At 62.2% G+C, this 57671-nt stretch carries 38 protein-coding genes, 6 rRNA genes and 4 pseudogenes (1 of these 48 running past the window's edge); 16 read left to right on the top strand and 32 right to left on the bottom strand.

The window, feature by feature from the left end; genetic code table 11:
* From QF047_RS00235 to QF047_RS00225, 3 genes are all read left to right on the top strand, one after another.
* Positions 1-65 carry the final stretch of a LacI family DNA-binding transcriptional regulator gene (locus QF047_RS00235; RefSeq protein ID WP_307272622.1) on the top strand. It extends 940 nt beyond the left edge of the window, so 65 of the gene's 1005 nt are visible here — the last part of the coding sequence; its start codon lies beyond the left edge, outside the window; the stop codon is at positions 63-65.
* A 146-nt stretch (positions 66-211) separates the two neighbouring features.
* The gene (locus QF047_RS00230; protein ID WP_307272621.1) at positions 212-1528 is read left to right on the top strand and encodes an MFS transporter; all 1317 of its coding nucleotides are present in this window, start codon (positions 212-214) and stop codon (positions 1526-1528) included.
* Between the two features lie 43 nt (positions 1529-1571).
* On the top strand, positions 1572-2558 hold the full coding sequence (locus QF047_RS00225; RefSeq protein WP_307272618.1) for an alpha/beta hydrolase: 987 nt from the start codon (positions 1572-1574) through the stop codon (positions 2556-2558).
* Between the two features lie 207 nt (positions 2559-2765).
* On the opposite strand, the gene QF047_RS00220 is transcribed toward QF047_RS00225, so the two are convergent.
* Entirely contained in the window at positions 2766-3410 is a 645-nt protein-coding gene (locus QF047_RS00220; RefSeq protein ID WP_307272615.1) for an SDR family NAD(P)-dependent oxidoreductase, read from the bottom strand.
* A 57-nt stretch (positions 3411-3467) separates the two neighbouring features.
* On the opposite strand from QF047_RS00220, the gene QF047_RS00215 reads away from it, so the two are divergent.
* The 3 genes from QF047_RS00215 to QF047_RS00205 all read left to right on the top strand — a co-directional run bounded on the left by QF047_RS00215 (position 3468) and on the right by QF047_RS00205 (position 5546).
* Positions 3468-3821 (top strand): MerR family transcriptional regulator, encoded by a 354-nt coding sequence (locus QF047_RS00215; protein WP_307272613.1) that lies wholly within the window; start codon positions 3468-3470, stop codon positions 3819-3821.
* 42 nt (positions 3822-3863) lie between these two features.
* Positions 3864-4421 (top strand): hypothetical protein, encoded by a 558-nt coding sequence (locus tag QF047_RS00210; protein ID WP_307272610.1) that lies wholly within the window; start codon positions 3864-3866, stop codon positions 4419-4421.
* 267 nt (positions 4422-4688) lie between these two features.
* Positions 4689-5546 (top strand): LysR family transcriptional regulator, encoded by an 858-nt coding sequence (locus QF047_RS00205; protein ID WP_307272606.1) that lies wholly within the window; start codon positions 4689-4691, stop codon positions 5544-5546.
* A 128-nt stretch (positions 5547-5674) separates the two neighbouring features.
* Here the strand turns inward: QF047_RS00205 and QF047_RS00200 are convergent, their stop codons facing one another.
* From QF047_RS00200 to QF047_RS00165, 8 genes are all read right to left on the bottom strand, one after another.
* Positions 5675-6484: an ATP-binding cassette domain-containing protein gene (locus QF047_RS00200; RefSeq protein WP_307272604.1), complete on the bottom strand. Its 810-nt coding sequence runs from the start codon at positions 6482-6484 to the stop codon at positions 5675-5677.
* 4 nt (positions 6485-6488) lie between these two features.
* Positions 6489-7535, bottom strand: a complete 1047-nt coding sequence (locus QF047_RS00195; RefSeq protein ID WP_307272602.1) for an ABC transporter permease — start codon at positions 7533-7535, stop codon at positions 6489-6491.
* A gap of 60 nt (positions 7536-7595) precedes the next feature.
* The gene (locus tag QF047_RS00190; protein ID WP_307272600.1) at positions 7596-8615 is read right to left on the bottom strand and encodes a substrate-binding domain-containing protein; all 1020 of its coding nucleotides are present in this window, start codon (positions 8613-8615) and stop codon (positions 7596-7598) included.
* A 315-nt stretch (positions 8616-8930) separates the two neighbouring features.
* Positions 8931-9176 (bottom strand): hypothetical protein, encoded by a 246-nt coding sequence (locus tag QF047_RS00185; RefSeq protein WP_307272597.1) that lies wholly within the window; start codon positions 9174-9176, stop codon positions 8931-8933.
* Positions 9177-9378: 202 nt separating this feature from the next.
* Positions 9379-10272, bottom strand: a complete 894-nt coding sequence (locus QF047_RS00180) for a LysR family transcriptional regulator (RefSeq protein ID WP_307272595.1) — start codon at positions 10270-10272, stop codon at positions 9379-9381.
* Between the two features lie 100 nt (positions 10273-10372).
* Complete coding sequence (locus QF047_RS00175) at positions 10373-10777, bottom strand: tautomerase family protein (protein ID WP_307272593.1); 405 nt, start codon at positions 10775-10777, stop codon at positions 10373-10375.
* 30 nt (positions 10778-10807) lie between these two features.
* Positions 10808-12208, bottom strand: coding sequence for an MFS transporter (locus tag QF047_RS00170; protein ID WP_307272591.1), 1401 nt, complete (start codon positions 12206-12208; stop codon positions 10808-10810).
* 47 nt (positions 12209-12255) lie between these two features.
* The gene (locus QF047_RS00165; protein WP_307272589.1) at positions 12256-13215 is read right to left on the bottom strand and encodes a nitronate monooxygenase family protein; all 960 of its coding nucleotides are present in this window, start codon (positions 13213-13215) and stop codon (positions 12256-12258) included.
* A gap of 298 nt (positions 13216-13513) precedes the next feature.
* Here QF047_RS00165 and QF047_RS00160 point away from each other — a divergent pair.
* A pseudogene (locus QF047_RS00160) lies at positions 13514-15002 on the top strand (CoA-acylating methylmalonate-semialdehyde dehydrogenase).
* A gap of 173 nt (positions 15003-15175) precedes the next feature.
* Positions 15176-16291 carry a nitronate monooxygenase family protein gene (locus QF047_RS00155; RefSeq protein ID WP_307272586.1) on the top strand — a complete coding sequence of 372 codons (1116 nt, stop codon included), beginning with the start codon at positions 15176-15178 and terminating at the stop codon, positions 16289-16291.
* Positions 16292-16400: 109 nt separating this feature from the next.
* Here QF047_RS00155 and QF047_RS00150 read toward each other — a convergent pair whose 3' ends face one another.
* Positions 16401-17600, bottom strand: a complete 1200-nt coding sequence (locus QF047_RS00150; RefSeq protein WP_307272582.1) for a YbfB/YjiJ family MFS transporter — start codon at positions 17598-17600, stop codon at positions 16401-16403.
* A 203-nt stretch (positions 17601-17803) separates the two neighbouring features.
* Positions 17804-18841 (bottom strand): Lrp/AsnC family transcriptional regulator, encoded by a 1038-nt coding sequence (locus QF047_RS00145; RefSeq protein WP_307281667.1) that lies wholly within the window; start codon positions 18839-18841, stop codon positions 17804-17806.
* Positions 18842-18990: 149 nt separating this feature from the next.
* Between QF047_RS00145 and QF047_RS00140 the strand changes: the two genes are divergently transcribed.
* The 3 genes from QF047_RS00140 (at position 18991) to QF047_RS00130 (ending at position 22294) form a co-directional block, all read left to right on the top strand.
* A complete protein-coding gene (locus tag QF047_RS00140; protein WP_307272579.1) occupies positions 18991-20211 on the top strand; it encodes a M20 family metallopeptidase in 1221 nt (406 codons plus the stop codon).
* Between the two features lie 23 nt (positions 20212-20234).
* A complete protein-coding gene (locus QF047_RS00135; protein WP_307272576.1) occupies positions 20235-21527 on the top strand; it encodes an MFS transporter in 1293 nt (430 codons plus the stop codon).
* Between the two features lie 119 nt (positions 21528-21646).
* On the top strand, positions 21647-22294 hold the full coding sequence (locus tag QF047_RS00130) for an SDR family NAD(P)-dependent oxidoreductase (RefSeq protein ID WP_307272575.1): 648 nt from the start codon (positions 21647-21649) through the stop codon (positions 22292-22294).
* 399 nt (positions 22295-22693) lie between these two features.
* Here the strand turns inward: QF047_RS00130 and QF047_RS00125 are convergent.
* From QF047_RS00125 to QF047_RS00085, 9 genes and pseudogenes are all read right to left on the bottom strand, one after another.
* A pseudogene (locus QF047_RS00125) lies at positions 22694-23855 on the bottom strand (globin domain-containing protein).
* Positions 23856-24256: 401 nt separating this feature from the next.
* On the bottom strand, positions 24257-24415 hold the full coding sequence (locus QF047_RS00120) for a hypothetical protein (protein ID WP_307272572.1): 159 nt from the start codon (positions 24413-24415) through the stop codon (positions 24257-24259).
* A complete protein-coding gene (locus tag QF047_RS00115) occupies positions 24412-25788 on the bottom strand; it encodes an NtaA/DmoA family FMN-dependent monooxygenase (protein WP_307272570.1) in 1377 nt (458 codons plus the stop codon). The genes QF047_RS00120 and QF047_RS00115 overlap by 4 nt, the downstream gene beginning before the upstream one ends.
* 10 nt (positions 25789-25798) lie before the next feature.
* Positions 25799-26882, bottom strand: a pseudogene (locus QF047_RS00110) (LLM class flavin-dependent oxidoreductase).
* Positions 26879-27712: a DUF1684 domain-containing protein gene (locus QF047_RS00105; RefSeq protein ID WP_307272567.1), complete on the bottom strand. Its 834-nt coding sequence runs from the start codon at positions 27710-27712 to the stop codon at positions 26879-26881. The pseudogene QF047_RS00110 and the gene QF047_RS00105 overlap by 4 nt, the downstream one beginning before the upstream one ends.
* The gene (locus QF047_RS00100) at positions 27696-28814 is read right to left on the bottom strand and encodes an LLM class flavin-dependent oxidoreductase (RefSeq protein WP_307272564.1); all 1119 of its coding nucleotides are present in this window, start codon (positions 28812-28814) and stop codon (positions 27696-27698) included. Before QF047_RS00100 ends, QF047_RS00105 begins: the two co-directional genes overlap by 17 nt.
* Positions 28811-29866: a transporter substrate-binding domain-containing protein gene (locus tag QF047_RS00095; protein WP_307272561.1), complete on the bottom strand. Its 1056-nt coding sequence runs from the start codon at positions 29864-29866 to the stop codon at positions 28811-28813. Before QF047_RS00095 ends, QF047_RS00100 begins: the two co-directional genes overlap by 4 nt.
* Before the next feature lie 11 nt (positions 29867-29877).
* Positions 29878-30711: an amino acid ABC transporter ATP-binding protein gene (locus tag QF047_RS00090; RefSeq protein ID WP_307272559.1), complete on the bottom strand. Its 834-nt coding sequence runs from the start codon at positions 30709-30711 to the stop codon at positions 29878-29880.
* A pseudogene (locus QF047_RS00085) lies at positions 30708-31827 on the bottom strand (amino acid ABC transporter permease). The gene QF047_RS00090 and the pseudogene QF047_RS00085 overlap by 4 nt, the downstream one beginning before the upstream one ends.
* Before the next feature lie 264 nt (positions 31828-32091).
* Between QF047_RS00085 and QF047_RS00080 the strand changes: the two are divergent.
* The 4 genes from QF047_RS00080 to QF047_RS00065 all read left to right on the top strand — a co-directional run bounded on the left by QF047_RS00080 (position 32092) and on the right by QF047_RS00065 (position 37533).
* A complete protein-coding gene (locus tag QF047_RS00080; protein ID WP_307272557.1) occupies positions 32092-34059 on the top strand; it encodes an FAD/NAD(P)-binding domain-containing protein in 1968 nt (655 codons plus the stop codon).
* 156 nt (positions 34060-34215) lie between these two features.
* Positions 34216-34686: a GNAT family N-acetyltransferase gene (locus QF047_RS00075; RefSeq protein ID WP_307281665.1), complete on the top strand. Its 471-nt coding sequence runs from the start codon at positions 34216-34218 to the stop codon at positions 34684-34686.
* Positions 34687-34734: 48 nt separating this feature from the next.
* The gene (locus QF047_RS00070) at positions 34735-36471 is read left to right on the top strand and encodes a helicase HerA-like domain-containing protein (protein ID WP_307272555.1); all 1737 of its coding nucleotides are present in this window, start codon (positions 34735-34737) and stop codon (positions 36469-36471) included.
* Between the two features lie 69 nt (positions 36472-36540).
* Positions 36541-37533: a hypothetical protein gene (locus tag QF047_RS00065; protein WP_307281662.1), complete on the top strand. Its 993-nt coding sequence runs from the start codon at positions 36541-36543 to the stop codon at positions 37531-37533.
* Positions 37534-37690: 157 nt separating this feature from the next.
* Here the strand turns inward: QF047_RS00065 and QF047_RS00060 are convergent, their stop codons facing one another.
* The 7 genes from QF047_RS00060 to QF047_RS00030 form a co-directional block, all read right to left on the bottom strand.
* Positions 37691-38509, bottom strand: coding sequence for an endonuclease domain-containing protein (locus tag QF047_RS00060; RefSeq protein ID WP_307272553.1), 819 nt, complete (start codon positions 38507-38509; stop codon positions 37691-37693).
* Positions 38510-38762: 253 nt separating this feature from the next.
* Positions 38763-40811 (bottom strand): NHL domain-containing thioredoxin family protein, encoded by a 2049-nt coding sequence (locus QF047_RS00055; protein ID WP_307272551.1) that lies wholly within the window; start codon positions 40809-40811, stop codon positions 38763-38765.
* Positions 40811-42967 carry a cytochrome c oxidase assembly protein gene (locus QF047_RS00050; RefSeq protein WP_307272549.1) on the bottom strand — a complete coding sequence of 719 codons (2157 nt, stop codon included), beginning with the start codon at positions 42965-42967 and terminating at the stop codon, positions 40811-40813. The genes QF047_RS00055 and QF047_RS00050 overlap by 1 nt, the downstream gene beginning before the upstream one ends.
* Before the next feature lie 118 nt (positions 42968-43085).
* Positions 43086-43373 (bottom strand): HU family DNA-binding protein, encoded by a 288-nt coding sequence (locus QF047_RS00045; RefSeq protein WP_306636555.1) that lies wholly within the window; start codon positions 43371-43373, stop codon positions 43086-43088.
* 468 nt (positions 43374-43841) lie between these two features.
* A 5S ribosomal RNA gene (gene rrf / locus QF047_RS00040) occupies positions 43842-43958 on the bottom strand.
* A 236-nt stretch (positions 43959-44194) separates the two neighbouring features.
* Positions 44195-47319, bottom strand: a 23S ribosomal RNA gene (locus tag QF047_RS00035).
* Between the two features lie 538 nt (positions 47320-47857).
* Positions 47858-49383, bottom strand: a 16S ribosomal RNA gene (locus tag QF047_RS00030).
* Together the 16S, 23S and 5S rRNA genes form the textbook arrangement of a ribosomal RNA operon.
* 670 nt (positions 49384-50053) lie before the next feature.
* Here QF047_RS00030 and QF047_RS22295 point away from each other — a divergent pair.
* Positions 50054-50401 carry a nucleotidyltransferase domain-containing protein gene (locus tag QF047_RS22295; RefSeq protein WP_373427730.1) on the top strand — a complete coding sequence of 116 codons (348 nt, stop codon included), beginning with the start codon at positions 50054-50056 and terminating at the stop codon, positions 50399-50401.
* On the opposite strand, the gene QF047_RS00025 is transcribed toward QF047_RS22295, so the two are convergent.
* The 5 genes from QF047_RS00025 to QF047_RS00005 all read right to left on the bottom strand — a co-directional run bounded on the left by QF047_RS00025 (position 50323) and on the right by QF047_RS00005 (position 57438).
* Complete coding sequence (locus tag QF047_RS00025) at positions 50323-50676, bottom strand: hypothetical protein (RefSeq protein ID WP_307272540.1); 354 nt, start codon at positions 50674-50676, stop codon at positions 50323-50325. The two genes, QF047_RS22295 and QF047_RS00025, sit on opposite strands and share 79 nt — an antisense overlap.
* A 447-nt stretch (positions 50677-51123) precedes the next feature.
* On the bottom strand, positions 51124-51528 hold the full coding sequence (locus tag QF047_RS00020) for a DUF5956 family protein (RefSeq protein ID WP_307272537.1): 405 nt from the start codon (positions 51526-51528) through the stop codon (positions 51124-51126).
* Positions 51529-51895: 367 nt separating this feature from the next.
* Positions 51896-52012 (bottom strand): 5S ribosomal RNA (gene rrf / locus QF047_RS00015).
* Between the two features lie 236 nt (positions 52013-52248).
* Positions 52249-55374: ribosomal RNA gene (locus QF047_RS00010) — 23S ribosomal RNA — on the bottom strand.
* A gap of 538 nt (positions 55375-55912) precedes the next feature.
* A 16S ribosomal RNA gene (locus QF047_RS00005) occupies positions 55913-57438 on the bottom strand.
* Positions 57439-57671 lie beyond the last annotated feature (233 nt).

The raw sequence follows: 57671 nt of genomic DNA, 5'->3' as shown, positions 1-57671 counted from the left end.
GCAAGCCCCTTCCGGAGCCTCCTGGAGCCGGCGTCCTCGACGTGGTAACACGCAGGTCAACCTAAACCCCTTGCGCACCCCGCCATCACTGCGTATCGTGTGTCCTGTCACTTAAACGACTAAGTGACATAAAAATCTTTCGGTACCCCTGCCCAAAGTTCCGACTAGTACTTATACGCTTAAGTTCGGATCAATGAAGATCGGATAGTTCATGAACAACCACATTGCCTCTCCCTCCGCGGCGGAGGCTTCGGCGCCGGGCATTGCAGCTCCTGCGCTGCCTGCCGCTCATACTGATTCGCCTCTGCCACGGGTTCGGATGCGTTTCATCTTCGCGTTCGCCTTTGCCTACGCGGGGTTCTGGATCGCCTGCCTGATGCCAGGGGTGGTGACGTTGGCGCTGAAGGTTCAGACGCTTGTCGGCCCGGATGCGGCCGCAGGCTCCCTGAGCCTGATCGCGGGGGTCGGTGTGCTGCTGCCGCTGGTGGTCATGCCGGTCGTTGGCCGCCTCAGTGACCGTACAACGGCACGGATCGGAATGCGCCGGCCATATTTGCTGGTCGGAGCCGCCGGTGTCCTGGCTTTCGGCGTGGTCATGGGCCTGGCGCCGAATGTGCCGGTCCTGCTGGCCGCCTACGCGCTGTACAGTGTTGCGGCAAATTTCATCGGCACGCCCCTTCTGGCAGTGATCTCGGACCGGGTCCCCGTCGAACAGCGCGGTGTTGTATCGGGACTTGTCGGCCTGACCCTGCCGCTGGGCATGATCGGTGGAACATTCATCATCCAACTGGTGGCAGCGAGCACGCTGCTGACGTTCCTTCTTCCCCCGATGATCGCCGCATTGTCAGTCATCGTCTTCATCGCCCTCGTCAATGACCGTCGCCTGCCCAAAGATGCACCCAAGCCAAAGCTGTCAATCCGCGAGATCGCATCATCATTCTGGGTGAACCCGCGACGCCACCCGGACTTCGCCTGGGCATGGTTCAGCCGGCTGCTCTTTGTCACCGCGTACGGCTTCCTCACCACCTACCAGGCGTTCTACCTGCTCAACCACATCGGTTCGCGCCCTGAAGAAATCCCTCAGCAGATCTTCTTCGCCACCGTGGCACTGTCGGTCACGACAATCCTCACCAGCATGATCGGCGGCAAGCTCTCGGACTTCCTCCGCCGGCGCAAGGCCTTCGTTCTCACCTCCGCAGCCGTCTACGGCGTCGCGCTGATCATCGCCTCCCTCGTGACCGGGTTCAACGGATTCCTGCTCGCGATGGGCATCGCCGGTATCGGCTACGGCGCTTTCCTCGCCGTGGACCTGGCTCTGGTCACCGACGTTCTCCCGGACAAGAACAACGCAGGCAAGGACATGGCCGTGTTCAACATGTCCAGCACACTCGCCAACGCCGTAGCTCCGGCGATCGCACCGATTGTCCTTCTGATCGGCGGCGGCTCCTACTCCGCGCTGTTCCTGGTAGCCGGTGCTGTAGCGATCGCAGGCGGCATCGCTATTCTTCCCGTCCGCAGCGTCCGCTGACAGCCGTCCCCCACATCAAACCGATACCTGAAGGAATAGAGCCTTGCCCATTGATCCGGCACTAATCCCCCTGCGGCCCTCCTGGACCCACCTCCCAGCCACTATTGACGATCCCCTGCAGTTCAGGGAATCGGTGGACAGGGCAAGCGACGAAGGTTTCGACCAGTTCACTCTGCCTGGCCCAACCGTTCCCAAGCGTAAAGTCGTGCAGATCGGTTCGGGCGATGAAATGTTCAGCGCCATCGTCTATTGGCCGGCAACCGAAGGCCCCCACCCGGTGCATTTGTTTCTTCACGGCGGCGGCTGGAGCATTGGCAGCGCGTTCTCCCGCGATTCAGAAGCTGTCAGCCGTCACCGGGCCGTGCAGGCGAACTGCATCGTTGTGAACGTGGACTACCGGAAGGCTCCGGAGCACCCCTACCCGGCGCCGGTCCATGATCTGCTTGCTGCCATCGACTGGCTAGCTGAGCACTGTACGGAACTTGGGGCGCTGCCTGGAGCGATTACCGTAGGAGGCCAATCCTCGGGGGCAAACATCGTTGCTGCGGCCACGCTCGCCCTGCGCAACGAAGGGCGCATCGACGTCAGCCACCAGATCCTTGAAGTCCCTGTGCTTGACCTGTCCCATGCCATTCCCCGCGAACAGGGCGATGAATTGCCGCTGTCCCTATCGGATGTGTACACCTTCAGCGCGATGTACCTCAACGGGAGCGATCCGAACGATCCGCTCGCTTCCCCTCTCCTGGCCACAGATTTACAGGGACTGCCACCGGCATACATTGCCGTAGCTGAGTACGACGTGCTGCGGATTGATGGGGAGCAATATGCCGCCCGGCTGCGCACCGCAGGAGTGGAAACCCGGCTCTACCTGGGGCGGGGGCATGTCCACATGTCTCCGTCCATGACCCGCCTGCTGCCATCAGCACGGGACTGGCAGGCGGCAACCACCCAGGAACTCCTCCGTGCCAACACCGCCTTGCAGGACGGAACAGGACGGCTGCTTTCCAACACGATCCAGTCCCTGGCTTAGCCACAGGCGCCAAAACTACGCCCTAAGAGCCCCGTCGGGGAACCATCTGCTGGCCCGCCCGGCACCAGCCGAAATCAGAGGAGCCCAGGGCAGATGGCGCAGTTCCAACAAGGTACCGATTGGCGGGGTCAGCAACAAGAAGTGCAGGCAGCAGCGCTGCAGCAGCAAACCTCGTGGCAACTGACCCCGCCAGGCCCGAAAGGCTTGTTAGTGAGTTACTTCGTACTCCCACTCAGCAGGTTGCTGCTGGTGCAACCGCCAGTAATGCTCCGCGATCTCATCCGGATCCCATGGGCCGCCGGGGGCAACGGGCCCTCCGGAAACAGTCACGGTGGCGACATGCAGACCCTTGGGCCCCAGTTCGTTCCCCAGCAATGCGGCCAAAGATCGAAGAGCTGCTTTGCCTAACGAGAGGCTGGTCAGCATGGGTGAGGGTGTGGGCATGCCGCCCGTAAACAGCAAGGTACCTCCTGCGGATGCCATCTTTTCGCCCAGAAGTACTGCCGCGGTCATCCCACCCAGGACATTCGTCTCCCAGGTTGCGAGCAGCTCCTTGCGGTCAAGCTCGCCGGGTTCGTCCATCCGGACGACTGCGGCGTTGCGCACCAGGACGTCAGGGATGCCGTGCTGCTGCTCAATGCGGGCGATGGCGCGTGTGAGTTGTTGTTCGTCGCCTGCGTCGGCAAGCTCCCCTACAACCTCGCACCCTGTTGAGGAGAGCTCGGCAATGATCGGGTCCAGGGTCTTCTGTGTCCGGGCGATCAAAGCCACAGAAAAGTTCTCACATGCGAATCGACGAGCCACAGCAGTGCCGATTCCAGGTCCTGCTCCGATGATGGTGATGTTGTTCATGCTCCGAACCTAAGGGTTCACGCCAGTGTCAAGGTCAAGCAGAGAAAGGGAAAAAGTATGAAAATCGGAGACCTGGCAGCGCAGGCCGGTGTCACCCGACGTCAGATCCGGTACTACGAGGATCAGGGCCTCCTGCAGCCGAGGCGTGACAAGGCCGGGTATCGGGTTTTCCTCGAATCGGACGTGCCGAAGGTAGCAAGAATCCGTGCCCTGCTGGCCACAGGACTGGGCACGGCGGCGATCGGACGAATCCTCACGTGCTCCACTCAGGATGCACCCGAGAAAATCCCGGCGTGCGGCGCAACACTGCAAGAACTCTCTCAACAGCGCACCCGGCTAAAGAGCCAGGCAGCCGATTTGAGCAATGCGATGGTGCGCCTTGAGGCTCTCATTGCCGAAGCATCCGCTTAACTCCACCCTCGTATCCACGCACGGTCAGGAGAACCGGAACTAATGGACGGACAACTTGGAACTGGGGACCATGGCGGTTCGGTGCTGAATGCGGCGAGGGCGGATATGGAGTTCAAGACCTCCCTTCCGGCGCTCCGGCACTACCTCGAGAACCTCCTGGCGGCCTTTGCCCACGCTGTCGTTTCCCGGGACGACCAGTACCTGGACGGGCTGATGAAAGGGGTCACCGTCCGCCTGGAGGGGTGCCTCGCATGTACCGGCAGTCGGCCGGGCGCCGGGCACATCATCTCCTGGTTCAGCGTTGGCTCGGTCTCGAGGCGGCAGACCGTGACCAACCTGAGTGTTCATTTCGAGGAGGGCTTCGTCCTCTACAGCGCCATCTATCAGGACTGGGAAACGACTCCAGCGCCCCGCTGCATTGCGATGGGCACCTACCGCGGCAGGCTCAAACCCGAACGCCAGGTATGGAGGTGGGTCGAACACTCCGCACAGCGAATCTCGGGGTGCCCACAGTTCTGCCCAGATACGGCCGCCCCTGCAGCCGTACGTTGGAACATCCCACGTCCGGGCATCGACACCTACCCGGCCTCCGTCCCGTGACCGGCTTCATTCCCGGAGTAAGGGCCACGGCACGATCTGATCAGGCACGGGCGCCTCAACAGAAACTCCACATCGAGGCAGCGCCGGCTCTGCTGGACTTCAACTTCAATCAATCCCCCGGGCCGCCGACGGCACGGCGGCTGCAACATCCGTGCCCATATACCTCGGGCCGGTGGGAGCATGCGGTGCCGGTGAGGGCCGCGGAATCCGTGCGACAACCTGCGAATGCGGGACCACCAGGCGGCTACCGAGATGAAAGATGTGGACATGGACGTTGAACTTCGTCATCTTAGGGCGTTTGCTGCAGTCGCCAGAGCGCATTCCTACACCGCCGCAAGCAGAAGCCTGCTCATCACTCAGCCGGCTCTGACCAGGGCGGTCCAGCAGCTGGAGGTTGCGACCGGCACCCAGCTTCTGCAGCGCAATTCACGCTCCGTGGAGCTGACGGTTGCCGGCGCGGATTTTTACGAGAAGGTCCTCGCGATTCTGGGTGATCTTGACCGCACCGTGCAGTCAATGCGCGGCGAGCAGGAGTTCCGGGTCGGCTTCCAGTGGGTGCTCCCTGTCCCGTGGGCGACCCAGGCGGTCAGTGAGTTTGAGAGGGCGACGGGGGTAGCTACCAGGCTCCTGCGCCGTGACGACGTCGGGCCCCATCTGGAGCGGGGCGAGCTTGATGTCGCTGTCACCCGGACGAGGCTGAAAGACGATGATCTGGAGCACGTATTGCTCTTCAGTGAGGAACGCGTGGCAGTATTTGCGGCCGGATCCGGATTCGCCCTGAGGCAGGGCACCAGTTGGCAGGAGCTCGCGCGTTGTCCCCTGGTCATCAACACCGTCAACGGCACGACCCAGCCTGAGCTGTGGCCGCCTGAAGACCGTCCGCAACACCTCGTCTTGTGCGAGAACTTTGACGAGTGGCTCCATCTGGTAGCCACCGGCAGAGGCGTTGGCGCCCTGCCCCGATCTGCCGCCCGCTCTACCCAGCACCCTGACCTGAAGTTCGCCCGCATGAGCGGGGCTCCCGACGTACCGGTGTGGTTGGCCTTTCAGCCCCGAAAGTGCAGTGCCTTGGTCCGTAAATTTGTCTCCATCGGGGTTGCCGTCGGTGCACAGGAAGGCCTGTAGCTGACAGCGGCAGCGGTCCCTCGGCCGGCTTAATAGGGTCAGGCACATCAGGGCCGGATGGCCGGCCCTGATGTGCCTGTTTGTTATCCCTTCGGAGGTTCTAAACCCCTGCTGCTTGCGGTGGTTTGTCAGGCTTGTTGCTCAACTTCCAGTTGCTGCATGCTGGCGCCGCCAGCCATGAGGTCGATCACTTCCGCTGCGTCTTTTTCGCCCCGGGCGAAGGAGGCTACCTGCTTGCCATGGGCGATGACTGCGAAATGGTCCCCGACCCGCAAAGCATGGTGCGCCTGGTGCGTGATCAGGACGACGCCCACTCCGCGGTCCCGGGCGGACTCGATGGCTTTGAGGACCGTTTCCGATTCCCGAACGCCCAAAGCGGAGGTTGGTTCGTCGAGGATCAGGACGTTGGCCCCGAAATGCATGGCCCTGGCGATGACCAGTGCCTGGCGTTCCCCGCCTGACATGGTGCCCACGAGCTGGTCTGCGTCGGCAACCCGCCGGATTCCCAGTGCTGCGATTTCCTGCAGTGCAATTTGTGAGGCTTTCCCGTTGTCCATGCGGCGGAACGGGCCCCATCCCTTCGTGGGTTCGGCGCCGAGGAAGAAATTGCGGGCCACGCTCATCAACGGAATGGTTCCTGCTCCTTGATGGACGGTGGCTATTCCGCGGCCCAGCGCATCGCGGGGGCTTTCGAGCGTGACTGGTGTCCCGTCAATCAGCATCTCGCCCTCGGTCGGGGTGTAGACGCCGGAGAGGATTTTGATCAGTGTGGACTTTCCGGCTCCGTTGTGGCCGAGCAGGCACAGCACTTGTCCTGGCCGGACGGCCAGCGATACATCGGCCACTGCGGTGACGCCGGTGAAGCGTTTGGTGACGCCACGCAGTTCGATCAGGGGGGCATCCGTGGCTGTCACGGCCCCGGTGGGGTTCAATGTCATCAGGTCACCTACTTGTCAGGGCTAGTTTGCGGAAATAGTTGTTCGCAATGACGGCGACCAGGAGCAGGGCGCCGAGGAACAACTGGGCGTAGTCGGTGTTCCATCCCGTATAGAAGATGCCGATGTTGACGATGCCGTATGTGGCGACGCCTAACAGCACTCCGAGCATGGAGCCGTAGCCGCCTTGCAGCAGGACACCGCCGATGACGGCGGCGATGACCGCGTCGAAAACGAAGGCCCTTCCGCGGGTGACGTCTCCGCCGTTGAACGCAATCGTCTGCATGATGCCGACCAGGGCCGCGCCGAAGGAGGTTCCCATGAAGAGGATGATTTTGATCCGTGCCACCGGGACGCCGGCTTCACTGGCGACTTCCAGCGACCCGCCGGTTGCATAGACCCAGTTCCCGAAGCGGGTCCTGGTCAGGATCCATGCTGCCACGACGGTGATCCCGATCCACCACAGCAGGGATGACTGGAACGGCCCGATTTTTGATGCGAACAAGGCCTGCATGACCGGGTCAGGTCCCAGGGACACGGCAGTCGTTCCGGACAAGGCTCTCGAGAAGCCCAGTGCGGCGCCGCCGATGACCAGCTGGGTGCCCAGCGTCACGATGAACGACGGGAGCTTGGTCCGGGTCGTCACAATCCCGTTGACCAGGCCGACGAGGAGGCTGAACGCCAGGGCCAGGACAATGGAGATCCACTGGGGAATACCGTAGGTGCCGCTGCTGATGGCCACGATCATTGATGCGGCGCCGATGGTGGAGCCGATCGAGAGGTCGAATTCGCCGGCGATGAGCAGCAACGCGACAGGAGCGGCGATGATGCCCAGTTCCGCGGCTGTATCAAGCCAGCTGGCGGTGCCCTCCAGGGAAACGAACCCGGCGCCGGAAGCGGTGACCATAAAGAAGGCATAGACGGCGACGGCGCCGACCAGGGCCCCGAACTCAGGGCGTCGAAGTGTCCGGCCGGCAAGGGTCCGCGGACGGGGACCGGCACCGCCTTCGGTGGGCTTAGCGGTCTGTGGTTTGGTCTTTACTGGCGTGGACATCTTGATGCCTCTCGTACGGGTCGGGCACTGATCACCTGGCACGGTGACGGGAACAGGCGGCTACGACGCTCCACGGATGCCCTTGGATTCTTCGTTGACCTTGATGACGTCTGCCACGTTGTCTTTGGTGATGGCGCGGGGCCCGGTGAGGATGGTGCCCACGGGGGCGATACCGTAGCGGACGTACTGCGCTGCCATCTGGACCGAGTAGTAGGACTGGAGATAGGGCTGGGAGTCCAGAGCGAAAGCCATGGAGCCGGACTGGATGTCTTTGAGGACCTGTGTGGAGACGTCGCCGGTACCGATGGTGATCTTGCGTCCCACATTGTCCGAAGCGGTCCTGGCGTTCTGGGCCACGGCACTTCCGAAAACAAAGACTCCGCCGATGCTTTGATCCGCTTTCAGTGCACCCTCAATGGCCTGGGTGACTTTTGTGGGGTTGGTCGAGTCGGCGTAAGGGATGGTGATGGTGGCCGTTGACTTGCCCTGTTCCTTCATGCCGGTCTCCAGTCCCCCACAGGCCTGTTCCAGGAAAGGGTTTCCGGGCACGGGATTGACGCACAAGACCTTGTCGACATTCCGTTCGCCCATTTCCTTGGCGGCTTCCTTGCCGACTGGGCCGGCCTCCAGGCCTACGTAAGCGAGAGCACCAAGTTCCTGCCAGTTATCGGCTCCGGTGTTGTGGACGATGACGGGGATGCCTGCATCCGCCGCTTCCTTGATGACGGGGTTCTCCGCATCGGGGAAGAAGTTCGCCACCACGATGGCGTCCGGCTTCTTGTTGATGGCATCGCGGATGAGCCTGGCCAAGGTGGGTCCTGACCCTTCTTTGGACGACGATGGGCTCAGGTACTGGGTGGTGACACCAAGCTGCTTGGCTGCGTCGTCGGTTCCGCGCTTCAAGGCGCTGAAGAACGGGTCGTCCAAGGGACCCGAAACCACAATAATGTTGACGTCCTTCTCGCCGCCGGCGGAATTGTTGGCGTTGTTGTTGCTGGGGGCGCATGCCGCACTGGTGACAGCGATGGATGCGGCAATGAGTACGGCTGCGGACTTGCGGGACCTTAAAAGACGAAACACTGATGCTCCTTTGATGCGGGAATGGGAGATGCCCGGCAAGAACGGCCAGGGGTCCCGAAGAGAGATGCAAATTTGACGTTAGCTGGATCACATTGCCGTGAGAAATGCCTGTTTTGGCGCAGCTATGCGTCCCGGACATCGATTCTCTTGGGCATGTTCACGAACAGTGGAGCGGCACAGGAACCGGCAGCACTGCACGTGTGGCGGCAAGCTATGTGGCTGTGCAGCTGGCGACAACAACCGCGTCATCAAGCCCCGGTCAAACGATGGCATGCACGAGCGCGCCCTCACATCACAGTGTGGGAGAAGTGTTTGTCAGTGGGTAGTTTGCGCGGCCGGATGCGGCCAGTGTTCCTGCTCCATGGTCAGTCCAAAGGGAACGGTGCTGTCCAAAACGACCGTGAATACGTTGTAGTCGTGCCGGGTGACGAGGATGCCTTCGCCCCGTCCGGACGTTATCGCTCGTTGCCTGGCGGCGGACACCGCGTCGTCGAGTCGTTGTTCCAGCTCGGAACGGCTGGATGCGGTGATAGTTATTGGGGTGTCAGATGTTGGCGTCATTGTTCTGTCCCGTTTGGGGGTTGGGGCTGCACTGCTGGGTGCAGGCGGTCTGACCGGCGGCGCTGAAGGGCCGCGGTTGGGGGATGTTCCACTGTTGCCCTCGGCCGTTGCGCGCTCATTCGTCAGAGGAATGGCCGCGGCGTGTTTGGGGCCATGAAGTACTGCAGCAGGAAGGCGCTGCAGTTTGCCTGCCGAGGCAGGATCAGCGGGAGGCGGGTTCCCTGTCGGCGGACTTGGAGGTCGCTTCGACCTGCTCCAGGAAGCGTGCCATGGCTGGCGAGAGGGTTGCGTCCGTCCTTCGGATGAACGCGGTCTGCGACCGGGCGATGCCTTCATCAAGCGGGTGCATGGCCACCTGGTCACGGGAAGCCCAGCCGGATACAACTTTCCGCGGCAGCAGGGTGATGCCCATTCCGGCCGCGACGCAGCCGAGGATGCCTTCGAGTGTTCCGAATTCCATCACGGCGGGGGCGTTGACCCCCTGCGAGCCCATGAGTGTCAGCAGGCGCCCCCGGTAGGAGCAGCCGGAGCGGAATACCAGGACTTTTTGTCCGCTGACGAGGGCGCTCTCCGGGCTGATCTCGTGCCGGGACGTCACCAGGACGAGTTCTTCGGTGAAGACGACGGCTTCCTGAAGCTCGGGGTGGCCGACAGGGCCTGCGACGAAGGCTCCGTCCAGGCGGTGGTCGAGGACGCCCTGGACGAGGTCGTCGGTTGGTCCGGTCTCCAGCAGCAGGTCAACCTGGGGGCAGTCAAAGGTGTAGGCGGCCAGCAGGCCCGGCAGGCGCCACCCGGCGGTTGTTTCCATGGCTCCAATGGCCAGCCGGCCCCGGGGGTCTTCGACATCACCGATGAGGTCGATTCCCTCCCTCATCAGTTGCACGACCCTTTCGGCATAAGGAAGGAATTTTTCGCCTGCACTGGTGAGCGTTACTCCGCGGGCATGCCGCAAAAACAGGGGTACGCCGACTTCGTTTTCAAGGGCGCGGATGCGCGAGCTGATGTTGGACTGGACTGTGCGCAGTTCCTCTGAAGCCCGGGTCATTCCCTTGGCTCGCGCCACCGCGAGGAAGTACTGCAGATCGGTTGTTTCCATAACATCTCCTGCCTTGATTGTTCCATCATCGCTCATCTGTAGCGGCGATGGCTAATGGCGGGCCAGCTGCAACAACTCGGCCGGCCCGCCCTTGGCCCCTCTAGGAGGCTGGTACCGCCAGTTCACCGGTCATGTACTGGGCCCGTCCAAACCCGAAGGACCAGTCGGCCGCGGTGTTTTCGGTGATGCCGACGAAAACATCCTCGGCGGGCACGCCCACCCGGCCCAGCTTGTCGGTCAGGAGTGCAAAAAGTTGCTGCTTCACCTCAGGGGAACGTCCGGCTTGGGTGAAGATGTGAATCATCACCAGCTGCCGGGTTCGTTTGAAGCCCAAGCCTGCGTCGAGGGCGATGATCTCGTCGGGCTTGTGGGAAGTGAGGATTTGGAAGCGGTCCCCTTCGGGGATGCCGAGGATTTCCACGATGGCTTCGTGTATTGCGTCGGCCACTTCCCGGACCTGTTCGGGGGACCGGTGTTCGATCAGGTCGATTCGTACGAGGGGCACAATGTCCCGCCTTTCCTGTCGGTGGTTCTACTACCGGGCTGAGTCTATGACGCCCGTGGCGGGGCTTGTCGGGATGGGGTGTTCTTCGAACCGCAGTCCGGCGCGACGGGCCACTTCGCTGTGGGCACCCTTGCGCAGGACGATAAGGAAGACGATGAAAGTCAAGGTCGTGATGACCACCGGGTAGAGAAGTCCGGCCAGCTGATTGCCTTGCGACGATGCGCTGAGTGCGATCAGCGGTGTGAAGCCGCCAAAGACGCCGGTGCCCAGGTGGTAGGACAGGGACACCCCGGTGTAGCGGATTTGCGCGGGGAAGATTTCGACGAGGAAGGCTGCCGTGGGTCCGTAGATCATGGCAACGAAGACGATCTGGATGGTGATCGCTGCGACGATCTGAACGAAATCCCTTGCCTGGGCAGCGGTTTGGATCCAGGCGAAGAGTGGCACGTAGCCCAGGGCTGACAAGGCCAGTCCCCCGAGGATGAGGGGAGGGCGTCCGAAGCTGTCTGAGAGCCGTCCGAAAATGATGAAGAACGGGGTGCCGAGCACCAGGGCCACGCCGACGCAGATGTTTGCGCTCAGGAAGTCGACCTTCAGGACGGTTTGGAGGAAGTAGAGCGTGTAGAACTGGCTGGTGTACCAGGCAACCCCGAGGCCGGCGGTTACTCCGAACAGGGCGGCCAGCAGAAGAAGAACGCTGCGTCGGTTGGCCACGGTGTCCCGGATCGGGGATTGGGAGAGCCGGCCGGATTCGCGCATCTGCGTGAACACCGGGGACTCGTGCATTTTCAGGCGTACCTTCAAGGAGAAGACGACGAGCACGGCCGAGAGCAGGAACGGGACTCGCCATCCCCAGGCGTTGAATGCTTCTTCTCCCATAACCAGCCGGCACAGCACGATCACGGTGATGGACAGGAGCAGACCCACCGTCGCGGTGGTCTGCAGGACGCTCGTGTAGGTGCCGCGCCTGTTCGCCGGCGAGTGTTCGGCGATATAGATGGCTGCTCCGCCGTACTCCCCTCCGATGGCGAGGCCTTGGACGAGGCGGAGCAGGACGAGCAGGACGGGTGCGAACAGGCCGATGGTGGAGAAGCTGGGGAGCAGTCCGATGGCGCTTGTTGCCCCGCCCATCAGGATGAGGGTGGCGAGGAAGGTCTTCTTGCGGCCGATCCGGTCCCCCATCCGGCCGAATAGGAGCGCGCCGATCGGGCGGACGACAAAGCCGGTGCCGAAGGCGGCGATGCTGATCAGGAGGGCGGCCAGGGGGTTGCCTTCCGGGAAAAACATTCCCGAGAAGACCACTGCCAGGCTGCCGTAAATGTAGAAGTCGTACCACTCAATCAAGGTGCCGACACTGGATGCGGTGATGATTTTGCGCAGCGTGCCAGGTGCAGCCAGGGTTTCGCCGGGCGCTTGGGGAGTCTGTTTCAAAGTGGTCCTTAGCTTTTTGGGGGATGCCGGTTCGGGTGACCTGCCATTCACGCCATAAGACGGTGTCCTGCCTCCTTGACCATCTGTTCGACTACCTCGGCAGCAGGCAGTATTTCGTTGATTTGTCCCACGACTTCGCCCACGATGAGGTTGGCGATCGTGTAGTCCTGGTTTTCGACGGCGGCTTTGAAAGTTTGCTGGGCTCCGCCCAGGGTCTGACTGAGGGCTGGCTCCTGCCCGTGCCAGCGGCTGACGAAGTCGTTACGCAGCACCCTGCCGCTGTATTCCTTGGGCCAGGCCTTTTCGCGGACCAGGTCGTAGACCGAGGACCGGACGGTATCGTCTCCGCTGGCTTTGAGCGCCGTGGCATGGGCTTTGCGGGAAATCGCGGCTTCGTGGGTGGCGTAGAAGCGCGTGCCGACCAGCGCACCGTCCGCTCCGAGGGCCAGCGCCGCGGCGAGACCGCGGCCATCTCCCACGCCGCCCGCGGCAAGCAGAAGCGTTTCCGGCGCCGTGGCACTGATCAGATCGGCGACCTCCGGGACCAGGGTGAACGTGGACCGTGTCCCCAGACCATGGCCGCCGGCCTCGGCGCCCTGGGCCGACAGCGCGTCAACACCCAACTCCAGCGCCTTCCGGGCCTGTTCAACATTGTGAACCTGGCAGATCAGGGGGATGCCGGCGTTACGAATCTTGGCCACGTAGGGAGAGGGGTCACCGAAGGAGAGGAAGATGGCTTTGGGTTTCCTCTTCAGGGCGATGTCCAAAAGCTCCGGTTCCTTACCAAGGGCCCAGGTGATGAACCCGCATCCCACCGTTCCCGGCTCGACCCGGTCGAACTGGTCGATAAGCCATTGACGGTCGCCGTAGCCGCCCCCGATCAGGCCAAGGCCCCCGGCCCCTGATACTGCAGCGGCCAGGGATGCGTCCGAAACGTAGTCCATGGGTGCCAGGACGACTGGATGTTTGATGTCCAAGACCTCTGTCAGGCGAGTCTGTAAAAGCAAGGAAAAACCTCCCTAGTAACGGCAGGCCACTAACCGCCTGATCCTTTGAGACGACGCTAGTGGGACGCGTCACATCAATCCAACAGTTTGTTCTGATGCAAGCTATCTCTGACTGAGAACGCTCTGGCCAACCGAGGAGCTGATCGGAGCCGACGCCCGAGCGCGGCGACCGTTCTACTTTTCTGATGGGTCACATCAGAACAAACTGTTGGCGCGATAGCTGGGGCGCGGGCTAGCGTTTACGGACATCGAGTGCCGCACTCACGGCATTACTTCGCCGAGGCCCTGAAGGAGCATTGTGAAGACTATTGAGCACTGGATCGGCGGTGAGTACGTCCCGGCTGGGGACCTGACTGCTCCCGTGACCAACCCGGCAACCGGGAAAGTAACCGGGCAGGTGGCACTGGCGACGCTGGAGGAAGCGAATGCGGCCATCGCGTCCGCCAAGGCTGCGTTCCCTGCATGGCGGGACACCTCGCTGACAAAGCGCGCGCAGATCCTGTTCGCCTTCCGGGAATTACTGAATTCCCGTAAGAAGGAGCTCGCCGCCATCATCACCGCCGAACACGGCAAAGTTCTCGACGATGCACTTGGCGAGGTTACCCGCGGCCAGGAAGTCGTGGAGTTCGCCTGCGGCATCCCGCACCTGATCAAGGGCAGCTACACCGAAAACGCCTCCACCAAGGTCGACATCCACTCGATCCGGCAACCCCTGGGGCCCGTCGCGGTCATCAGCCCGTTCAATTTCCCGGCCATGGTGCCCATGTGGTTCTTCCCGATAGCCATCGCTGCCGGCAACACCGTTGTGATCAAGCCCAGCGAAAAGGATCCCACCGCCCTGAACTGGGTGGCCGAACTGTGGAAGGAAGCCGGCCTGCCGGACGGCGTCTTCAACGTCCTGCACGGAGACAAGGTCGCAGTTGACGCGCTGCTGCATCACCCCGACATCAAGGCCGTCTCCTTCGTCGGATCCACCCCGATCGCCAAATACGTCTATGAAACAGCTACCGCCCAATGGCAAGCGGGTCCAGGCCCTGGGTGGGGCAAAGAACCACATGATCGTGCTGCCCGACGCCGATCTTGACCTCGCCGCCGACGCTGCCATCAACGCAGGCTTCGGCTCAGCAGGCGAACGCTGCATGGCCATCTCGGCGCTCCTGGCCGTCGGCGATATCGCCGACCCACTGGTTGAGAAGATCGCTGAACGGGCCCGCGGTCTGCGCACAGGCGACGGTACCCGCGGATGCGACATGGGTCCCCTGGTCACCTCCCAGCACCGTGACAAGGTTGCCGGCTACATTGACGCCGGAGAAGAAGCAGGCGCCACACTCGTTGTCGACGGCCGCAACATCAGCCCGGACTCCGAAGGCGAGGGCTTCTTCGTAGGGCCCACCCTGTTCGATAACGTCAGCACCGACATGTCCATCTACACGGACGAAATCTTCGGGCCCGTGCTCTCCGTGGTCCGGGTCGACAGCTACGACAAAGCCCTGGCGACCATCAACGCCAACCCTTACGGCAACGGCACCGCCATCTTCACCAACGACGGCGGAGCGGCCCGGCGCTTCGAGAACGAAGTAGAGGTGGGAATGGTAGGCATCAACGTCCCCGTTCCGGTACCCATGGCCTACTACTCATTCGGCGGCTGGAAGAATTCCCTGTTCGGTGACACCCATGCCCACGGTTCCGAGGGCGTTGGCTTCTTCACCCGCGGCAAGGCCGTCACCACGCGCTGGCTGGACCCCAGCCACGGCGGCCTCAACCTGGGATTCCCGCAAAACGACTGATCAGGAACTTCCCTCTGTCCCCAGCGGGGCGGCACCATCAAGGTGATGGGGCCGTCCCGCTGAGCCGGTTCCACCACCGGTCAACACGGCAACGACACTGCAATGATGGCCATACCGGCACGTCACCCGCGAAGGCAGTCCCCACGCCACCGAGAAGGCAGGAAAGACACCCCATGTCCAACAAGAATCCAACAACCCCCGATACTACGAAGGACGCTTCCAGCGACGAGCCAAAAACTGAACTGCGCGCCACCGGCGTTCTGGCCAGCTTCGGAGCCACGGTGCCGCTGATTGCTGCCCCTATGGCCGGCGGACCCAGTACTCCGGCCCTCGTGGCAGCGGCCGCGTCAACAGGAGCCTTCGGGTTCCTTGCTGCAGGATACAAAAGCGTCGACGCGCTCTCGCAGCAGATCTCTGAAGTAAGGGCAGGGACAGAACTGTTCGGGGTCAATCTCTTTGCGCCCAACCCCGTTCCAGTCCAGCGCCAGGCATTCACCGACTACACAAAAGCTCTCGCTGAAGCGGCTTCCCGCTACGGACTGGACCTAAGCGCCGTGGAGCCCACAGAAGACGACGATGAATTCGACGACAAAGTCGAGCTCCTTGTTGCCGACCCGGTCCCCGTGGTCAGCTTCACCTTCGGTCTGCCCACAGCGGAGACAGTGCAGCGCCTGCAAAAGGCCGGCACCCAGGTATTTCAGACCGTCACCAATCCAGACGAAGCAGAACAAGCCCACGCGCTCGGCGTCAACGGACTCATCGTCCAGTCGTACAAAGCCGGCGGCCACTCCGGCACATTGACCCCGCACACCCCGGTGAAGGAAATTCCGCTCACGGAACTGCTGGCCGGCGTTCGTGCAAAGGTCCGCCTTCCCCTGTGGGCTGCAGGAGGAATCTCCACCCAGGACGGAGTCCGGGAGGTACTCACGGCCGGGGCAGAAGCGGCCGTCGTCGGCACCGTCCTGCTCCGTTCCGTCGAAAGCGGCGCCTCCGAAACCTACAAGAACGCCCTGGCCGATCCCATCAGGACCGAAACAATACTGACGACCGCTTTCTCCGGACGGCCGGCCCGTGCCCTGCGGAACGAATTCGTCAGCCAGTTCCACACCCTTGCCCCGGCAGGTTACCCCGCACTGCACCACCTCACCAGCCCGATGCGCAAGGCGGCGGCCGCCGCCGGAGATGCCGAAGGGATCAACATCTGGGCAGGGACCGGATACCGCGACGCCACAACCGAACCGGCTGCCACCATCCTGAACCGGCTGCTCGGCAGGAACAGGACACCCTAAGCGGGCAGCTGACGATGGTCCTGGATCGCCCTCGGTGAAACCCGATGAGCGATCCAGGACAAACGTGTGTGGTCAACGACCAGGCGTTCCCGGTGATCCACGCGGGGTTTTAGCGGACGGGCTGTGGACTCAGCTCGTGCGGGAAGCGGCGACACATGAGGGCGGCCGCCACCGCGGCAGCGAACACCAGGATGCTGCCCAAAATCATTGCCTTGCTGTAACCGCTGCCCAACAACGGGGCAGCCACGACCGGGCCGAGGATTTGGCCGACACTGTAGCCGGCGGTCAGCAGCCCCACCGCGCGCGGAGTCTGCAGATGGTCCCCGATAGCCAGGGTCAACGAACTCACACCCATAAACGTGGCACCGAACAGCCCAGCAGCGACCAGTGCGACCGCGGTCCCTCCGAACAGGGCCGGCAAAGCAATGCTGACGGCCTGAACGGCCAAAGACACCAACAGCAACGTCGGACGCGTCCATTTGCGCCCCAGACGTGTCCACAACACGCAGGACGGTATCGCGGTCGCACCCACCACAATCCACACCAGTGATCCGATCGCTGCGGAACCGCCGACCTGTACCGCTGCGACGAGGAACGTTCCGGCGATGATGTAACCAACGCCCTCCAAGGTGTAACTCGTCCACAGCGCGACGAACCATTTGCCCGTCCGTGGCCGCGATGTCGAGGAAGAGACCGTGGCCTCAGGCTTCGCGGCGGGAAGGTTCCAGGCTGCAGCGGCCAGCAGGCACGTTACCGCCGCACTGATCCACCACGTCATCTGCCACGTCGCCGCAGTCCGTACAACGGCAATCATGACCCCGGACAACAAGATGCCGGCGCCTACCCCGCCGAATCCCCAGCCGGCCAGATGACGGGTGTGGGCTGCAAGGCCTGACAACATCGAGGACACGGCGACGACAAACACGATCGAGCTCGACACTCCCGCTACGAGCCGCAGAGCAAACCAGAAGATGCTGGCATCCGTGGCCGGCATTAGCGCCAAGGAACCAATGAGCACCACCAGAGCTACCCGGACAGCGAGGCGGGAACGAGAGACGCTGGGAATGCCAATGCCTATGAGCGCCCCCAGAAGGTATCCGATGTAGTTGGCTGACGCCAGATCCGCTCCCGTCTGCGCAGATACCCCTGCCTGGGCCTGCATCAAAGGAAGAATCGGTGTGAAGACGAATCGCCCAATGCCCATCGCCGCGGCCAACGCACAACCCGCCTGAAGAACAAGCCACAGATGGGAACGACTGTCAGCCTTTGGCTGACGACGGGCGAGCGAGATCTGATTAAAAAGAGGCACGTATCCACGCTAGGAGTGGCGGGACTGCGTGTGAAATGCCAAAAAAACCGCATTCATGCCTGGGAGGAATAAGTGTGCCGCTCTCTCCGTGTCGGTGAAGGTTTGGTCAGGGCTTCTGGCTTGTACCGCGCGGAGTGTGGATCATCGCCTCAAGATAATCGCTGTCCGAGCGTCTCACGTTCCTTATTCGACAGGTGCATAGGTCAGGGAAGTCCTAGGGGCGGCATTTCGGTGCCGGAAACTACAACGGTGCCGTTGGCGGTCGAATCCGGGTTGAGCATCCAGCCCATCCGCTTTGCACAGCTGAGGATCACCGCGCTTTCCACGAGCTCAATCTCCGGGATGCGTTGTTGAAGAGCCAGTTCGGCGTTCATGACATCGGCCAATGACTTCAGCCACATGAGGATCAGAAAGTTCGTTCTCCCGCTCGTGGACACGCTGAACCGTACGGTCCTCAGCCCGCGGAGTTCCGCGGCGGCGGCCTCGTGCTGGCCTGGGGGCACATTGGCGAACCACTGGCAGCTCACCGGGTAGCCGGAGAGCTCTTGTGCGATGTCGCAGCGGAACGTCAGCAGGCCGCTGGAAACCAAGCGGTTCAGCTGCCGCTGAACCGTTGCCGGGCTCCTGCCCAGGCTCCGGGCGATGTCCGCGGCGCTTGCTCTTCCGTCCCGCACCAGGAACGGAATCAGGTCCAGGTGGGTTGGCGGCAGCGGGGATCCAGACCTGGCTTCTGCCCATCCGACGGCCTCGGAGCCAACAATGGTATTGAGTGCATTTAGCTTCGCCTTATCCAAGGCGTTCAGCCGCCATATATGGCCGGCCGAGTGGAGGCGGGTACCCAGCGAGGTCCGGTACTTCAACACACCTGGAATCTCCTTGATCTGTGGCAGCACCTGGTCCGTGAACTGCTTCAGGGTGGGTGTGATCACTGTCAGCATGAGATCCCTGTTGCTGGCAGCTTCTTCCACTGTGAGCACTTCGGGGATGGCGGCAAGCGCCGCAGTTACGTCACTCCGGACCTGCATGTCGCAGTCCACATCAACAAGCGCCAGGCACCTTTGCTTGGGGTCTCCGATCAGGTGGGCTGTCGTCCAGGCCGCCCCTGAGGACCTGAGCTTGTCCCAGCGCGCGGCCAGCTTGGTAGGGTGCACTCCCAGCACGCTGGCCGCATCTGACCAGCTGATCCGCGGCGCAACCTGCAGCACATTGATCAGGGCAAGGTCTTCCTCACTGAGCACCAGAGCGGTCCTTTCACGCCTAGAATGAATAATTTCTCTAATTTCTAGCATGATTTTGCTTTTTTTCGGCCCTTTTCTGCTCCTGTGAATCGCATCACCACAGAATGGACGGCAGGTCATCAACGGACCGCATGCCAAAGGGAGAGTAGTAAATGTCAATCACCACTGACGCCAGGGCACTGCACGACGATATTGTCCGGCTGCGTCACCAGCTGCACCAGGAACCGGAAATCGGCCTGCAGCTGCCCCGCACCCAGGAAAAGGTCCTCAAGGCCCTCGACGGCCTCCCCTTCGAGATCACGCTGGGCAAGAGCACGACATCGGTCACTGCAGTCCTGCGGGGCAGCGCGCCGCACACATCAGCAACAAAACCGGCGGTCCTCCTGCGCGCTGACATGGACGGACTCCCCGTCCAGGAACGGACCGGGGTCCAGTACTCGTCAAAGATCGACGGCGCCATGCACGCCTGCGGACACGACCTCCATACCGCCATGCTCGCGGGGGCAGCGATCATCCTGGCCGAGCGCCGGGATCAGCTTGCGGGTGACGTGGTCTTGATGTTCCAGCCCGGCGAAGAAGGCTGGGACGGGGCATCCCACATGATACGAGAAGGCGTACTGGACGCGGCCGGGCGCCGCGTAGACGCGGCCTATGGAATGCATGTCTTTTCCGCCCTGGAGCCCCACGGCCAGTTTGCTACCAAGCCAGGTGTGATGCTCAGCGCCTCTGATGCGCTCACCGTTACGGTCCTGGGCGCGGGCGGCCACGGTTCGGCCCCGCATTCGGCCAAGGATCCGATCACGGCGGCCGCAGAGATGGTAACTGCCTTGCAGGTCATGATCACCCGCCAGTTCAACATGTTCGATCCGGTAGTCCTGACCGTGGGTGTCCTCCAAGCAGGCACGAAGCGCAACATCATTCCGGAAACAGCCCGCATCGAAGCCACGATCCGGACCTTCTCCGATGCCGCCAGGGAACGGATGATGTCTGCCGTTCCTACGCTGTTGAAGGGCATCGCCGCCGCCCACGACCTTGGTGTTGACATCGATTACCGGCACGAGTTTCCCCTCACCGTCAACAATGAGGACGAAACACATACTGCAGAACGGGCCATTGCAGAGCTCTTAGGCGAACGGCGCTTCTCCCGCTGGGCCACCCCGCTCAGCGGATCCGAGGACTTCTCCAGGGTACTGGCAGAAGTACCCGGGACGTTCGTCGCCCTCAGCGCAGTCGCCCCCGGCGCGGACCACACCACAACCGCTTTCAACCATTCCCCCTACGCCGCTTTTGATGACGGCGTATTGTCCGACGGAACTGCGCTTTATGCAGAGCTGGCTCTCTCCCGCATCGCAGCCCTGGCCACGGCCAACTGAGCCCTCACCTCCTGGAGCATAAAATGACCACAACGACAGGCGTCCCACTGGACGCACAGGTTCACAAGTCCCGCCTGCGGACCCTCGTTGGCACCGGCATAGGCAACGCTGTTGAGTGGTACGACTGGGCCATCTACGCAACTTTCTCGCCCTTCATTGCAGGCGCACTGTTCAGCAGTGCGGACCCGACGTCGGCGGTCCTGTCCACCCTGGCGATCTTTGCCGTCGGCTTCGTGGCCCGTCCGTTCGGCGGCTTCGTGTTCGGCTGGATCGGTGACCGGGTTGGCCGCAAAACGTCCATGACGTTCGCCGTGGGACTCGCTGCCCTCGGCAGCCTGCTGATCGGCATCGCACCCACCTTCGAAGCCGTGGGGGCATTTGCCTCCGTATTGCTCCTGGTGGCCCGTCTGATCCAGGGCCTTGCCCACGGTGGCGAGCTGCCGTCCTCCCAGACCTACCTTTCCGAGATGGCACCCAAGGAAAAGCGTGGCCTCTGGGCAACACTGATTTACACCTCCGGCACCGTCGGCATCCTGGCCGGAACCATGCTCGGCGCCACCCTGACCAACGTCCTGAGCAAGACGGACATGAACGCTTGGGGTTGGCGGATTCCCTTCCTGATTGGCGGCATCATGGGCATCTACGCCCTGATCATGCGGGCGCGCCTGAAGGAAACGGCTGCTTTCGAGGCCGAATCACCCAAGGAAAAGCACGAGCCGATGTGGCCGCAGATCTACCGGCACCGCAAGCAGGCCCTCCAGGTCATCGGTGTGACCGTCGGGCTCACAGTCGCCTACTACATCTGGGGTGTCGTTACGCCCAGCTATGCTGCATCAGTTTTGAAAATGGACCGAGGAGAGGCGCTGTGGGCGAGCGTGATCGCCAACGTGCTGTTCATCGCCGCACTGCCGTTCTGGGGCAGGTTGTCCGACCGCATCGGGCGAAAGCCGGTCCTGATCATAAGCGCCGCCGGCGCCGCACTGTTCCACTTCCCCATGACCTGGCTGCTCAAGGACTCACCTTGGCAGCTGGCGGTCACCATGTCCGTGATGCTGTTCTTCATCGCGGGAGCGACCGCGATCGTCCCGGCCGTGTACGCCGAACTGTTCCCCACCAAAATCCGCACTGTAGGCGTCGGCGTCCCCTACTCCATCTGCGTCGCAGCCTTCGGCGGCACAGCACCTTACCTGCAGGCCTGGCTCGGTTCCATCGGGCAGGCCAACCTGTTCAACGTCTACGCGGTGCTCCTGCTGGCCATCAGCATCACGTTCATGTTCACCCTTCCGCAAACGAAGGGCAAGGACCTGACCCACTGATCCGGTTCAAAGCGCCCACACCCACAACGAGAAGAACCGCCAGTGGCAGCCGTGAAACTAACCGCCGCCAGCCTTCCTTACTCGACCCTGACATTGACGTGAATCCCTAGGTTGGAATTATGAATAGCATCATCATTATTGGAGCAGGACCCGGCATTGGGGCCGCAGTCGCCCGTCGGTTTGCACGAGAGAACTTTTCTGTGGCTTTAGTCGCACGGAAACAGGAAACCTTGCAGCCGATCATCACCGAGCTCTCAGAAGCAGGATGCGACGTGATAGGAGAGCTCGCCGACGCAGCCAACGAGGAACAACTGGCACACGCCATCACCCGCATTGAGCAGAAGCACGGCGTCCCGGCTGCCTTGGTGTACAACGCCGCAATCGTTCGCAGGGACAAACCAGGAGAACTCGGCCGTGAGGGCCTGCTCGCAAGCTGGGAAACCAATGTCCTTGGCGGTATGCGCGCAGCAGTTCTGCTGGGCGAAAAGATGGCAGCTCCGACAGGAGGCACCATTCTCTTCACAGGAGGCATGCCAAAGCCTTCCCCAGCCTTGACCAGCCTCTCCCTCAGCAAGACAGCCCTTCGTGCACTCGCCGAAATCCTTGGGCACGAACTCGGACCCAAAGGTGTCCACGTCGCCACGGTGACAGTGTCCGGAGGCCCCGTAGCATCAGGCGGACCATACGATCCGGACGAGATCGCAGAGCACTACTGGCGACTGCACCAGCAAAAACCGGCTGATTGGCAGCACGAGGTAGTTCACTAGAAACATCTCCCACTGGCGGTGAAGAAGATCGTCCTGATATTGCCTACAGCACTGGGCATGCTCGGGCCTCATGAAACGTAAACCGCATCCACTGGCTCCTTGTTCACATCTTCGCTGCAGTATTAGCGAAACAAATCCAGCTGTTCTGCCAGTGCACCAATGCTGAGGAAGCGGACACAGCAAAGGAGGGCTTCGTTGGAGGGCCGAAGTTGCCGTCGCAGCATTTCGCAGCAGTGGCCCTTTAGGGCCGAGGTTTGAATGGCACCGGCAGCCCCAGGGGGTTGCGCGGAAAGAAGCGGTAGCGGAAAACCCTTGATGAGTCCGACCCTTGGGAATGAACCGATGGTAGCGCCTCGCGCGGGGATCAACAGTTGTTGAGAATGCTGGCGAGGCCTGGTTCTATCCCGCCACCCAGATGTCCGGACCAAACACCTCGTAGTGGATCCGGGTCGCCGGGATGCCGGCGTTGATGGCCTCGTTGCGGATACTCTTCATAAACGGCAGCGGGCCGCAGAGGTAGAGGGAGGCGTCGGCCGGAAGGTCCACTTCGCGCAGCGACATGTAGCCCTCCTTGGCACCCGCTTCCGGCACTTTCAGCCACAGCTGCAGTTCGGCTCCGTCCAAGCGCTCAACGTCGTCCGTCATCTGGCTGCGCAGCGCCCAGCTGTCCAGGGTGCGCTCGGCGTGGAGCACCAGCACCTGGCGCTCGGAACCGGATTCAGCCATGGACCGCAGGATTGATGCGGTGGGGGTGCAGCCGATGCCGGCGGATGCCAGCACCACCGGGCCGTCGCCTTCCTTCAATGTGATCTCGCCGTACGGGTTGGAGATGTCCAGGACGTCGCCCACCTGAACGTTGTTGTGAAGGACAGGGGAGACTTCGCCTCCGTCATCCAGTTTGGTGGTGAAGCTCCGGCTTGTCCCGGCCTCGCCCGAAAGGGAGTATTTGGCGCACCTTGCGGAGGCCTTCGGGCAGGACCACTTTGACACTGATGTACTGGCCCGGGAGCGCCGGCGTTACCGGGGTGTCGTCTGCGGGCTCAAGAGTGAAGGTCACGGAGCCAGCGCCAGCAGGAGTTTTCGCGGTTACCCTCCAGGGCATCCACATCCTGTCGTTGGCCTGCCCGGCGTAAAGCGCCTTCTCGAGCTTGATCAACGCGTCCGCCATCAGCCAGTACACCTCTGTCCACGCTTCCGCGATTTCGGATGTGATGACCTCTGCCAGGTCTTCGGCGATTGCGGCGAACAGGTGCTCATAGACCACCTGATACTGCGGCTCCGTGATGCCCAGGGAAGCGTGCCGGTGCGCGATGCGCGACAGGACAGTTTCGGGGAGAGTTCCCGGGTTGTTGACGAGGTGAGTGGCGAAGGCGGCGATGCTGCCTGCCAGCGCCTGCTGCTGGCTGCCAGAGCGCTGGTTGGAACGGCTGAACAGGCCGTCCAGGAGCTCGGGGTGCGCGGCGAAAAGCCGCTGGTAGAACTTCGGCGTAATTTCGCCGATACGTGAACCAACAAGCGGCAGTGTGGCCTCGATGACCGGGCGGGATTTGTCCGACAGCATAGGAACTCCTGAGATAGGGACCGGAGCCTTCGTCCGGCCTAGTCGAATACCGACATTTGCAATGCATGTATTCAATACCTAGTTCTACAGGCTGTAGAAGTTGGTCACAAATCTCTGTGTCAGCAGGATGTAATCCATAACTCTCGCGGAATATCTATGCTTGGCGCGCATAGATTCTCCGTCCGCGGGCTAGTTTGGGCATTGTCCATGTGGAGAACTCTTGGTCGCGCTCAGTGGTCGTCAGCTTGCGGCACACCCCAACCTGACGTCAGGCTACAGGCCCAAAGGCGTCAGAATAGGGTCGAAACAAAGATTCCCAGGCACATCACCACAAACATCCTAAGTTTCAACCTGACACCTCCGGCGCCGGTGACGGAAGCGACAATCCGAAGCCCTGGGACCTACAGCCGCTGCTCCCACACCGTCAGCTGGAGCGTGACAGCCCCAAAAGAAGGCTCGACGGCCGCACTCATTCCGCCGCCGTCGAACACTCCGACAAAGCTGCGGCGCGAGGTCCGAAACCTGCGCCGCAGCCACTCGCCGAGGCGGTCCGTGCTCATGATGCGCGGACCGCCTCAGCAGTCTCGTCAATGGAACGAACGGGCGTTTCCAGCCCAAGGTTTTCGCGAAGCGTGCTACCCGCGTACTCCGTGGGGTAGACGCCGCGTTCCTGCAGTTCCGGCACCAGGTGGTTCACGATGTCGTCCAGGCCGCTGGGAACCAGCCACGGCGAAATGTTGAACCCGTCCACTGCCCCCACCCGGGCATACTCGGCCAGCTGGTCCGCCACCGCCGTGTAGGAACCGGTGAAGGTGGCGTCCACCCGAGCGGTGCGCGACGTGACGAACTGGCGGATGGACAGGCCCTTGTCCTTGGCCTCCGCCCGCCACTGGTCCGCCAGCTGCCGGGCCTTGGCGCCGTGGAATCCGCTGCCGCGCGTCTCGGAGGTCTCCTCCACCACAGGATCGATCTCCGGCAGCGGGCCGTCGGGATCGTATTCGGACAGTTCGCGGCCCCAGAACTGCTCCAGGTACGCCACGGCCTGCTGCGGGCCGATCTGCAGGCTCCGCACCCACTCCTTCTTCGCCAAGGCCTCTTCAGCCGTCGGTGCGAGGATGAATTCGCTGGCCGGCATGATCTGCACGGCGTTGGCACCGCGGCCCGCCGCCAGCGAACGCTCCACCAGATCCTTGCGGAACTCTACGGCGTCGTCGAACTTGGGGTGTGCTGAGAAGATGACGTCTGCCTGGCGGGCGGCAAAGTTGCGGCCCTCCGGGGAGTCGCCCGCCTGGAAGAGCACGGGCCGGTACTGGGCACTGCGGGGCAGGCGCGGCGTGACGTCCACCGTGTAGTGCTGTCCTTCATGGAGCACCCGGCGAGCGGGCCCCGCCGCGGTTTCCCAGGAATCCCAGATCCGCTTAGCCGTTTCCACGAACGCTTCTGCGTGCTTGTAGCGGTCGGCGTGGTCCAGGTAACCCCCGCGCCGGAAGTTCGCCCCGGTCCAGGCGTTGTCCGTGGTCACGATGTTCCACGCCGCACGGCCGCCCGAGATCAGGTCAAGGGACGAGAGCCGGTGCGCCAGGTCCGCGGGGTCGTTGTACGTAGTGTTCTGGGTTGCCACCAGCCCGATGTTTTTGGTCACCGACGCGAGGGCGGCAAGCATCGTCTGCGCGTCCGGACGGCCCACCACATCCAGTGCGTGCGGGCGGCCCAGGTGTTCACGCAGGCGCAGTCCTTCGCCCAGGAAGAAGGCTGCGAAGAGCCCGCGCTCGGCGGTCTGGGCTAGGCGGCGGAAGGACTCGAAGTCGGTCTGCGAGCCGGATTCTGCGGCCTTCCATATGGTGCCGGAGTTCACGCCCTGGAAGAAGATACCGAACTGGATCTTGCCCGATGGCGTAAAGGCCTCGAATTGGGCACGGTTGTGCTGGGTCATGGTTTTTCCCTTACTTTTCGGCGCCCGCGGCGGCTGCGTAGCGGCTGGCCGGGCGCGTCAGCCCCAGCAGGTCACGGAAGGTTCCGTCCTGCACAGGCGGCCGGAGCACGCCCCTGCGCCGAAGCTCCGGCAGCACCAGCCGGGAAAGCTCGTCCAGCTCCAAGGAGAGCGACGCCGGGTGGAGGCGCACGCCGTCGGCCTCCTGCAGGAGCGATCCCAGGAAGTCCGTGAGGCCTTCAGCCGTGCCGGCATAGTGTGCGCGGCCGCCGTCGAACCCGGAAGAACGCTCAGCCGCAGCCTGCCCGCGGGAGTCCAGGATTACGTCGAGCTCGGCGATCACTGCCACGGACGCACCAACCCGAGCACGCACGTCGCGCACCTCGGCGGCGAGCAGTTCGGGCGTCGGCGCGGTGACCAGTACAGCGTCAACGGCATCCGCCGGAATCTGTCCCTCGCCCACCAGCGACGCAGCGGCAAGGACCGGCAGCTGTCCCTGCAGCGGCCTCGGGATGATGGACGGACCCTTCACCGAGTATGCGGGGCCAGCGAAATTTGCCGGAGTTTCGAAGTCCGCATAATGCAGCTTGTCCACGTCGATGTAGCGGCCAGTGGTGACGTCGCGGATCACGGCGTCGTCCTCCCACGAGTCCCACAGCCTCCGGGACACCTCGATGGACGCCGCGGCTTCCTGCGCGAGCACCTCACCGCCAACTGAAGAACGTCCGACGGCGGCAGCCGCCTCGGGTGATTCCGCTGCCGTGGCGATCCACCCCGCCCGGCCGCCGGAAACATAGTCCAGGCTCGCCAGCTGGGTGGAGACGTGGAACGGTTCGGTGTAGACGGTGTCCACTTCGGGGACCAGGGCGATGGTGCGCGTCACCGGCCCGGCGAAGGCCGCGCGCTGCAGCGCATTGGTGCGGCCCGGAACCGGCGCGTCGGTTGAAGGTGGCGGCGTGGAACCCGGCGGACTCGGCTGCAAGGATGGCTTCGCCGAGGCTCGCGAAGTCCCCGCCGTCCCAGCCGGCGCCGTCGAGCTCGATGGCAAGGAACCCTGCCGGGCTTGTTGAAGGCACGGGTGTTTCAGAGGTGCTCACTGCTGGTCCTGACGTTCGTAGGGAATCTTTTCGCCGGCCTCAATGGCCACGGGCAGCCGGTTTTCCGCCGGCGGCAGCGGGCAGGTGGCGAGGTCCGTGTAGGCGCAGGGAAGGTTCACGGCCCGGTTGAAGTCCAGCTCCACGGACCCGTCCGCAGCGGGCACCACGGACAACGAGCGGTTGGCCGCGTACGTGGTCCTGCCGGAGGTCTGGTCCGTGAACAGCACGGAGAGCGAGCCCGGGGCGTGCCCGTTGAATGCTGTCAGCGCCAGCTCCCGGCCGGCCAGCTTGAAGCGGATCTCGCCCGGCGCCTCGTACACATGCTGGATGCCTTCGACGGCGGCACCCACCGTGGTAGGCCGCGGCGCCTCGAACGGAACAAAGGTTCCACGGACGGCGTACGCAGCATCCGGCGAGTAGGCCGGCGTGCCCTGGTAATCGCGCAGCAGCCCGTTCTCCGGATTCCGCGGCCGCACAATGTACTCGCCGCCGCGCTTGGCCAGCTCAATCACGGTATCGCCGGAGGCGAGGTTGATCCCGCCGCGCTCCTCGATGGGGCCGAGCGTGAGCGTGGTGCCCCCTTCGGTGTTGAGCTCCTTGCCGTCCCGATGCAGGCTTTCGCCCGGTTCGAGGACTACGCGGACGACGTCGGCCTCCACGCTCCAGGTGCCGGGGGCACCTTCCAGCCGGGTGGCTTCGCTGCCCAGCCAGTGCAGGTGGGTCACCGCCAGGAAGCCGTGCGGGTGGGCGCGGTGGCGTTCGTGGGCTGCGTGCCATTCCTGCCAGTCGGCTTCGAAGGCTTCAAATGCGGTCTCAGTGGACGTAGGCAATTTCGCTCCTGTTGGTTGCGTGGGCGGATTCGGGGCGGCTGCCGTAGGGGTCTTCGGCTTCCCAGAGCGTGGTGGGCGCAGCTGCCCGGACAGCCGGGATGACCTCCAGGGCAAACCGCTCCAGGATGTCCAGCTGCTGTTCAAACGGCAGGGTGGTGGGCAGTGAAATGGACTGCAGGTCGTGGCCGTACAGGGAGTGGTAGCTCAAGATCTTGTCGATGACCTGTTCCGGGCTGCCCACCAGGGCGGGACCTTCAGCCACGGCGTGCTGGATGTCCCGGAAGGGCGAGTTGTTGCCGGGCACGTTTCGGTTGGCCGTCAGCGCTTCGTAGACCGGGCCGAACTGGCGGATGGCCTCCTGGGTGGTGTCGGCGATGAACACACCACCGGCGCCGCTGCCCGAGCCGAGGTACTGCTGCCGGGGATCGTGGCCGTGCCGCGCATACTCTTCCCGGTAATGCTCGATCAGCACGTGGTAGTTCTCCCGCGGCTGGATGGCGTTGGCCGTAAAGAGCGGATCGCCCCACTTTGCCGCCAGCGCGGCCGACGTCAAGGTTGTAGCAGAACCGTGCCAAATCCGGAGCGGACCATCAAAGGGACGGGGCGTGGTGGTGGTCGGTTCCGTCAGCGCAGACCGGAAGCGGCCGGACCAGGTGACACCCTCCTCGCGCCAGAGCCGGCGGAGCAGTTCGTACTTTTCGGCCAGCAGGTCCCACTGGTCCGCCAGGTCCAACCCGAAGAGCGGGTACTGCAGCACCTCGTTGCCCTTACCGATCACCAGTTCCAGCCGGCCGCGGCTCAGCTGGTCGATGGTGGCGTAGTCCTCGGCCACCCGCACGGGGTCAAGGACGGAGAGGACCGTGACGCCGCTTTGCAGCCGGATCCTGTCCGTGACCGCCGCGATGGCCGCCAGCACCGTGGTGGGCGATGAGGAGATGAACTCCCCCGCGTGCCGCTCCCCCACAGAAAAGCTGTCGTAGCCGAGCTCCTCGGCCCGGCGCGCGGTCTCCACCACCTGGTTGAGCCGGTCCGCCGTGGAGACAATCTCCCCCGTCACCGGGTTCTTCAGGTGCGGGATGATGTCCAGGACCTGGAACTTCATGAGGTCTTTCCTGACGCCGACGGCGTGGCCGTGGGGGCAGCCTGGGAAGCCGCGAAGCTTTCCTCAGTGATGGTCTTGGACTCCGGCAGGGCCTCCTCGGACAGGCCCCAGCGCTCGAGCACCTCCCCGTACGAGCCGTCCTTGATGACTGAGTTCAGGGCCTCGGTGATCACGGGTGCCAGGCCGTTGCCCCGCAGGGTAGTGGCAGCCACGAGGGTTTCGGACGGCCAGCCGGCGTTGACCTTGCCCACCACTTTCAGGTCGTCGCGGGTGTTTTCCCGGTACACGGTGGACGGGTAGGGTGCGATGTTCAGGTCGGTGCGGCCGGAGGAGAGTGCCAGGATGGTGTCGGCGTCGGAGGAGTAGTACTGCAGGGTGGCCGGCGCTTTGCCCTTGCCCTCGAGCTCCTTGTTCCATGCCAGCAGGATCTTTTCCTGGTTGGTTCCGGACCCCACGGACACCTTCAGGCCGGAGATGTCGTCCGCGCCCTTGATGTCGTAGGTGGCGGATTTCTTGGCCTCAAAGCCCATGAAGGCAGCCCGGTAGCTGGCGAAGTCGAACAGCTTCACCCTGTCCTTGTTCACGCCCACGTTGGAGAACACAGCCTCGAAGTCGCCCGACTGGGTCTTCAGCGGCCAGTTCTCCCAGGACGTCACCTGGACGTCCAGCTCGAGGCCCAGCTTGTCCGCCACCAGCTGCGCGATATCCAGCTCTGAGCCGATGGGCGTCTTGTCGTCGGTGGCGTGGAAGGTCAGCGGGATGGAACCGGCGGTGGTGGCGATGGTCAGCTTGCCGTCCTTGCCGATCAGCCCGGGAACCTTGGCGGCGAGCGCCGCATCCTTCTCCGCGCGGATGCGCTGCTGGTCGGGCGAGGTGTTGTAGACGACGCCGTTGCGTGCCGCCGTCGTCTCAGCTCCGCCGGAAGCTGCGGCGGTGGCGCCGGGATCAGAGCAGCCTGCGAGCGCAGCAGTGCCAAGAAGTACGACGGCGGGCAGCACCGTGATGGAGCGGGCGCGGCGTGGGCGGCGGGAAGGGCCGGTGGGAAGTGCCATGGGGGAATCCTTTAGATGTTGAAAGCCGGCTCGAGCACTTTGGAGAAGAAGCTCCGGGTGCGCGGTTCCTGCGGGTTGGTGAAAATCTGTTCGGGGGTGCCCTGTTCCACGATCTGCCCCTGGTCCATAAACACCACGGTGTCCGCCACGTCGCGGGCGAAGCCCATCTCGTGGGTGACGATGATCAGCGTGGTGCCGGATTTCGCGAGTTCGCGGATGACGTCCAGCACTTCGTTGACCAGCTCCGGGTCCAGGGCCGAGGTGGGCTCGTCGAACAGCAGGATCTTGGGGTCCAGTGCCAGTGCGCGGGCGATGGCCACGCGCTGCTGCTGGCCGCCGGAGAGCTGGCGCGGGTACGCGTCCGCGCGGTCCTTGAGGCCCACCCGGTCCAGCAGCTCGAGGCCGCGGCGCCGGGCCTCCTCCTTGGAGCGGCCCTGCGCGACGACGGGGGCTTCGACCACGTTCTCGAGTGCGGTGAGGTGCGGGAACAGGTTGAAGCTCTGGAACACCATGCCGATTTCGGTGCGTTGCTTGAGGATGTCCTTTTCGCGCAGCTCGTGGAGCCGCTGGCCGCGGACTTCGTAGCCCACCCGCCTGCCGTCAATGGAGATGTAGCCGCCGTCCACCTTTTCCAGGTGGTTGATGGTGCGCAGCAGGGTGGACTTGCCCGAGCCGGACGGACCCACAATGACGGCCACGCCGCCCGGTTCCACCGTGAGGCTGACGCCCTTGAGGACCTCTGTGGCCCCGAAGGACTTGTGGACCTTGGTGATTTCGACCAGGCCGCGGGTGGCGGGGGCCGGTGTGGCGGCAGTTGCTTGGGCAGTAGGGTTTGCGGTGCTCATCGGGCGTTCCTTGCGTTGTTGACCACGGCGTGGGTGGCGAAGAATTTGCGGGCCTTCTGAAGGGGCGTCAGCGGCAGGTTACGCACCGCGCCCTTTGAGTAGTGCCGTTCGATGTAGTACTGGAAGACGCTGAGGACCGAGGTGATCACCACGTACCAGAGGGTGGCCACCAGCAGCAGCGGCAGGACCTGCTGCGTACGGTTGTAGATGACCTGCACCGTGTAGAACAGCTCGGAGTAGGCCAGGACGTACACGATGGAGGTGCCCTTCACGAGGCCGATGATCTCGTTGAACGCGGTGGGCAGGATGGCCCGCATGGCCTGCGGCAGGACGATCCGGGTGGACCTGCGCCAGGCCGGGATGCCCAGTGCGGCCGCGGCTTCCAGCTGGCCCTGGTCCACGGAGAGGATGCCGCCACGGATGATTTCGGCGGAGTAGGCGGCCTGGTTCAGGGTCAGGCCCAGCACTGCGGCTGCAAACTGGCTGATCAGCGTAGTGGTCTGCACCTCGAAGAACCGCGACGTCGGTGAACGGGATGCCCAGGGAGATCTTTTCGTACAGGTAGCCCAGGTTGTACCAAAGGAGCATCTGGACCAGCAGCGGCGTGGACCGGAAGATCCAGGAGAAGGTCCAGGACACCGAGACCAGCAGCGGCGATGCGGACAGCCGCATCAGCGCCAGGATGAACCCCAGGACGAAGCCGAGGATGCCTGAGATCGCGGTCAGCTTCAGGGTCTCAAGCAATCCGTTGATGACGGACTGCGCCGTGAACCACTGCGCCACCACGCCCCACTCCCAGCGGGGGTTGGTGGCAAGGGACCATGCGACTGCCAGGACGCCGAGGGCCACAAATGCTGTACCCACCCAGCGCCAGGGATGCTTCGCGGCCACCACACGGTAGGCGGAGTAATCGGTGGCCACCCGGGCGCTCCGGTTTTCCGGCGGGAACCCGCCGGTACCCGAAGCATCCGTCCCCGGGGTAACGGTCTCTGCCGTTGCGGCGTCTGTTGTAACGCCGCCGGCAGCGGGCCGGCCAGCAACGGCGTCCGGTGCCGCACCGGCAGCTGACTGTGCTGACGTTGTTGACTGCGCCGCCGTAGTTGCTGCTGAACTCATGCGCCACCTCGCTTCTCTGGTTTGGGCCGGGACTGTTTGACCCGGTTGCTGGCTGCAAATCTAGGACCGGCCGGAATGGGGCAGCAAGGCGGCAAGTTGCATAACTTCACCGGAGTTCGCACAGCGTCATGAGTCGGTTTTTTGCGTCCCTTGACGGGATGTGACGCGGAGTTAACGGCCGTGACCAGGCGCTCGACCGCCGTTGGAATCGCTGCCTAGCATGGGCACTCCAGCCACCCCCAACCGCCGCTACCAGGAGCACCCATGCCAGCGAACATCCCGGCCGTCGTCTTCGTCGGCGGCGGACCCCGCACGGCCGGAGTGCTGGAGCGGCTCGCCGCGAACCGTCCGGATCTCTTCAGCGGCCCGCTGGAGATCCACGTCGTGGAGCCGCACGTTCCGGGCTCGGGCCGCATCTGGCGCTATGACCAGCACCCCGGCCTCCTGCTCAATTCCATGGCAGCGGACATCACCATGTACACCGATGCTTCCGTGGCCTGCGAGGGCCCGGCCAGCCAGGGACCGAACCTGGCCGAATGGGCCGCGGGCGTGGTGGACGGGTCCATCACGGATGTTCCGGACTTTCCCAGCGCCCTGCGCGAACAGCTCCGCTCGCTCACCGGCGCCACGTTCCCTACCCGCCAGCTGCAAAGCCAGTACCTGGAGTGGTTCTTCCGGCGGGCAGCACGGTCCCTGGGGCGCGACGTTATGGTCCACCGGACCACGGCGGTGGGCGTCAGGCAGGTCCGCGAGCCCGAAGCTGAAACCGCCGCCAGTCCCTCCGCCTACCTTGTGGAGCTGGCCAACGGCCGGACCCTGCGGGCCGACGTCGTCGTCACTGCCCTGGGCCACACCGACTCCCGTCCGGGCGCCGCCTCGGACGCCTGGACCGACTTCGCCGGGCGGCACGGCGGCTACCACGCGGCACCCAGCTACACCACCGACGTCGACTACTCACCCATCGCGCCCGGCCAGGACGTCATTGTCGCCGGCATGGGCCTGGCCTTCGTTGACCTGCTGGTCCTCCTGATGGAGGGCCGGGGCGGGCGGTTCGTTGAAACGTCCGACGGCGTGCTTCGCTACCTTCCCTCCGGCCGGGAACCGAAGCTGTGGGCCGGTTCGCGCCGGGGAGTGCCGTACCATTCGAAGATTTCAGCAACGCTGCGGGGCGAGGCACCCGGCCCGCTGCGGTTCCTCACCCCGGCCGCCGTGGAGGCCCTGCTGGCGCAGCACGGAGAACTGGATTTCCACCGGGACCTGTGGCCGCTGATCGCCAAGGAGGCCGGGTACGGCTATTACCGTGAGCTGCTGACCGGCAACCCCGCCCGCGCCGCCATGGACTGGGACGAATTCGCCGCCCGGTACTCCGGCCTGGACTGGTACAGCCCCGCCCGGGAGGAACTCGTCGCCGCTGCCGTTCCGGACGCTGGCCTGCACCTCGACCTGGAGCGGCTGGACCGCCCCTTCGCCGGCCACCGCTTTGCCGGCCATCAGGAGGTGCAGGATGCGGTGGTTGGATACATCGAGCACGATCTTGCCCTCCGGGACAGCCCCGACCACCCCGAAACCCTGGCCCTTTTCCTGGCCCTGCTGCACGTCTACATGGAAGTGGGCCGCGTGGTCCCGCCGGAGCGCCTCAACTCCAGGTCGCAGCAGACGGTCCACGGCTGGTGGCACGGGTTCTTCAGTTTTGTGGACTCGGGACCGCCGCCGCACCGCCTGCGCCAAATGCTTGCACTGCACCGCGCCGGACTGCTCCAGTTCCTCGGCCCGGACCTTGAGGTGACCACGGACGAGTCCACAGGCCTCTTCCACGGCAGCTCGCTCCAGTCCGGTACGTCCGTAGCAGCGAAGGCACTGATCGAAGCCCGCCTGCCGTCACCCACGGTGGCGCGCTCACTCAACCCGCTGCTTGAATCCCTGCACAAAACGGGCCTGGGCACTGAGCAACAGCTGCTGACCGCCGACGGGATCCATTCCACCGGCAAACTCCTGATCTCGTCCGGGCACCAGCTGGTGAACCCCGAAGGGGTGCCGCAGCCTGCACTGTTCGGCGTGGGCCCGGGCACCTCCGGCTGGGGCGCGGGCGCGTTCGCCCGGCCGGGCACCAACGCCGCGCCCTTCCGCGAAAATGACGCCCTGGCCCGCACCATCCTCACCACCGCCAGTGGCCTCGCCGCACAACCATCCGCCACACTGTCCACAGAACCAGCCGCCGTCGGAAAGAACTGAACCGTGACCGCAGAACCTGACCTCAGGCGCGAGCCTTTAGAAACCGCGGGCCAGCGCCTCAATGCTGGGCTCCAGCCCCTGGATGCTGTGCGCGGGCCGCTTGCCAATCGGCCGCGGCCGCTTGACCCGGATGTCCTGACGGTCCTCAACCTCCCGATGCAGGATCCCCGGGTGCGGCCGCTGCTGGACGAACTGGCGGTCGAGTATGACACGCGTTATGGCGACCTGTTCGGCCGGGAGGGAGCGGCAGAGGAACTGAACCGCTACCCGGCCGAAGAGTTCGCGGGACCCGGCGGGGCCTTGCTGGTGATCCAGGAGAACGGCGAATCCATCGCCGGCGGAGCCTTCCGCCGGTACGACGACGCCACCGCCGAGTTGAAGCGGATCTGGACACACTCGGCCCACCGCCGCCGCGGCCTGGCCCGGCTGGTGCTGGCCGAGCTGGAAGCGTTGGCAGTGCGCCGCGGGTACACCCGGCTCTACCTCACCACCGGTCCACGCCAGCCCGAAGCCAAGCACCTTTACCTTACCACCGGTTACGAGCCGCAATTCGACCTGGACGCCGACCCGGAAACGATCAAGTTCCTCGCCTTCACCAAGGACCTTTCCGGACACCTGCAGAACTGAGTGTGGTCCCGCCCACACGTCGCGCGGAGCCGCGGCTAAGCTAGCCGAATGGCCAACAAAACCACAGCAGAGAAGCTTGCCACCATCCAGAAGGGGTACACGCTGGAAGGGGCCGCCATCGAGCTGGGCGCCGCCATCGTGGACGGCGAGCTCCACAAGGAGGCGCAGGTCCGGCTGCCGTTGGCCATGATGAACCGGCACGGCCTGGTGGCCGGTGCCACCGGCACCGGCAAAACCGTCACGCTGCACATGATGGCGGAACAGCTGTCCAATGCCGGTGTGCCCGTCTTCCTCGCGGACATCAAGGGCGACCTGTCCGGGCTCGCCACCGCCGCCGCCGGAAGTGACAAACTCAAGGCCCGCACGGAAAGCATCGGGCAAGCGTGGCAGGGCAGGACCTACCCCGTGGAATTCCTCGCCCTGGGCGGGGACGGCAACGGCATTCCGGTCCGGGCAACGGTGTCCTCCTTCGGGCCCATCCTGCTCTCGCGCATCATGGAGCTGAACGACACCCAGGAATCAAGCCTGCAACTGGTGTTCTACTTCGCGGACAAAAACGGCCTGGAACTGATCGACCTGAAGGACCTGCGGGCCGTTATCCAGTTCCTGACCTCGGACGAGGGCAAGGACCAGCTGGAAGAGCTCGGCGGGCTGTCCAAGGCCACCGCGGGCGTGATCCTGCGCGAACTGGTGAACCTTGAGGCCCAGGGGCTGGAAAAGTTCTTCGGCGAACCGGAGTTCGATACCGCCGAGTTGCTGCGCACCGCCCCGGACGGCCGCGGCGTGGTCACCTGCCTGGAACTGCCCACCCTGCAGACCAAGCCCATGCTGTTCTCCACCTTCCTGATGTGGCTGCTCGCCGACCTCTTCGAGGACCTGCCCGAGGCCGGCGACCTTGATAAACCCAAGCTGGTGTTCTTCCTTGACGAGGCCCACCTCCTGTTCAACGGCGCCTCAAAGGCATTCCTGGCGGCGATCACCACCACCGTCCGGCTCATCCGGTCCAAGGGCGTAGGCATCTTCTTCGTCACCCAGACCCCCAAGGACCTCCCTGCTGATGTACTGGGGCAGCTGGCCAACCGGGTGCAGCATGCCCTGCGTGCCTTCACTCCGGAGGACGCAAAGGCACTTAAGGCGACGGTTTCCACGTTCCCGGTCAGCGACTACGACCTCGAAGAGACGCTCACCTCTGCGGGCATTGGTGAGGCCGTCGTCACCGTGATGAACGAGAAGGGCGCTCCCACTCCGGTGGCGCTCACAAGGCTGCGCGCCCCCGAATCCCTGATGGGGCCCAGCGCCGAGGACCTGGTTCGCAGCACGGTGGCCGGGTCCGCGTTGCTGGGAAAGTACGGGACGGCGGTGGACAACCCCTCGGCCTACGAGAAGCTCAAGGGCAAGGCGGCGGCTTCCACCGGGCCCGCCGCTCCCGGCCAGCCGCCTGTTCCGGAAGCAAGCGGTCCCGACGCCGGTGCCGGCGGCGGTCTGGACGTTGATGCCGAGGCCCGCCGCATTGAAGAGGAGATTCTTGGCCGGCCCAGCAGCAGGCCGGCACCTTCCACCAGGACCAGTGCGCCCCGCACCCGGGATGAAGCGCCGGAGGTTTCCCGGCAGCAGTCCCGTTCCCAGAACGCGGGCGGGGACGGGATGATGGGCGACCTCGGCGGTGTGCTTGGCGGGGCACTCGGAGGCGGGCTAAAGAGCATGGCCAGGTCTATCGGAACGCAGCTGGGACGTGAGCTCCTTCGGGGTGTTTTCGGCACGTCGTCCCGGCGCCGCCGCCGCTGAGAGGTACCGCAGCCGGCTGACTCAACTGCCGTCGTCGGGCGCGGGGCAGGTAACGTATTGAACGTGCAGATGAGTCAAGCGTTGGTGAGGATAGCGGCCGGATGGCTGCTGGGCCTCATGCTTGCCGTGGCCGCTGCCATTGTTGCCGTGAACCTGGTGAACAACACTGTGGCCAGTCCGCAGCAGCCGGTGCGTGAGTATTTGGACGCGCTGCGAAGTGGCGACGGCGGCAAGGCGCTGGGGCTCCTGCGGGCCACGGTACCGCCGAGCAACGCCGCCCTGCTGGACGGCACGGCGCTCCAGACCGCCGCTTCCCGCATTGCCAACGTGAACATCGGCGAGGCCGAGGAACGCCCGGGCGGCCAGGTGACGGTACCCATGGAATACACCATTGACGGCAGCCGCCTCCGCACGGATTTCCAGCTGCAGAAAAGCGGAACCGAGTGGATCTTCTTCAACACGTGGGCGTTTGTCCCGTCCCGGCTGCCCACTGTTGACGTCTCGGTGGTCAACTCACCCACGGCCACCGTCAACGGCGTGGACGTGAACATGCCCAACGGCCGGAACTCGTTCGCGGTCTTTTATCCGGGCGAGTACGAGGCCACGGTGAACGGTGAGTACTTCTCTGCTTCCGCCACCCGCGCCACCGTTACTGCCCGCGACGCCCCGGTGGCCCCGCTCAACCTGCTGACCCAGGCCACGGACGACCTGAAGAAGGACGTGGCCGCGAAGGTCAGGGAATTCCTGGACGGCTGCGCTGCCCAGGCGGTCAAGGAGCAGAAGCTCCAGCCGGATTGCCCCTTCTACTACGCCAGCAACAACCGGGTCCAGGACGGCAGCATCAAGTGGTCCGTCACGGAATACCCCAACGTCTCCATTGAACCGTTCGACGGGCGCTGGGTGGTGGCGCCGCTGGACGGCAAGGCCAAGGTGGAGGCCCTCCAGCAGAACCTGTTCACCGGAGCCTGGTATCCCTTGGACGAAGAGGTGGACTTCAGCTTCACCACCCGGCTGGACGTCTCCGGGGATGCCATCAAGGTCACGCCGCTCCTGAGCTTCTAGGCCTTCCTTCCCGAGGCTGGTTCCAATTCACCCGTTCTCTGGGCATGGGGCGTCACGCGGGGCCCGCTTTTAGCCTTCTACCTGGAACCGCCCCCGGAAATCAGGGGTTTCCTTTCACTGGGTGCTTCAAAACCGTGCTCCCGGTGACGCACAGCTGCTAACGCCGCCGGCCGAGCACCGCCAAAACTTCATCAACCATGGCTTTGGGCCGATGCACCACATCCGAGTAGTAGTACCGGAGTGCCGTGTATCCCTGGACCACGGATTCATTGTTCCGCCGGTGGTCCTTCTTAACCTGCTTCCAGTCGGCGTGGTGCCTGCCATCCAGCTCAACCACCAGCCAGCCGTTCAGCAGTAGGTCAACGTACCCCACCCGCTCCAGGTAAACCTGGGGTTGAACAGTGATTCCCGCCTGACGGAAGTACGTCCGTGCCAGCGTTTCGAGGAGGGAGTCCGCGCCTCGGTCAATCCAATGCAGGACCGCCCGCGCCTTACCGTTGCGCCGGCCCGGAAGCCGCTGGCGAAGGAACTCAACAGTCATATCCCCTCGGGCAACAGCGCACTCCACCATGACCAAGGACTCGGCGAACGGCAGGCACCGAAGGGCGTGTATGAGAACATCGGCAAGGGCTGCAACAGGACGGTTTGCGCAAGGCGGAAGCAGCAGTCCGGCGTGGTGGATAGCCTCGCCCCTGACAGCCGCTTCCCTCCGGTGATACACGTGCCGGGGTCCCACAGACGAGAGGCACCAGAGGCTGTAGTGTGCTGCAGCGCTGGAGCATGTCAGCAGTTCCCGGTTCCGCAGCACCGTGACCAGCCCGGCGGGCGCCGTCGGAAGCGCATAGAGTCCGCGTTCTGGCTGCAAAAGCCCACCGCGGACAGCCCGGCGAAGGGCTGCATCATCCACACCAAGCCGGGCGAGCGCGGGCCGGCGAGCAGCCCCGCCGCAATGCTCCAAAGCCTGTGAGATTTCCATGTGGCCATGGTGGCTGCATCCGCAAGTGTTCGGCAGTGGCGAACTGCTGTATGTGGATATTGAGGACTCCGGCCCAAGCCGCCAGCCGTGTCACTGTAGGCATCCTTTTGGGCCTGCTCAGGGCCTGAGGCCCCGCTAAATCAGGCCTTACAAGCGGCACTACGCCAAAAGGCTGCCGCCCGTGACGCTTTAGTCACGGGCAGCAGCCTTTTCAGTTCAACTGCGACAGCAGATCAACCACGACGCCGGCAGGTTAGTCCATGCCGCGCAGGTCCAGCACCAGTTCGGTATCGCCGTCTGCCTGCAGCAGCACAGGGATACCCCAGTCCTGCTGGTAGAGGTGGCAGGCCGCGTGGTCCGGGATCTCGCCGTCCTCGGTTTCCGGGCCGTCGCATGCTGCAGCGCGGGCGGTGATGTGGAGGACGCCCTCCGGCACATCGGAGGACAGCTCAAGGGTGCGCAGGAGGCCCACCGAGGTTCCGCCGCCGGACACCAGCAGCTCGGGCGGCGTGGAGGAGATCTTCAGCTGGGTGGGATCGCCCCAGCGGTCATCCAGTTTCTGGCCGGTGGGGGCGGTAAAACGGACCGTCAGCTCCAGCGGCCCCGGGGCTACTGGACTCTTGGGCCGGTGGGTCTGTGACGCGCCTTCATCCACCTGCTGGGCTTCCTTGGGGATGGGCACGTACACGAGCTGGTGCTGGTTGGCTTCCACCACCACCAGCAGCGGCTCGGAGCCCGCCGACTGCGTATGGTCCACGATCACGTCGGAGGGCTCGAGCAGCCCCCGCGCCAGGGTGGACACGGTGCCGTTGGAGGGGTCGTAGCGGCGGACGGCACCGTTGTAGGTGTCCGCGATCGCCACCGAGCCATCAGGCAGGACGGTCACGCCCAGGGGGTGCTGCAGCCGGGCTTCGGCCGCGGGGCCGTCCCGGAAGCCGAAGTCGAACAGGCCCCTGCCCACGGCGGACTCCACGGTGACGGTCCCGCCGTCGCCAATCACCAGCTTGCGCAGTGCTGAGGTTTCGGAGTCAGCCACCCAGATGTTGCCGTCGGCGTCCTCTGCCAGCCCGGAGGGCTGCGCGAACCAGGCCTCATGCGCGGGCCCGTCCAGCAGGCCCTCCAGTCCGTTGCCGGCAACGATGGACACGGCACCGGTCAGCGGGTCAAAGCTGAAGATCTGGTGCGTACCGGCCATCGCGACCACCACGGCATTGAGCTTCCTGGACCATACGAGATCCCACGGCGAGCTCAGCGAGACCTCGAGCGGGTGTTCACTCAACCGGCCGGTGAATCCGGCAGCGTCCTCATCCACCCGCGCCGGTCCGGTTTCAAGCAGGCGCTGCACGCCGTTACCAGCCACCGTGGAGGCCTTGCCGTCCGTGAGCGAAAGACCGCGGAGCCGGTGGTTGACCGAGTCTGCAATCACGACGTCGTAGCCCGCCTTGGCAGCCACGTCTTCCGGCAGGAGGACCAGGCCCTGGGGCTCGTTGAACCGGGCGGCGGCGTCCTCACCGGCGGCGGGTCCGTCCACGTGGCCTTTGGTGCCGGAGCCGTAGGTTCCCAGGACGGTCTGGAAGTCCGTACCCAGTTCCACCAGGCGGTGGTGGCCGGTATCGGTGACCAGCCAGGAACCATGTGCCGCTGCACCGTTGGTGGCTGAACCGGACGCCGAACCGGGCCCCGGGGCACCTGCCGCACTGCCGCCGTCGGACGTTCCCTGTGGTGCTGAACCGCGACCGGCGGGAAGGAACAAGGCCTTGCCGGGGAAGCGCAGCGTGCCGGAGGTGGGCTCGGGCGCGACATAGGGGCCGGAGCCGCGGTGGAGCGTACCCTTGGCTTCGTGCTCCGCGATGAGCTCGGGAATCAGTACTGCGAGTCCATCCGCGTGGCCTTCGCCGGAGAGGTGCGCCACGATGTAGCCCTCGGGGTCGATGACCACCAGGGTGGGCCAGGCGCGGGCCGTGTAGGCCTTCCAGGTCTCCAGTTCCGGGTCATCCAGGACGGGATGGTGGATCTCGTAGCGCTCCACGGCTGCTGCCAGCGCCACCGGGTCTGCCTCATGCTCGAACTTGGGCGAGTGAACGCCCACGGTGACCAGGACGTCGGAGTACTGTTCCTCGAGCGGCCGCAGCTCGTCCAGGACGTGCAGGCAGTTGATGCAGCAGAAAGTCCAGAAGTCCAGCAGCACAATCTTGCCGCGGAGGGCTTCGAGGTCCAGTGATTTGCCGCCGGTGTTCAACCAGTTACGGCCCACCAGTTCGGAGGCTCGGACCCGGAGGTGGGTGCGTACGGTTTCGCTCATCAGCGTCCTTCCAGCTTGTTTCGTTCTGCCAGCCTGGCGTCGCGTTCAGCCAATTTGGCAAACATATCGTTATAAGCGGTGAGATCGGCGTCGTTATTCCTGTCCGCCGCCCGGTCCACGCGTTTGGTTTCCCGCTGATCGGACCGGGACCACATGATGGCCACGCCGATGGCCACCAGGAGTGTGGGCACCTCGCCGATGCCCCAGGCAACGGCCCCGCCGGTCTGCTGGTCCAGCAGGGCGGACTGTCCCCAGGCACGGCCCAGATTGCCGAAGTAGTCGGCGGCCAGGAGGTTGGTGCCGCCCATGATGGCCACCCCGAAGAAGGCGTGGAAGCCCATGGTGGCCAGGAGCAGCAGCAACCGCATCGGATACGGCGCACGGCGCGGCAGCGGGTCCGTGCCGATCATGCTCAGGATGAAGATGTAGCCTGTCAGCAGGAAGTGCAGGATCATCAGTTCGTGCCCCACGTGCTCCCGCATGGCGAACCCGAACAGGTCCGAGTAATAGAACAGCACGATCGAGCCGGCGAAATTGGCGGCGGCAAAAAGCGGATGCGTGACCACCTGGGAGAACCTGGAGTGCACAAATACCAGCAGCCACTCGCGGGGGCCGCGCGAACCGTCTCCGCGGGGAGGCAGTGCACGCAGGGCAAGCGTCACCGGTGCGCCGAGGACCAGGAAGATGGGCGCCACCATGGTCAGCGCCATGTGGTCCACCATGTGCGCGGAGAACAGTACGCGGCCATAGACCGACGGCGGCCCGGACGTGATGTAGGTGAGCACCAGCAGGCCAATCACCCAGTTCACTGACCGGAACCACTGCCATTTGTCCCCGCGGCGGTAGACCCTGGCGATACCGAGGAAGTAGGATACCAGCCCGAACAGTGCCACAGCGATCCACAGCCAGTCCAGACGCCACTCGGTCAGCCAGCGCCCCGGAGTCAGCTCCGGGGGAAGCTCGTAGCCGCTGAGGATGAAGGCTGGTGAAGCATCGGGGGCGAACGTGGTGGGCTGGGGCGGCGCCGACCGGCCCAGTGTCACGGCCACACCTGACGTTGCGCCCATCACCAGGAATTCAGCCAGGACCAGCTGCCACAGGACCCGCCGCGAGGACATGGTGGAACCCTTCGCACCCAGTTGCGGGATGACCCACTGCCGGTGCATCAGGCCGATTCCGCCCAACACCACGGTGGCGGCCGCCTTGGCCAGGATCAGCTGGCCATAGGAGGAACCAACAAGGTCGCCCCAGTTGGTGATCCGGATGCTCGCGTTGATGATGCCCGACGCGAAAACCAGCACGAAGGCGAAGCCCGCCAGTGCCGAGAACCTGCGGAGTGTTGCCTCGGTGATGTCAGTTGAAGCGCCTGCTTTGGTGCCGGTGAGGATCCCGGACAGGAGCGCCAGGATGATGATGCCTCCCACCCAGGTGCTGACGCCGACCAGGTGCAGGCCGAGGGAGTTGATGGCGCCCTCGTGGTCGGAGGAGCTTGATGAGTGTCCGATCAGGGCCGTCGGCACCAGGCCGATGAGGGCCAGGATCAATGTCAACGCCAGCCCGCCCAGGGACCTGACCCCGAACAGTGCGGTTGTCACCACGGCGGCAATTATGGTGACAGCGAGCCAGGCCCGGCCCGTCTCGATGTCCGTCATGAAGTAGACCAGAGCCTGCGTGAACTGCGCGTCGCCGGAGATTGCCTGGCCTGCCACGTCTGCGTATGTGAGCACCAGGACGGAGATGGCGGACAGGGTCCACGCGGCACCCGCCGCAGCTGCAATGGCCACTACGCGGGTGAAGGCCGGATGTTCTGCGTCCTCGGCGCCGGCCCCCTCCTGGCGCCTGCTGTGGCGGGCCAGGCTCTTCGGGAGGATGCCTACGGCGAAAATGAGGCCGCCGATGACGGTGGCCGCTGAGATGTTGTGGATGGCCTTGGCGACGGGGAGGCCCCAGCGGACCAGTGCGCCGGGGTCCGAGACCTCACGCGCGGCAGCTGCGCCGGAGAAGAGGAGTGCCGCCACAAGGGCCAGGAAAAGTGCGCCCAGGCCTGCCAGCTGCCATGCGCTTGAGACACCCACGGCGCCGTTGCCCTGCCCCTGCGTTCCCTTGCCGGGAGCTGGCGGGGTTGTTGTGGATTGGGGTTTTGCGGCGGAAGGCACCTATCCATTGTCCGTCACCGCTGCCCGGGCCGCGAATCGGCTTAAAAGCTAAAGGGGCGGCAACCGTGTGGTTGCCGCCCCTTGTCCATCCCGGTTCTGAGTCCGGGAGGAAGAAGCTTTACTTCTTGTTGGAGACAGCAGCCTTCAGCTTGGAGCCGGCGGTCAGCTTGACGCTGTGGCCAGCGGCGATCTGGATGGTCTCACCCGTCTGCGGGTTACGGCCGGTGCGAGCCGCACGGTCGGTGCGCTCGACGGCGAGCCAGCCCGGGATGGTGATCTTCTCGCCCGAGGCGACAGAAGTCTCGAAAACCTCGAACAGTGCGTCGAGGACGGAGTTGACGGCTGCCTGGCTGGTGCCGGCCTTGCCCGCTACCTCTGCAACAAGTTCACTACGGTTCTTAGCCATTTATGTCCTCCTGGACGGTCATGATTCTGGAGCCTGCACGCGGCATGCGCACAAGCCACTGTTCGAAAACTTACCAGCTTGGGCCGCCCTGGTCCGCAAATTCCCCGTGTTTCCGCGACTTTTTGAGGTTAATCACCAGATTCTTAGGGATTTCCGGCCCGCTTTGGCGGCAAAGGCCAGCCTTGCCGCAGTTCCCGGACGCCCTTCCCCGGCGACGCTCTCTCACTTCCTGCGGCCCCCTCGGGCAACGCCCCACCACATCCTGCGCTGATCAGGCAACGCCCCACCACATCCTGCGCTGATCAGGCAACGCCCCATAACATCCTGCGCTGATGAGCCGACGCTCCCGCAGTGAAGGCGGTGCGGGAGGGGCCGCCGGCGTGCCCCTGGTGCCCTGCGTGTGGGGGTGTTTGTTGTTAAATGCGGGAGGCCCCAACCAGTGCTGGCTGGGGCCTCGACCTAATGGTTGTCCGGCGGTGACCTACTCTCCCACACCCTCCCGGGTGCAGTACCATCGGCGCTGTGGGTCTTAGCTTCCGGGTTCGGAATGGGACCGGGCGTTTCCCCCACGCTATGACCGCCGTAACCCTTCTACCCGTCACACACCCCTTTGCGGGGTGGTGTGGGAAATCTGTGGTTACAACATGTTCTGCAGTGATGCAGCAGTGGTGTTGTTATTCAATTGTGTGTTCCTGTAGCAACGAAACCATTGGTTTGGTTTGTTGTTTGGGAACCACATAGTGGACGCAAGCAGTCTTGTTTCTTTTTACCATCACCTGGTGTGAACGTCTTTCGAAGAGTCCGTTCACGGTGAATGGTGTGTGGTGTAAGTTATCGGCCTATTAGTACCGGTCAGCTTCACGAGTCGTTAGTCCTCGCTTCCACATCCGGCCTATCAACCCAGTGGTCTGGCTGGGGGCCTCTCACACACAAGGTGTATGGAAATCTCATCTTGAAGCGAGCTTCCCGCTTAGATGCTTTCAGCGGTTATCCCATCCGAACGTAGCTAATCAGCGGTGCACTTGGCAGTACAACTGACACACCAGAGGTTCGTCCGTCCCGGTCCTCTCGTACTAAGGACAGCCCTTCTCAAATTTCCTGCGCGCGCAGCGGATAGGGACCGAACTGTCTCACGACGTTCTAAACCCAGCTCGCGTACCGCTTTAATGGGCGAACAGCCCAACCCTTGGGACCTACTCCAGCCCCAGGATGCGACGAGCCGACATCGAGGTGCCAAACCATGCCGTCGATATGGACTCTTGGGCAAGATCAGCCTGTTATCCCCGAGGTACCTTTTATCCGTTGAGCGACGGCCATTCCACAATGTACCGCCGGATCACTAGTCCCGACTTTCGTCCCTGCTCGAGATGTCTCTCTCACAGTCAAGCTCCCTTGTGCACTTACACTCGACACCTGATTGCCAACCAGGCTGAGGGAACCTTTGGGCGCCTCCGTTACTTTTTAGGAGGCAACCGCCCCAGTTAAACTACCCATCAGGCACTGTCCCTGACCCGGATTACGGGCCGAAGTTAGATGTCCAAAGTGACCAGAGTGGTATTTCAACGATGACTCCACCCGAACTGGCGTCCGGGCTTCAACGTCTCCCACCTATCCTACACAAGCCACTCCGAACACCAATACCAAACTATAGTAAAGGTCTCGGGGTCTTTCCGTCCTGCTGCGCGTAACGAGCATCTTTACTCGTACTGCAATTTCGCCGAGTTTATGGTTGAGACAGCGGGGAAGTCGTTACTCCATTCGTGCAGGTCGGAACTTACCCGACAAGGAATTTCGCTACCTTAGGATGGTTATAGTTACCACCGCCGTTTACTGGGGCTTAAATTCTCAGCTTCGCCGTGAGGCTAACCGGTCCTCTTAACCTTCCAGCACCGGGCAGGAGTCAGTCCGTATACATCGTCTTGCGACTTCGCACGGACCTGTGTTTTTAGTAAACAGTCGCTTCCCCCTGGTCTCTGCGGCCCCGATCCCCTCCGGACAGCTTGTGTCCATCAAGGTTGGGGCCCCCCTTCTCCCGAAGTTACGGGGGCATTTTGCCGAGTTCCTTAACCATAATTCTCTCGATCGCCTTAGTATTCTCTACCTGATCACCTGTGTCGGTTTGGGGTACGGGCGGCTAAAACCTCGCGTCGATGCTTTTCTCGGCAGCATAGGATCACCAAATCCCCCCAAACGGGGGTCCCATCAGATCTCAGGCATCATGAACAGCGGATTTGCCTACCGTTCGCCCTACATCCTTAGACCGGGACAACCATCGCCCGGCTCGGCTACCTTCCTGCGTCACACCTGTTAATACGCTTGCCTCCCAGGATCAGGTCCTGCGCTCCACCAAAACCCTCACACCACAAGGGTGATCGGGCAGGTCTCGGGCAGTTAGTATCCCCTGTTCAGCATGGGCGGTTTTTCGCCGGTACGGGAATATCAACCCGTTGTCCATCGACTACGCCTGTCGGCCTCGCCTTAGGTCCCGACTTACCCAGGGCAGATTAGCTTGACCCTGGAACCCTTGATCATTCGGCGGACGGGTTTCTCACCCGTCTTTCGCTACTCATGCCTGCATTCTCACTCGTGTAGGCTCCACCGCTGGTTTACACCGCGACTTCACCGCCCACACGACGCTCCCCTACCCATCCAGACGCCTGAACCACAAGGGCTTAGCAAAAATCTGAATGCCACAACTTCGGCGGTGTACTTGAGCCCCGCTACATTGTCGGCGCGGAATCACTTGACCAGTGAGCTATTACGCACTCTTTTAAGGATGGCTGCTTCTAAGCCAACCTCCTGGTTGTCTGGGCAACTCCACATCCTTTCCCACTTAGCACACGCTTAGGGGCCTTAGTTGGTGGTCTGGGCTGTTTCCCTCTCGACTATGAAGCTTATCCCCCACAGTCTCACTGCTGCGCTCTCACTTACCGGCATTCGGAGTTTGGCTGACGTCAGTAACCTTGTAGGGCCCATTAGCCATCCAGTAGCTCTACCTCCAGCAAGAAACACGCAACGCTGCACCTAAATGCATTTCGGGGAGAACCAGCTATCACGAAGTTTGATTGGCCTTTCACCCCTACCCACAGCTCATCCCCTCCATTTTCAACTGAAGTGGGTTCGGTCCTCCACGACGTCTTACCGTCGCTTCAACCTGGCCATGGGTAGATCACTTCGCTTCGGGTCTAGATCACGCCACTGCAACGCCCTATTCAGACTCGCTTTCGCTACGGCTTCCCCACACGGGTTAACCTCGCGACGTAACACTAACTCGCAGGCTCATTCTTCAAAAGGCACGCCGTCACAACTACAAGGCTGCTCCGACGGATTGTAAGCACACGGTTTCAGGTACTGTTTCACTCCCCTCCCGGGGTACTTTTCACCTTTCCCTCACGGTACTGGTCCGCTATCGGTCATTAGGGAGTATTTAGGCTTATCAGGTGGTCCTGACAGATTCACACGGGATTTCTCGGGCCCCGTGCTACTTGGGATACTCTCCAGGCGGTACACAACATTACGGTTACGGGGCTCACACCCTCTCTGGCCGGCCTTTCAAGACCGTTCACCTATGCCTGCACATCACACCCCACTGTCCCGGCAGAGACAGAACGGAAAGTCCCACAACCCCGACCATGCAACGCCCGCCGGCTATCACACATGGAACGGTTTAGCCTGATCCGCGTTCGCTCGCCACTACTAACGGAATCACTATTGTTTTCTCTTCCTGCGGGTACTGAGATGTTTCACTTCCCCGCGTTCCCTCCACGCACCCTATGTGTTCAGATGCGGGTCACCAGATCACTCGCGCGCCTGGCGGGGTTTCCCCATTCGGACACCCTGGGATCACAGTCCGGTTATCGACTCCCCCAGGCTTATCGCAGATTCCTACGTCCTTCTTCGGCTCCTAATGCCAAGGCATCCACCGTGTGCTCTTAAAAACTTGACCACAAAAGATCAAAAAACTAATTCACGAGAGAACCACGAAAACCAACCACACCCAACAACCACCAACCCCCAAAAAGAGGCCAGTCATCACCAAGCGCAGCCAGATCCAGGTTCATATTCTTGGAAATTGCTTCTTATAAAAGATGCTCGCGTCCACTATGTAGTTCTCAAACAACAACCCCAAACCACACACCCCACACAACAACCCCCGAAAGGGCCTCCGCGCATGACCGGTGCAGCCAGGAAACCAGAAACAAACAAACCCAGGGGAACCACAGCCAAAGCCACGAACAACCCCCGGCCCTGTTGCCTCAGGACCCAACAGTGTGCCAAACACTAAACCACCCGCACCCCAACCCCGCCGTTCCAGGACACCAAAGCATCCGTACTAGACAAGAAAGAAACACAAGCAGCCGCTATTTGTTGATATTCCACCCATGAGCACCCGCCGCAGAACTTGCGTCTGCGCAACGGGCTTTTACTCCTGACAAACCCCCACACCACATACATGGCATGAACAATCCGTAGGTGCTCCTTAGAAAGGAGGTGATCCAGCCGCACCTTCCGGTACGGCTACCTTGTTACGACTTAGTCCCAATCGCCAGTCCCACCTTCGACAGCTCCCTCCCACAAGGGGTTAGGCCACCGGCTTCGGGTGTTACCAACTTTCGTGACTTGACGGGCGGTGTGTACAAGGCCCGGGAACGTATTCACCGCAGCGTTGCTGATCTGCGATTACTAGCGACTCCGACTTCATGGGGTCGAGTTGCAGACCCCAATCCGAACTGAGACCGGCTTTTTGGGATTAGCTCCACCTCACAGTATCGCAACCCTTTGTACCGGCCATTGTAGCATGCGTGAAGCCCAAGACATAAGGGGCATGATGATTTGACGTCGTCCCCACCTTCCTCCGAGTTGACCCCGGCAGTCTCCTATGAGTCCCCACCATCACGTGCTGGCAACATAGAACGAGGGTTGCGCTCGTTGCGGGACTTAACCCAACATCTCACGACACGAGCTGACGACAACCATGCACCACCTGTAAACCGACCGCAAGCGGGGCACCTGTTTCCAGGCGTTTCCGGTTCATGTCAAGCCTTGGTAAGGTTCTTCGCGTTGCATCGAATTAATCCGCATGCTCCGCCGCTTGTGCGGGCCCCCGTCAATTCCTTTGAGTTTTAGCCTTGCGGCCGTACTCCCCAGGCGGGGCACTTAATGCGTTAGCTACGGCGCGGAAAACGTGGAATGTCCCCCACACCTAGTGCCCAACGTTTACGGCATGGACTACCAGGGTATCTAATCCTGTTCGCTCCCCATGCTTTCGCTCCTCAGCGTCAGTTAATGCCCAGAGACCTGCCTTCGCCATCGGTGTTCCTCCTGATATCTGCGCATTTCACCGCTACACCAGGAATTCCAGTCTCCCCTACATCACTCTAGTCTGCCCGTACCCACCGCAGATCCGGAGTTGAGCCCCGGACTTTCACGGCAGACGCGACAAACCGCCTACGAGCTCTTTACGCCCAATAATTCCGGATAACGCTTGCGCCCTACGTATTACCGCGGCTGCTGGCACGTAGTTAGCCGGCGCTTCTTCTGCAGGTACCGTCACTTTCGCTTCTTCCCTACTGAAAGAGGTTTACAACCCGAAGGCCGTCATCCCTCACGCGGCGTCGCTGCATCAGGCTTGCGCCCATTGTGCAATATTCCCCACTGCTGCCTCCCGTAGGAGTCTGGGCCGTGTCTCAGTCCCAGTGTGGCCGGTCACCCTCTCAGGCCGGCTACCCGTCGTCGCCTTGGTGAGCCATTACCTCACCAACAAGCTGATAGGCCGCGAGTCCATCCAAAACCACAAAAAAGCTTTCCACCAACCACCATGCGATGATCAGTCATATCCGGTATTAGACCCAGTTTCCCAGGCTTATCCCAGAGTTAAGGGCAGGTTACTCACGTGTTACTCACCCGTTCGCCACTAATCCCCCCAGCAAGCTGGAGATCATCGTTCGACTTGCATGTGTTAAGCACGCCGCCAGCGTTCATCCTGAGCCAGGATCAAACTCTCCGTTGAAGAAAAACAGACACAACCCCCAGCCCCGGGAAAACGGGACCAAAAGCTGCACAAAATTTGAAACCAGCTGTAAAAACCAGACCACCCACAGGGGCGGGCAGCCCGGCAAATCCAACCAATTTAATAAAAAATCGGTATCAACAAACTTGGCACACTATTGAGTTCTCAAACAACAGACACACCCGACACCACCCAAACCAAACATTCAGGATCGCTCCGGAGCAACTTTTCAAACTTACCCGACCCGCACCAGCTTTGCAAATCAACGTTTCCGCGATTACCAGCATCGAACGATCAGCCCCACCCGAACCGGCACGCCCAAAAGCGAACCATTTTCCAGGCCATTTGAAGAAGGGGGTTGGCCGCAAACTTTCCGCATCAGCGGCGGCGACTCAGAAAACAATACACGCCCACACACCAACCCGCAAATCCACCCCCACACCCCCCAAAACCCCCAAAAACCAAGGAATTTCAGGGGCGCGCAGCGCACCGAAAGGCGCCAGCCCCCCGACAAGGCGCCTTATGTACTAGCTCACATTCGCTTGTCGACCCAAGTCGGCGCCAAAAACATCACCTCGGATCTCGAGGGTCCAACAAGTAAACGCAAGGCGCCTCGCGTGCCGGCTGCCATCCAGGGCTTGGCCTGATCCGGGCTGGCACACTGGTACGCATGACTACGCCCTTCAGCGAAAGCCCTGCGGTCCCAGGGTCATCGAGCGTTATTGATCTGGCGCGGGACTACGTAGAAGAGCACCATCCCCATGCCTCTGCGTCTGTTCTGGGAGGAAGCGCTGCCGCCGGCACTGCGTCATCGACGTCCGATCTCGACATCGCCCTTCTGTATCCGAGCGGACATGCGAACTATGCCGCGATGACCCGATACCGCGGGTGGCTCGTGGAGGAGTTCGTGCACACGGAGGGGAGTCTGGACTTTTGGTATCAGAAGGAAGCGCTGGAAAGACGGCCGGTATCGCCGATCTGTGCGCCCGTGGAATTCTTCTCACAGACAACGGCGTAGGCGCGGAGTGGCAGATGCGCGCGCGTGAACAAATGACTCGGGGTCCGCTGCCCCTGGGCCATGACGAACGTGACCTTCGCCGTTACAACTTGAGTGCCCTTATCGACGACCTGGTGGGCAGCGGAGACGACGCAGAGACATTCGCCTTGGCATCGGACGTCTTCCACGGAACGGCTGACCTGTTCCTTATGGAGAGCGGCAGTTGGCTTGGCGCCGGCAAATGGGTCGTCCGTCGCCTCCACCTCAATGGCAGCCCTGGCGCTCCGCTTATGCATTTGGGCAGGAGACCCAGGCCGGAATGACGCTTCTCTCGTTGAACTCGCGCGAGAGGTACTGGAATTGTCGGGCGGTTACCTTCAAGAGGGATTTCTCCGGGGCAAACGCGCCTAACCCCGCTACGACGTTATGCGCGGTCAGCAAGACCTCCAATGCCGTGATGCAGCGCCTCGCGGGCTCTCGAAGTAAGTTGAACGAGCAGCTCGCCGGAGGAACCCTTGGGGCAGCCAATGCTTCGGCCAGAAGCGCGGTTCCGTCCAGCACGGCATTTCTCCTCGGTCCCCGATATGCCTCGCGCCAGGTGTTGATGGGCATTGCTTAAGGTTGAATGTGCCGGCTCAGTGAGAAAGTTCACCTACGATGATGCTCCTATAGGGGCCAAACCCCCCGGGCTCGAGGGATCAGCCCCATTCGTTAGGAGTAGAAACTTTGAACAACTCCTTGAATCAGGGGGCGCCAGTTGACTGGGTGAGGTGATCTGCTTGTGCTGGGCTGGTGGCGTTGATGGCCTCGTGGAGATCACGGTGAAACGCGTCGGCAGACTCGTAAGCCTCGGGTACACGGATAAACCAGCGATAGCCTCGAGGCCTCGCTGGAATCCCTGCATCAGCCAGATAATCGTCTACGGAATCATCTACAACTTTGCGGTCGGCTGCTGTAAAGACTTCTTCCAACTGTTCGGTCACTCCGTCCCGAATACAAGTCATGGAAACGGCGCGACCAACGTCCGAGTTGGGGAAACGGCGCAAATTCTGGGGACCAGCTGCCCAACCAATCAACGCGTCCCACCCGGTCTCATCCAGCTCACTCCATCGGTCGGAGGGCTCGGCTACCGCGATGCTTTCCCACATGATCTCCTCCTCCACGTCGAACGTGCGGGTTACGCAGCCCGTTCCACCAGGCCGCTCCCGCTGCCGTGGCCAAAATCATCAACCACCACGTTCCAGCCGCGCTGGGTTGCTACTTCCACCACGCTGGACGCAAAAGCCGGGAAATCCCATCATGGCGGCCAGCCGGGCGGAGCGGAAGCTGATGGAGCGTCTCTGTATTGATCGCGGAGGTGATGGAGCGTCCACCGTTGCCGGTGCGACGGCGGTGCTGCCGCAGGCGGTGCGGGAGGGGCCGCCGGCGCGCCCCTGGTGCCCTGCGTGTGGGGGTGTTTGTTGTTAAATGCGGGAGGCCCCAACCAGTGCTGGTTGGGGCCTCGACCTAATGGTTGTCCGGCGGTGACCTACTCTCCCACACCCTCCCGGGTGCAGTACCATCGGCGCTGTGGGTCTTAGCTTCCGGGTTCGGAATGGGACCGGGCGTTTCCCCCACGCTATGACCGCCGTAACCCTTCTACCCGTCACACACCCCTTTGCGGGGTGGTGTGGGAAATCTGTGGTTACAACATGTTCTGCAGTGATGCAGCAGTGGTGTTGTTATTCAATTGTGTGTTCCTGTAGCAACGAAACCATTGGTTTGGTTTGTTGTTTGGGAACCACATAGTGGACGCAAGCAGTCTTGTTTCTTTTTACCATCACCTGGTGTGAACGTCTTTCGAAGAGTCCGTTCACGGTGAATGGTGTGTGGTGTAAGTTATCGGCCTATTAGTACCGGTCAGCTTCACGAGTCGTTAGTCCTCGCTTCCACATCCGGCCTATCAACCCAGTGGTCTGGCTGGGGGCCTCTCACACACAAGGTGTATGGAAATCTCATCTTGAAGCGAGCTTCCCGCTTAGATGCTTTCAGCGGTTATCCCATCCGAACGTAGCTAATCAGCGGTGCACTTGGCAGTACAACTGACACACCAGAGGTTCGTCCGTCCCGGTCCTCTCGTACTAAGGACAGCCCTTCTCAAATTTCCTGCGCGCGCAGCGGATAGGGACCGAACTGTCTCACGACGTTCTAAACCCAGCTCGCGTACCGCTTTAATGGGCGAACAGCCCAACCCTTGGGACCTACTCCAGCCCCAGGATGCGACGAGCCGACATCGAGGTGCCAAACCATGCCGTCGATATGGACTCTTGGGCAAGATCAGCCTGTTATCCCCGAGGTACCTTTTATCCGTTGAGCGACGGCCATTCCACAATGTACCGCCGGATCACTAGTCCCGACTTTCGTCCCTGCTCGAGATGTCTCTCTCACAGTCAAGCTCCCTTGTGCACTTACACTCGACACCTGATTGCCAACCAGGCTGAGGGAACCTTTGGGCGCCTCCGTTACTTTTTAGGAGGCAACCGCCCCAGTTAAACTACCCATCAGGCACTGTCCCTGACCCGGATTACGGGCCGAAGTTAGATGTCCAAAGTGACCAGAGTGGTATTTCAACGATGACTCCACCCGAACTGGCGTCCGGGCTTCAACGTCTCCCACCTATCCTACACAAGCCACTCCGAACACCAATACCAAACTATAGTAAAGGTCTCGGGGTCTTTCCGTCCTGCTGCGCGTAACGAGCATCTTTACTCGTACTGCAATTTCGCCGAGTTTATGGTTGAGACAGCGGGGAAGTCGTTACTCCATTCGTGCAGGTCGGAACTTACCCGACAAGGAATTTCGCTACCTTAGGATGGTTATAGTTACCACCGCCGTTTACTGGGGCTTAAATTCTCAGCTTCGCCGTGAGGCTAACCGGTCCTCTTAACCTTCCAGCACCGGGCAGGAGTCAGTCCGTATACATCGTCTTGCGACTTCGCACGGACCTGTGTTTTTAGTAAACAGTCGCTTCCCCCTGGTCTCTGCGGCCCCGATCCCCTCCGGACAGCTTGTGTCCATCAAGGTTGGGGCCCCCCTTCTCCCGAAGTTACGGGGGCATTTTGCCGAGTTCCTTAACCATAATTCTCTCGATCGCCTTAGTATTCTCTACCTGATCACCTGTGTCGGTTTGGGGTACGGGCGGCTAAAACCTCGCGTCGATGCTTTTCTCGGCAGCATAGGATCACCAAATCCCCCCAAACGGGGGTCCCATCAGATCTCAGGCATCATGAACAGCGGATTTGCCTACCGTTCGCCCTACATCCTTAGACCGGGACAACCATCGCCCGGCTCGGCTACCTTCCTGCGTCACACCTGTTAATACGCTTGCCTCCCAGGATCAGGTCCTGCGCTCCACCAAAACCCTCACACCACAAGGGTGATCGGGCAGGTCTCGGGCAGTTAGTATCCCCTGTTCAGCATGGGCGGTTTTTCGCCGGTACGGGAATATCAACCCGTTGTCCATCGACTACGCCTGTCGGCCTCGCCTTAGGTCCCGACTTACCCAGGGCAGATTAGCTTGACCCTGGAACCCTTGATCATTCGGCGGACGGGTTTCTCACCCGTCTTTCGCTACTCATGCCTGCATTCTCACTCGTGTAGGCTCCACCGCTGGTTTACACCGCGACTTCACCGCCCACACGACGCTCCCCTACCCATCCAGACGCCTGAACCACAAGGGCTTAGCAAAAATCTGAATGCCACAACTTCGGCGGTGTACTTGAGCCCCGCTACATTGTCGGCGCGGAATCACTTGACCAGTGAGCTATTACGCACTCTTTTAAGGATGGCTGCTTCTAAGCCAACCTCCTGGTTGTCTGGGCAACTCCACATCCTTTCCCACTTAGCACACGCTTAGGGGCCTTAGTTGGTGGTCTGGGCTGTTTCCCTCTCGACTATGAAGCTTATCCCCCACAGTCTCACTGCTGCGCTCTCACTTACCGGCATTCGGAGTTTGGCTGACGTCAGTAACCTTGTAGGGCCCATTAGCCATCCAGTAGCTCTACCTCCAGCAAGAAACACGCAACGCTGCACCTAAATGCATTTCGGGGAGAACCAGCTATCACGAAGTTTGATTGGCCTTTCACCCCTACCCACAGCTCATCCCCTCCATTTTCAACTGAAGTGGGTTCGGTCCTCCACGACGTCTTACCGTCGCTTCAACCTGGCCATGGGTAGATCACTTCGCTTCGGGTCTAGATCACGCCACTGCAACGCCCTATTCAGACTCGCTTTCGCTACGGCTTCCCCACACGGGTTAACCTCGCGACGTAACACTAACTCGCAGGCTCATTCTTCAAAAGGCACGCCGTCACAACTACTAAGGTTGCTCCGACGGATTGTAAGCACACGGTTTCAGGTACTGTTTCACTCCCCTCCCGGGGTACTTTTCACCTTTCCCTCACGGTACTGGTCCGCTATCGGTCATTAGGGAGTATTTAGGCTTATCAGGTGGTCCTGACAGATTCACACGGGATTTCTCGGGCCCCGTGCTACTTGGGATACTCTCCAGGCGGTACACAACATTACGGTTACGGGGCTCACACCCTCTCTGGCCGGCCTTTCAAGACCGTTCACCTATGCCTGCACATCACACCCCACTGTCCCGGCAGAGACAGAACGGAAAGTCCCACAACCCCGACCATGCAACGCCCGCCGGCTATCACACATGGAACGGTTTAGCCTGATCCGCGTTCGCTCGCCACTACTAACGGAATCACTATTGTTTTCTCTTCCTGCGGGTACTGAGATGTTTCACTTCCCCGCGTTCCCTCCACGCACCCTATGTGTTCAGATGCGGGTCACCAGATCACTCGCGCGTCTGGCGGGGTTTCCCCATTCGGACACCCTGGGATCACAGTCCGGTTATCGACTCCCCCAGGCTTATCGCAGATTCCTACGTCCTTCTTCGGCTCCTAATGCCAAGGCATCCACCGTGTGCTCTTAAAAACTTGACCACAAAAGATCAAAAAACTAATTCACGAGAGAACCACGAAAACCAACCACACCCAACAACCACCAACCCCCAAAAAGAGGCCAGTCATCACCAAGCGCAGCCAGATCCAGGTTCATATTCTTGGAAATTGCTTCTTATAAAAGATGCTCGCGTCCACTATGTAGTTCTCAAACAACAACCCCAAACCACACACCCCACACAACAACCCCCGAAAGGGCCTCCGCGCATGACCGGTGCAGCCAGGAAACCAGAAACAAACAAACCCAGGGGAACCACAGCCAAAGCCACGAACAACCCCCGGCCCTGTTGCCTCAGGACCCAACAGTGTGCCAAACACTAAACCACCCGCACCCCAACCCCGCCGTTCCAGGACACCAAAGCATCCGTACTAGACAAGAAAGAAACACAAGCAGCCGCTATTTGTTGATATTCCACCCATGAGCACCCGCCGCAGAACTTGCGTCTGCGCAACGGGCTTTTACTCCTGACAAACCCCCACACCACATACATGGCATGAACAATCCGTAGGTGCTCCTTAGAAAGGAGGTGATCCAGCCGCACCTTCCGGTACGGCTACCTTGTTACGACTTAGTCCCAATCGCCAGTCCCACCTTCGACAGCTCCCTCCCACAAGGGGTTAGGCCACCGGCTTCGGGTGTTACCAACTTTCGTGACTTGACGGGCGGTGTGTACAAGGCCCGGGAACGTATTCACCGCAGCGTTGCTGATCTGCGATTACTAGCGACTCCGACTTCATGGGGTCGAGTTGCAGACCCCAATCCGAACTGAGACCGGCTTTTTGGGATTAGCTCCACCTCACAGTATCGCAACCCTTTGTACCGGCCATTGTAGCATGCGTGAAGCCCAAGACATAAGGGGCATGATGATTTGACGTCGTCCCCACCTTCCTCCGAGTTGACCCCGGCAGTCTCCTATGAGTCCCCACCATCACGTGCTGGCAACATAGAACGAGGGTTGCGCTCGTTGCGGGACTTAACCCAACATCTCACGACACGAGCTGACGACAACCATGCACCACCTGTAAACCGACCGCAAGCGGGGCACCTGTTTCCAGGCGTTTCCGGTTCATGTCAAGCCTTGGTAAGGTTCTTCGCGTTGCATCGAATTAATCCGCATGCTCCGCCGCTTGTGCGGGCCCCCGTCAATTCCTTTGAGTTTTAGCCTTGCGGCCGTACTCCCCAGGCGGGGCACTTAATGCGTTAGCTACGGCGCGGAAAACGTGGAATGTCCCCCACACCTAGTGCCCAACGTTTACGGCATGGACTACCAGGGTATCTAATCCTGTTCGCTCCCCATGCTTTCGCTCCTCAGCGTCAGTTAATGCCCAGAGACCTGCCTTCGCCATCGGTGTTCCTCCTGATATCTGCGCATTTCACCGCTACACCAGGAATTCCAGTCTCCCCTACATCACTCTAGTCTGCCCGTACCCACCGCAGATCCGGAGTTGAGCCCCGGACTTTCACGGCAGACGCGACAAACCGCCTACGAGCTCTTTACGCCCAATAATTCCGGATAACGCTTGCGCCCTACGTATTACCGCGGCTGCTGGCACGTAGTTAGCCGGCGCTTCTTCTGCAGGTACCGTCACTTTCGCTTCTTCCCTACTGAAAGAGGTTTACAACCCGAAGGCCGTCATCCCTCACGCGGCGTCGCTGCATCAGGCTTGCGCCCATTGTGCAATATTCCCCACTGCTGCCTCCCGTAGGAGTCTGGGCCGTGTCTCAGTCCCAGTGTGGCCGGTCACCCTCTCAGGCCGGCTACCCGTCGTCGCCTTGGTGAGCCATTACCTCACCAACAAGCTGATAGGCCGCGAGTCCATCCAAAACCACAAAAAAGCTTTCCACCAACCACCATGCGATGATCAGTCATATCCGGTATTAGACCCAGTTTCCCAGGCTTATCCCAGAGTTAAGGGCAGGTTACTCACGTGTTACTCACCCGTTCGCCACTAATCCCCCCAGCAAGCTGGAGATCATCGTTCGACTTGCATGTGTTAAGCACGCCGCCAGCGTTCATCCTGAGCCAGGATCAAACTCTCCGTTGAAGAAAAACAGACACAACCCCCAGCCCCGGGAAAACGGGACCAAAAGCTGCACAAAATTTGAAACCAGCTGTAAAAACCAGACCACCCACAGGGGCGGGCAGCCCGGCAAATCCAACCAATTTAATAAAAAATCGGTATCAACAAACTTGGCACACTATTGAGTTCTCAAACAACAGACACACCCGACACCACCCAAACCAAACATTCAGGATCGCTCCGGAGCAACTTTTCAA

The sequence above is a fragment of the Arthrobacter sp. W4I7 genome, from assembly GCF_030816215.1.
Classification (GTDB): Bacteria; Actinomycetota; Actinomycetes; order Actinomycetales; family Micrococcaceae; genus Arthrobacter; species Arthrobacter siccitolerans_A.
This window is presented reverse-complemented; position numbering and strand designations above follow the sequence as displayed.

What these genes read in the sequence shown, in the direction of transcription:
- QF047_RS00230 (WP_307272621.1), top strand. Translation starts at nt 212, where the DNA reads ATGAACAACCACATTGCCTCTCCCTCCGCGGCGGAGGCTTCGGCGCCG.
- QF047_RS00220 (WP_307272615.1), bottom strand. Translation starts at nt 3,410, where the DNA reads ATGAACAACATCACCATCATCGGAGCAGGACCTGGAATCGGCACTGCT.
- QF047_RS00215 (WP_307272613.1), top strand. Translation starts at nt 3,468, where the DNA reads ATGAAAATCGGAGACCTGGCAGCGCAGGCCGGTGTCACCCGACGTCAG.
- QF047_RS00210 (WP_307272610.1), top strand. Translation starts at nt 3,864, where the DNA reads ATGGACGGACAACTTGGAACTGGGGACCATGGCGGTTCGGTGCTGAAT.
- QF047_RS00205 (WP_307272606.1), top strand. Translation starts at nt 4,689, where the DNA reads ATGGACGTTGAACTTCGTCATCTTAGGGCGTTTGCTGCAGTCGCCAGA.
- QF047_RS00200 (WP_307272604.1), bottom strand. Translation starts at nt 6,484, where the DNA reads ATGACATTGAACCCCACCGGGGCCGTGACAGCCACGGATGCCCCCCTG.
- QF047_RS00195 (WP_307272602.1), bottom strand. Translation starts at nt 7,535, where the DNA reads ATGTCCACGCCAGTAAAGACCAAACCACAGACCGCTAAGCCCACCGAA.
- QF047_RS00185 (WP_307272597.1), bottom strand. Translation starts at nt 9,176, where the DNA reads ATGACGCCAACATCTGACACCCCAATAACTATCACCGCATCCAGCCGT.
- QF047_RS00180 (WP_307272595.1), bottom strand. Translation starts at nt 10,272, where the DNA reads ATGGAAACAACCGATCTGCAGTACTTCCTCGCGGTGGCGCGAGCCAAG.
- QF047_RS00155 (WP_307272586.1), top strand. Translation starts at nt 15,176, where the DNA reads ATGTCCAACAAGAATCCAACAACCCCCGATACTACGAAGGACGCTTCC.
- QF047_RS00140 (WP_307272579.1), top strand. Translation starts at nt 18,991, where the DNA reads ATGTCAATCACCACTGACGCCAGGGCACTGCACGACGATATTGTCCGG.
- QF047_RS00135 (WP_307272576.1), top strand. Translation starts at nt 20,235, where the DNA reads ATGACCACAACGACAGGCGTCCCACTGGACGCACAGGTTCACAAGTCC.
- QF047_RS00130 (WP_307272575.1), top strand. Translation starts at nt 21,647, where the DNA reads ATGAATAGCATCATCATTATTGGAGCAGGACCCGGCATTGGGGCCGCA.
- QF047_RS00120 (WP_307272572.1), bottom strand. Translation starts at nt 24,415, where the DNA reads ATGAGCACGGACCGCCTCGGCGAGTGGCTGCGGCGCAGGTTTCGGACC.
- QF047_RS00115 (WP_307272570.1), bottom strand. Translation starts at nt 25,788, where the DNA reads ATGACCCAGCACAACCGTGCCCAATTCGAGGCCTTTACGCCATCGGGC.
- QF047_RS00100 (WP_307272564.1), bottom strand. Translation starts at nt 28,814, where the DNA reads ATGAAGTTCCAGGTCCTGGACATCATCCCGCACCTGAAGAACCCGGTG.
- QF047_RS00095 (WP_307272561.1), bottom strand. Translation starts at nt 29,866, where the DNA reads ATGGCACTTCCCACCGGCCCTTCCCGCCGCCCACGCCGCGCCCGCTCC.
- QF047_RS00090 (WP_307272559.1), bottom strand. Translation starts at nt 30,711, where the DNA reads ATGAGCACCGCAAACCCTACTGCCCAAGCAACTGCCGCCACACCGGCC.
- QF047_RS00080 (WP_307272557.1), top strand. Translation starts at nt 32,092, where the DNA reads ATGCCAGCGAACATCCCGGCCGTCGTCTTCGTCGGCGGCGGACCCCGC.
- QF047_RS00075 (WP_307281665.1), top strand. Translation starts at nt 34,216, where the DNA reads ATGCAGGATCCCCGGGTGCGGCCGCTGCTGGACGAACTGGCGGTCGAG.
- QF047_RS00070 (WP_307272555.1), top strand. Translation starts at nt 34,735, where the DNA reads ATGGCCAACAAAACCACAGCAGAGAAGCTTGCCACCATCCAGAAGGGG.
- QF047_RS00065 (WP_307281662.1), top strand. Translation starts at nt 36,541, where the DNA reads ATGAGTCAAGCGTTGGTGAGGATAGCGGCCGGATGGCTGCTGGGCCTC.
- QF047_RS00060 (WP_307272553.1), bottom strand. Translation starts at nt 38,509, where the DNA reads ATGGAAATCTCACAGGCTTTGGAGCATTGCGGCGGGGCTGCTCGCCGG.
- QF047_RS00055 (WP_307272551.1), bottom strand. Translation starts at nt 40,811, where the DNA reads ATGAGCGAAACCGTACGCACCCACCTCCGGGTCCGAGCCTCCGAACTG.
- QF047_RS00045 (WP_306636555.1), bottom strand. Translation starts at nt 43,373, where the DNA reads ATGGCTAAGAACCGTAGTGAACTTGTTGCAGAGGTAGCGGGCAAGGCC.
- QF047_RS22295 (WP_373427730.1), top strand. Translation starts at nt 50,054, where the DNA reads ATGACTACGCCCTTCAGCGAAAGCCCTGCGGTCCCAGGGTCATCGAGC.
- QF047_RS00025 (WP_307272540.1), bottom strand. Translation starts at nt 50,676, where the DNA reads ATGCATAAGCGGAGCGCCAGGGCTGCCATTGAGGTGGAGGCGACGGAC.
- QF047_RS00020 (WP_307272537.1), bottom strand. Translation starts at nt 51,528, where the DNA reads ATGTGGGAAAGCATCGCGGTAGCCGAGCCCTCCGACCGATGGAGTGAG.